Consider the following 52,371-nt stretch of genomic DNA (forward strand, 5'->3'; position numbering starts at 1 on the left):
TGGGCCGGTGCCCGGCGCATGGTCGGCAATGCCTGAATTGCCGTGTTTTTTCAGGGCCGTTGGACTGATGAAGACATGCGCACCTGGTGCGTCCTCCTGCGTCATATAACGGAGGAACTCTGGAAAGGGCTCCTTTAGCGTGAGTAGGATCGTAAATGGCGCCAAGACTTCCAGGGACTTCAATGCTTCAAGTCCAATTCGGTTGTAATCCGCCGCCACAGCCGAATATTGAGGCGTCTCAGGATTCCACATACGGTCTATGTTGAACCGAACGGCCTCCGCATCGAACCGGGTTCCATCGTGGAACCGCACGTTCTCCCGCAAGCGAAACAAATACTGCAGCCCGTCGCCCGAGATCTCGACCGAAGTGGCAAGCGCAGGGATAAGCCGCGTCGGACTGGCTGCTTCATCCTCCAGATCGTCCTCATACAGGCTCTCGAACATCTGCTGGACAACTCTGCCAGTATTCCAACCGCCAAACGAGGCGGGCGGATCGATCGCGTCCACCTCCCAGTCAAGGGCGACGCGAAGAACAGACTCGGAGGTGCTTTCAGATGCCATCATGTATCTCCTTCAGGTTTCCCTCGAAATCGTCATCCCTTCCGTGATCAGTCGCGAGGAAGTGGTCAGCGATCCGTGTCATCGATACGCGCTGTTCCAAGAGACCAGCGTCGGATCTGTTGATATGCTTGCTCTTTTCGAAACGATCGCTCCGTAGGGAGGTGTTGAACCGCGTTGTTCACCACCGATGCTACGCAGAGTCTCGTCAAGTTTCGCAACCTTGCCGTTCTGCCGGCGCTCGACCGCAATTAGCGCGAATTGGCGACGAAGTCTCAAGTCCCGAAAGGATGAGTTAGATTTCCCTAGGACTGCCTGCGCATCATTCTCGGATCAGCGCATCGCCGGACATCGAGCAGTCTTTCGCCCTCGCCCCGTTCGAAGTCGTTTTTCGGATGATCAGAGGCATATATGGGCCGCGATCTTTTCGTGCGTATCCGGGTCCCGTGTGTTTCCGGATCCCGATATTTCGCCCTTATCCAGGAGGACATATCTATCGGAAACGGCGCGGGTGAACGGAATGTTCTGTTCAACCAGCAGAACGCCGAGGTCCGAGCGATCCCTCTCCGTCTTGATGATTTTCACCAGGTTGGAGATGATCGAAGGCTGCATGCCTTCGGTTATCTCATCGATCAGGAGCATCTTGGCTCCGACGGAGAGGGAGCGTGCCATCAGGAGCATCTTCTGTTCGCCGCCACTGAGCGTGCCGGCTTTTTGCTGCAACCGTTGGAGGAGAAACGGGAAGCAACGGCCAATTGCCGCCTTTGCCTCGTTCCAGCTTGCCGAGCCACGCAACGCCAAGCGAATGTTTTCCTCGACCGTAAGGTCCTGAAACAACGCCTTCTCCTGCGGCACATAGGCCACGCCGAGCCGGGCAATCTGATGGGGGTGGCTGTCGGTTATGGCATGCTGTGCCATCGAGACAGAGCCTGAAAACTTCGGCAAATACCCCATGATGGACTTGAGAAGCGTACTCTTTCCCATGCCGTTCTTACCGACCACGGTGACGATTTCGCCGCGAGCGATCTTCAAGTCCAGGTTCCTTATTACGGTTGCCTGTCCATATCCGCTGCTGAGACCATTCACAGCGAGCACTACTTCCGTCATAATCCAATCCTCCTCAGTGCCCGGACCCCGCATAGACTGATTTGACGAGTTCGGAATTCACGACCTCATCGACCGAGCCGTTTAGAACAATGCGACCTTGATGCAGAACGATCACCCGCGAAGAAATCTCGCGGACGAACTCCAGATCGTGCTCCACGAGCAGAATGCAGAGTTGCTCCGTTTTGGCGAGTTCCGTCAGGATCGTTCCGATGAGCGTGCGCTCGGCTTTGGTGAGACCGGCCGTAGGCTCATCCAGGAGGATCACCTTGGGCTCGAGCGCCAGCACCATTGCCAATTCGAGCGCCTGCTTCTTTCCGTGCGATAGCACTTGTGCAGGCAAATTCAGATCGCTGTGCAGACCCGTGGCCCTGACGACGCGCATGGCGGAAGGCGGCAGGCTGCAAACACCGGATTTTTGCCATTTCGACAAAGGATCCAGGCGCGCCCGGGCTATCTGGAGGCACTCGCCGACTGTCAAGCTGTCGAAGACGTTGGCCATCTGGAACTTGCGGCCGACACCAAGACGCACGCACTCTTCAGGCGTACGATGAGCGATGTCGTGGCCACCGATTGAAATCGTGCCGCCGCTACGCTTTGAGCCGTCGGCGATGCAGGTCATCAGGGTCGTCTTTCCCGCACCGTTGGGTCCCACGAGACTGACGATCTCGCCATAGGTGGCTTCGAAGTCGATGCCCGACAGGACCTCCAGGCTGCCGAACCGCTTCTCGACCCCACTTACGACAAGCGCCGGTCCACGGGATTCAACCCCAATGATGTTGCGACCGCTCCTACTCGCCTGGCGCAGTTGGAGCTGAGAGTGTTGCTGCGGCTGGGCTATGCCGATGCGATCGCGAAACCAGTCGGCGGCATTCGACACCAACGGTAGGATACCGCGCGGAAGGGCCACGATGACCGAAACAAAGACTATTCCGATGACAAGCTTCCACACGAAGGGAAAGTCGCCCTGCAGCTGCGCACTGGCATAGTCGATGATGATCGTTCCGATCACGGGCCCGAACAGCGTGCCACGCCCGCCCAATGCGACCCAAATCAGAAGCTCGGTTCCGAACGTGAAGCCGGCGATTTCAGGGGCAACCACCATCGTGTAGTTGGCGTACATCCAGCCCGCGATCGCGCCGATTGCGGCACAGATCAGAAAGATCGCCGCCTTGATGTTGGAGGTGTTCAAGCCAAGATACTTGCACCGTTGCTCGTTTTCTCGGATCGCGATCAGAAGCCGTCCGGCGTCGCTGCGCGTGTACATCCAGGCCGCTGCCGTCAGCAGAACCAGCCAGACCCCGACGGCCCAGAACCACGCCTCAGAGCTGAGCGGGATAGTCTCGAAGCCGGTCAGGCCGCTGCTGGAGCCGGTGTAGGTTCCGCCGGAAAACAGCAGCTGCGTAACTATGATCGGCAGGACCAGGGTGATCACCGACGCATAGAGCGCCGACGCGCCATGCCAGAAGGCCAGGAATGCCACCAACCCGGCGAGAGCGACCGCGACCGCGATACCAATTAGGAGGGCGGCGAACGCATATTCAGCCGAAAAGCCGCCGTAGGTGAAGACCAATGCTGTCGCATAGGCGCCGGCCGCAAAGAATGCCGACTGACCGAAGGTCAAAACTCCAAGATAACCCCATAGGATGTCGACTGTCAGCGCGATTGTTGCATAGATCATCGACCTCACGAGCACGTTTACCGAATACGCGTCCATGAAAAGTGGCGCAACACCAACGCCGATCAGAACGATCGAGGCGACGATCACCATCCTCGTCAGCGGGCCGAAATGCGGTCGTGGAAGGGAAGTGCTTGCCACTTCCTTTACGTTTGCCTCACTCATAAGAAAACCCCTGTGGACGGATGCGGAGTATGACAGCGGCTAGAGCGGCAATCGTCATGCCGCCGAGCACCGAACCGAAATAATTGCTCACAACTACTTGGGCGCCGCCCAGCACGATGCTTGCGACAGCCAGGCTATAGAGCGAGGAACCCGATACGAGCACGAGCATGAAGGCGCTGATCAGCCAGGCGATGCCCATGTTCGGATCGACGCTGGACAGGGGCGTTATCAGAGCTCCCGCCACCGCCGCCAGCCCGGAGCCAAGGGTGAACGTGACGGAGCGGACAAGTCCGCTGTTGATACCGAGCCCGCGTGCGAGGTCCTCATTCATGATCACCGCGCGTGTGGATAGGCCTAGCGAGGTACCCCGGAGTGCCAGCGTCAAGCCGACGCCGAGCAGCAGCGCAAAGGCGATCAGGATCAGCCTATAGGTCGAATACGGCTCCCCAAGGATGCTGATTACGCCTCTGATCGGAGGTTCGGCGAAATGAACGCCGCGATCAAAAACCAACGTGATGATCTGCCCGATGATGATGCTCAGGCCCCAAGTCGCCAGAATTGCATCGAGGGGACGATTGTAAAGCGAGCGTACGACGACACGCTCCATGCTGAGTCCGACAATTCCACCGAAGATCGCAGCCAAGGGAATACCGATCCAGGGACTTAGCCCCATCGCGGTGGCCATGACGGCAGCGTAACCGCCGAGCGTCATCAATCCCCCATGCGCGAAGTTTATCAGCTTCATAACGCCAAATACAAGAAGCAATCCTGAAGACACGATGTATAAGATTGCTGCAGTTGTTATAAGATCAAGTAGCACCGGAACCATCTAAGTCTCCGCGATTTTCCCTGTGGCGTGCTGTATCGATCTCTCGGGCGATCGATGACGAAAGGCGTTTCGTCCATGACCGCGTCTGGCGGATCAACACTGCATCGCCACTATTGGTTGGTGAGCAACGTCAGGCGGCAAAAAGCGCCGCCTGTTCTGATCACAGATTGGGGCACTGCTCCCCCGGATCCACGTTGGGGTGGGACTTGATGATCGTGGTGTCGCCCTGAGCATTGACCTGCGCGAGATACATGGTCAGCGGAGCATGGCGCTGCTTCGACATTTGTACGAGACCTCTAGGGCCATCGAAAGTTACTTCGCTCAGAGCCTTTACGACAGCGTCCGTGTCCGTGGTGCCAGCTTTTGCTGCAGCTAGCGCGTAGAGATGAATGGCGTCATATTGCGGGACCGAAAGTTCATTTGGCGTTTTTGTCTCTGTGCCGAATTTATCATTCAACGCTTTTAAGAACCCCGCGTTTTTCTCAGAATTGATGCTGGTGTAATACGAGCCGCCGAGATAAATTCCTTCCGCATCAGGCCCTAAGGTCTTTGCAGTACCTTCATCGAGTGCGTAGCTGCCATACTTGGCGGTGAGGCCGGCCGCCCTCAACTGCTTTGTGAACGTGACATTGGGCGCACCGGCCGCAGTGGAAGTTATGATTACATCCGGATTCGCCTGGCGGATCTTGCTAACGATCGCCGTCCAATCACTCGCGTCGATCGGATTATATTCTTCTCCGAGGATCGTCCCACCTTTCTCTGTGACATACTTGTTGGTATCGCCAAGAAGACCCCGGCCGAACGCGTAGTCGTTTCCAACAAGGAAAAATGTTTTCGCGCCTTGGTCCTTCATAAAGTAGTCAACCATGAGGGACACCACTTGCTGCGGCACCCAGCCGTCGATGTGCTGATACTTGTTACAGGAACGTCCTTCATAGAAGGACGTATAAATGTACGGAATCTTTCCTCTAGTGATGATCGGCAGGCCCGCGTTTCTGGCAGCGCTTGGCTCCGATGAAATTATTGCGTCGACTTCCTTTTGATACACGAGAGAGTCGTACGCCTTCTGAGCTCCTGCAGCACTGGATGCACTGTCAGCAAGTTCGATGACAAGCTTTCTGCTCAACACCCCCCCTGCATCATTGATTTCAGAGACTGCAAGTTCCATCGCCTGGACAACCGCCGGAGCCGTGATGCTGTTTGCACCGCTCAATCCGAGTGGAAAACCCAGCACGATCGGTTTGTCTTCCGCAACTGCGCTTCCGGCCCATAAGGCAGTTACGGCAAGCAACACCGAAATCTTTTGCATCGACATTTTCATTTGCGTTCCCCTTTGTGATTTCTTTGCCCACTCAAAGTGTCAAATGACAACGTTCCCGCAGAGCAAACGGCAGCCGTCAGCCTGAGATGATGTCGACAAATTTGAGTATGGAGGTTGACCAACAATACCGGGCCAGGAATCTATCCTGAGCGTGGCACGTGGTTTGAGGGTGGCTATCCCGCCACCCATGCAGTGATGGCACATATACAAAACGGTGTCAATATCGGGATTGGGTGAGTCGGTTCATTCTCACGGTGACCGATCGGAAACCACTGGCGGCCCTGGCATACCTCAGGGCGCGCCCGCGCCGCGGCGACGCTGCGGTTGAACGAAGCGCCTGGCGCGGAAGATGGTGCGCCGGTTTGCAGGTGAGGCTCTGTTTTGAAGGATTGCGTCTGTTGAGGCGAAATCTTGAGAACGGGAGCAATGAGATGGGCCGATATGAGCCCGCTTCGCCGTCGCTCGATCCGATGGACTCTGTGGACAGCCGCTGACGCGCCTGGCCGCAGGGGCCTACCGGAGGACAGAAACTAAGCGGACATGTGATGTGCTACCAAAACCGGACAACTTGATTAGCTATCGACACATTTTGGCCGCTCTCCGGACCGGCTTGGCCTTCAGGATCTCCGTGCGTTCCAGGTGAATCTGGTCTGGATCGGGATCTGACCGGCGTTGAATCAGACGGCGTGTGCGCTGCGGTTTTCTACGACGTGACGTTGAGCCATGCGACGAGACCCGAAGCTCGGCTTACCGCTTGTCGCCTGAGAAACGCCACCTGGGACGCAGGCCTTGTACGCTTAATGGTTCCCATCGGTGAGAAACAGCGCAACCGCCATTGCCCGATTGCGGACGTCGAGCTTATCGTACAAATTTTTCAGGTGGTACTTGACCGTGTTCTCCGAAATGCCAGTCCTGGCGGCAATCTGTTGATTGGTCCAGCCATTGGTGAGTACAGTGAGCAATTCCAGTTCGCGCGTCGTTAGGCATGACAACGGCGTTTCGTTGATTTTGGAAACATCCATGAAAGGTATGCAGATGCGGCCGTTTGCGACCGCGGCAACCGTGTCGAACAGAATGCCGGGATCGTCGAATTGATAGCAGAAGCCGTGGGCACCGAGGCGTACACACTGCTTGAGAATGCTTATGTTGTGATCATTGCAGAAGATGACCACGCGCGTCGCGAACTGCAGACGCCGAAGTTCGATCAGTAGTTCGCCAGCGTTCATGTCTGATAGCTTCCAGCCGACGATTGCGATGTCAAAGGCCGTCTGCGTCTCCTCAACTGCTTTCATAAACGCCTTGCCGCTCTGGACGCCGGCCGCGAAGTCGAAACGTTCGTCCCGGCTGATGATATCGCGCAACGCCGAGATCACTAGCTGATTGCGCTCGGCAATGAGCAGCCTTTTCGGCCATGTCGACTTTTTGACGCCGCCGCCGTGCATCGATCAACTGCAAGCTTCGAGAGAAAACGCCCGGCCGGCCGCACGGAAGGGCGCGGTCAAAGTATTGGCCATCAGCAGTGCAATCGTCATCGGCCCTACTTCGCCGGGGACGGATGTTATGGCGCCTGCCTTTGTGGCGGCTTCCTCAAAAGCCACGTCCCCGACCAGGCAGGCCTTGCCGTTGCTGCCGCCGGAAATACGGTTGATGCCGACGTCGATCACGGTCGCCCCGGGCTTGACCCAGTCCGCCTTGATCATTTCAGGTTTACCAACAGCCGCAACAAGGATCTCGGCGCTTCGACACAGCTCCGGGAGGTTCTTGGTGCGGCTGTGGGCGATGGTCACGGTGGCGTTGGCGTGCAGCAGGAGATTGGCTATCGGCTTGCCGACAATGTTGGAGCGTCCGACCACTACAGCGTTGAAGCCCGACAGATCACGGCCGTGCACGCGCTCGATCAGAATCATCGAGCCGGCCGGCGTGCATGGCACGAAGGCGGTGTCGATTTGACCCGTGCCGAGCTTGCCGACATTGATGAAGGGGAACCCGTCGACATCCTTCTCCGGCGCGATCGTCTGGATGATGCGACCGAAATCGATACGGTCCGGCAGGGGTAACTGTACCAGGATCCCATGGATCCCAAGATCAGCATTGAGCTTTTCGACTAGCGCGACCAACTCTTCCTCGGTCGTGTGCGTCGGCAGCGCATGCTCGGTCGAATGGAACCCGCACTCCTCGGCTTTCTTGCCTTCGGGCGCGACATAGATCTGACTGGCCGGATCTTGGCCTACTATGACCACAGCGATACCCGAAACCACACCGGTTTCCCTGGTCAGCTGCTGGGCGACCACTTTGAGCTTTGCAAGCACATCCGCTGCAACCGCAGTGCCGTCGATTATCTTTGACATATGCAAACTCCTTCGGCCTGCCCTGCTCAGCTAAGGCCTTCGATGTCGCCGTTGTCGTTGAGGTAGATGTTTTCCGAGGATGGCTTCGAGGGCAGGCCGGGCATGGTCATGACCTCACCGCAGATGATGACGACGAAGCCCGCACCGGCCGAAAGCCTGACCTCGCGCACCGGCACCGTGTGGCCGGTCGGCGCGCCGCGCAGGTTCGGGTCGGTCGAGAACGAGTACTGCGTCTTGGCCATGCACACCGGCAGGTGGCCGTATCCCGCGTCTTCCCAGGCCTTGAGCTGGTCGCGCACCGACTTGTCGGCGATCGCTTCCGAGCCGCGATAGATGCGCTGGACGATGGTGTTGATCTTCTCGAAAAGCGGCATGGCATCGGGATAGAGCGGCGCGAACTGCGAAGCACCGGATTCGGCCAGTGCCACCACCTTGTTGGCGAGATCCTCGATGCCGGCCGAGCCGTGCGCCCAGTGCTTGCACAGGATCGCCTCTTCGCCCATCGAGGCGACATAGTCCTTCATCGCCTGGATTTCGGCGTCGGTGTCGGAGTAGAAGTGGTTGATGGCAACCACCGCCGGCACGCCGAACTGGCGGATATTCTCGATGTGGCGGCCGAGGTTGGCGCAGCCCTTCTTCACCGCCTCGACGTTCTCCTTGCCGAGGTCTTCCTTCTTGACGCCGCCATTCATTTTCATGGCGCGCACGGTGGCGACGATAACCGCCGCCGCCGGCTTCAAGCCCGCCTTGCGGCACTTGATGTCGAAGAACTTTTCAGCACCCAGGTCGGCGCCGAAGCCGGCTTCGGTGACGACGTAGTCGGCGAGCTTGAGTGCCGTCGTGGTGGCGACGACCGAGTTGCAGCCATGCGCGATGTTGGCGAACGGGCCGCCATGCACGAAGGCCGGGTTGTTCTCCAGCGTCTGCACCAGATTCGGCTGCATGGCGTCCTTGAGTAGAACGGCCATGGCGCCGTCGGCCTTGAGGTCGCGGGCATAGACCGGCGACTTGTCGCGGCGATAGGCGACGATGATGTCGCCGAGACGCTTTTCCAGGTCCTTCAGGTCGGTCGACAGGCACAGGATGGCCATCACTTCCGAGGCGACGGTGATGTCGAAGCCGCCCTCACGCGGGAAACCGTTGGCGACGCCGCCGAGCGAGCAGGTGATCTCGCGCAGCGCGCGGTCGTTCATGTCCATGACGCGGCGCCACACCACGCGGCGGGTGTCGATGCCGAGCTCGTTGCCCCAGTAGATGTGGTTGTCGATCAGTGCCGACAAAAGATTGTGCGCCGTGGTGATGGCGTGGAAGTCGCCGGTGAAGTGGAGGTTCATGTCCTCCATCGGCACGACCTGCGCGTAGCCGCCGCCGGCGGCACCGCCCTTCATGCCGAAATTCGGTCCAAGCGAGGCCTCGCGAATGCAGACGATCGCCTTCTTGCCGATGCGGTTCAGGCCGTCGCCGAGACCGACCGTGGTCGTGGTCTTGCCTTCGCCGGCCGGCGTCGGGTTGATGGCGGTGACAAGGATCAGCTTGCCGTCCTTGTTGCCCTTCACCGACTTGATGAATTCAGCCGAGATCTTCGCCTTGTCGTGGCCGTAAGGCAAAAGGTGCTCGCTCGGAATGCCGATCTTCTGGCCGATTTCCTGGATCTGCTTCTTTCTGGCGCTGCGCGCGATCTCGATGTCGGACTTTATTTCGGCCATGTTTCCCTCCGGAACGGTGTTCGATCCCGGCAGCGCCGGATCGAGATGGGTTCAAAGACGTGGCGACCGCTGACCTGCCGCGCGGAAGACGGAGGCCAGCCTATCGCCATCAAAAGCGTGATCGTAATGGGCCAGACGCAGCCATGCACAAGCGTCAGCCAGGCTTTTGCCAAGCGATTCGGCCTGCTTTGACGAAGCACATTTGCGGCCGATATCCCTCGGCACGCGGTTGAGATCAGACGAGGCCGGCCGAAATGCCCAGCCCCACACCGGCGACGATCCCACCTGTCAGTCTGACAAGCGGCGAGCCGCCAATTGCTACGGTGTCCGCGCCAGGCGCCATCCCTGCGGCGTTGAGCGATGCCGTCGTGAGCACGAAACGCAGCGCGGAGCTGCCGCTGCCATCAACGTGCATTTCGGCCACGGCAGGAGTCAGCTGAAACCACCTCCAAATAGATGTTCTACTGGACGATGACCCGGACATAGTCCTAGCCGCAAAGCGGATGAGAGAGAACGGGAGCAAGCCCATCTTCGCGGCCGGTTCCGGGATGAAGCTGAGCCGCTGCGGTTGCAAGCGAGAATGCCGTCATCAGAAGCGATCTAGTCATAGGGCTTCTCCAGTTGGTCGGAAACTATGCCGGCTGAAAGCTTCCCCGGCTGACGTGGAAGCTTTCAAAGCCTAGATCAGGCAAAGCTCTTAGTGCGGGTGTCGCCGGGATCATACAGCGGCATCACTGATAACTTAGCATCCGCTCGTTTGGCATTCTTCAGCACGACCGCAACGTCCAGGCTCGGAACGGCGTGCGCGGGATTGACATAAGCCATAGCGGTTCCGCGCTTTCTGGTCGGCGAAAAGGATCCGCTGGTGACAGTTCCGATCTCGAGGTCGCCGACAACTATCTTGTCGCCGGTTTCAGCCACGTCACCGGACGGAATGTCGAGCCACACCATCCGGCGGGTTACCCCTTCGCGGACAATTCGCTGCAAGGCCGCCTTGCCTATGAAATCCTCTTTTCCAAACTTCACTGCAAAGCCGATGCCGGCTTCGAAGGGATTGGTGCGACGATCATGGTCCTTGCCGACCAAAAGATATCCGGCTTCCTGACGGAGGCTCTCCAGAGCGGCCTGGCCACATGGAACAATGTCGTAGGCCTTGCCAGCCTTCATCACCAGGTTCCAAACGGTCGGCCCTTCACTCGACGCGAAATGCAGTTCGAAACCGGCTTCACCCGTGTAGCCCATGCGCGCAATGATGCATTCGATGCCAGAAATCTTTGCCGGTCTGAAGCGGTAGTAGCCTATGGTCGACAGATCGATGTCTATCAGAGGCTGCAGCACGCGATTCGCCTTCGGCCCCTGTAGCGCAAGCGTTGTATGCTCGTCGGTCACGTTGGTGGTGGTCACGTCGTACGAGTTCGCCTGCTTGCAAATCCAGGCGTAGTCGTCTTCCGAACCGCTGATGATCATGTACTTGCTTTTGTCCAGGCACCAGATCGTGCAGTCGTCGATCATCTGACCGTCTTCGTCACACATCGCGGTGTATTGCACGGAGCCGATCGTCTTCTTGGAATAGTCGTTCGTCGCGAGCATCTGGATCAACCGAAGCGCATCCGGCCCTTCGATCACGAATTCGCCCATATAATCCAGATCACAAAGTGAAACGCTCTCGCGAGTAGCCGAGTGTTCGCGGGAATGTCCGACGCTGTACTCCCAGGGCAGGAAGTAGCCGAATGCCTCGATCATTTTGGCCCCATACTCAAGACCGCTTTCGTAAAACGGAGTCTTCTTCATCGCTAGCTTCTCCTCGCCAGTGCGCAAAAACAAAAAAAGCCCCCGACGGCGCCATCGCGCCAGTCGGGGGCTTCAAATACCCCAATTCCGATGCAGCTAGCCCGCTGCATCCCCTTTCTTATTTTCTTCTCCCGGTTTCTGTCAAGACTTATTGTGACGCGAGGTAACCCCGGCAGAACAGCCCTTGTTGCGCTATAGCCGCGACAAATAGATTTCCGCACGGAACTCTAACGGGTGGCTATGCGCGATTCGCCACTAATCGGGTTCGGATCCCGAGGTCAGGGACACGCCCTCCTCGCAATCTTAGCCAATCGAAGGCACGCCGGAAGCTGCGGACACCTCGGCATCCTCGCGTTTCAACACAGCACTTATCTGATGGCAGTTAATCAGGGTCTTCCTCAATTTGTATGGTCATCGAGGACATGAGTCGGCAGCGAGGAGATCGGCGCCGGCTGGTCTGTACATGATCGTTTGAGGGCCGTGAGGCGGTTGATCTGCCCTTCATTTAGCCATTCCTCCAAGGGAAGCGTCGTCTCAAGTGAGACGCTCGACTGGGAGACGTTGCCATTCGCGGCATCCATCTGGCTTAGCCATGCCCATAAGGCTCCGCTGCGCCTCAATCGGTGCTATATTTTCGTAGCTGGCTTGGGGGCAACTTGAATTGATCGCGGAAGCACTTTGAGAAATGCGACGAGGAGATGAACCCGCAGGCGACCGCTACGTCCATTACGGGCATAGCCGTCAGTTCGATCAGTTGCCGCGCTTTCAATAACCGAAGCGAGAGATAATACCGCCGCGGCGTCATCGAAAGATGCTGAACGAACAGGCGTTCCATTTGGCGACGCGACACTGACCCGCGTCGCGCGACCTCTTCGAGCGGCATCGGATCATCAACATGCGTTTCCATGATATGGATGACGGGCAACAGCTTTTTGCCGGCATTTGCATAACGCAAGCCGGGCGGTGCTGATTGGAAGCTGGCGCCGTCACGCGAGCGGTCAGCTATTACATGCTGGCAGATATTGCGCACCAGCTCAGCACCGGACCTCTCTTCGACGAGGACCATAGCGAGATCGAAAGCCGAATGCCCACCGGCACAAGTAACGATATGTCCGTCGCGGACGAACAGCGCGTCGTCGACAGCGAGGCCGTTGAAGGTTTCTGACAAGGCTGCCTTCGTGTCCCAATGAACAGTGCATCTGACTTCGCTCAGCACTCCAGCGTCGGCAAGAAGCCAAGTCGCGGTGCCAAGAGCGTAAATTGGAACGTGGCTGCGAACGCAACGTCGTAAGAACGCGCGTAGGTTATCAGTGGTGTGATGCTTCACTCCATCTCCCGCGAATATCATCAAAGTGCGGCGCCGCTCGAGCAACAAGGATTTTTGGTGCTCGTCGAAGCTGCCGGCTACTTCAACCGATATGCCGCTGGCGCTCTCGACAGATTCACCGTCAAGGCTCACTACCTGCCAACGGAATAGGGTCCTGCTAGAAAGCGAGTTGGCAAGCCGCAGCGGGTCAATCAGCGACGACAAGCACAGTTGCGAGAAGCCCGGAAACAGCAACACGATAAAGCTGATCGATTCGTGCTCTCCAGGGTGCGACGCCAGCTCACCGACGGTAAGGTTCGCCTCGGTCCGGCAGCCTCCAACCTTAAAGGTTGCGGGCTTGTCAGGTGCATTCATGTGGCTATCTCCATATCCGATGTCGAAGCCGCCTTCAGAGATGATTGCCCGCAGAGATGTTCCGTGGCCAGACATTTTGCGACCCTTCCTGGTTGAGCCGCTGCCGGAACGCCGAGATGCTCCATGAAGACTAAGAGTTTTGTGCGGTTGCTCGATCGAGATGTTGCTAGACGGTTACCTAAGAGTCGACTAACCTGCATCTGAAATAGGCTGGACGACGACGCCTTCATCGCCGCGTCGAGGTCGGCGTCAGAAGATGATCTTGGCCGATTTGCGCCGCGGGCGGAGCAGACGGCGGCCTCGACGTCTTCGACGTCGGTCTCGGCCGCAAGTACGATGAGGGGCTTGAGCGTCTCGAAGTTACGGTCCGAAAGAGGAGCAACCCGACTCCCGCCGATCAGGGGATCCTGTTTTTCGCTCGCTGACACGTCGTTCATGTTGCTTCTCCGATGCCGTCAGCCCCGGCGAGAGCTGCTTTCGTCCAGGGTTAAGCGCAGAAATCGGAGCGTCAACATCTTCGATTGCTCGACGGATTGCCCGTTGTGGTGGCGCTGCCGTCAAAAACCTGATCCATCTTGCCTTCTTAGAGTCGGGAGAAAAAGGGTGCACTGCCAAAACCTCGGATAAGCTTAGCCTATCGCATCAGCACGATTTGGATGTCGGCAACATTCGTGCCGGTGGCGCCAGTGATCAGCAGATCACCCGAACAGGCGAGTGCGTGGTAGGAATCGTTGTTCTCAAGGCTGCAGACCGGATCATGGCCCAGTTGTCGCATCCAGTCCGGTGAACCCGCGTCGACAATGCCGCCTGCAGCGTCTGTGGGACCGTCGAGACCGTCGGTTCCACCGCTGAGAAACACCCACTGTCTGTCGATAGGTTTAAGTTCGTTCAGCAGGGCGAAGCACATGGCCAGTTCCTGGTTCCGCCCGCCCTTGCCGTTGCCTTTCACCTTGACCGTCGTTTCGCCGCCGCAGACCACGGCGACCGGCCCATTGCGTTCCGCGGCAATGCGCGCAATGCGATGAAGCTCCGCAGCAGCGTCGAGCACATTGCCCTCAAGCCAATCGCTCGCGTGGAAAACCGAACCGAATTTGGCTTCGGCCTTGCCAATCACCGCTCGCACGCTGATCGCATTGCTTCCGATGACGATGTTCTCGACATTGTCGAAGTCAATGGCGGTCGCATCAGGACTGGCTCCCATCTGCTCAAGCCGGCGCTTGAGGGCGTCCGGCAGGTTCTGCCACAGCCCGTATTTGTCGAGCACCTCAAGCGCCCGGGACGCGGAGTTGCGCGGCCAGGCAGTCGGGCCGCTGGCAATCGTGGCGATATCGTCGCCAGGAACATCGGACAGGATGAGCGACAGCACCCGGGCCTTCCCGGCAAGGCGGGCCATCTGACCACCCTTGAGACGGGAGAAAATCGGCCTGACGGCGTTGATCTCGCTGATATCCGCCCCGCAGCGGATCAGCGCATTATTAAGGGCGATCTTGTCGGCGAGCTCCACGCCGGCTGGCGGCGCGCATAGCAGGGCCGAACCACCGCCGCTAACCAGCACGAGAACCAGATCGTCGTCTTGCGCGCGCGAGACCGCGTCTTCGATTGCGGCCGCGCCGGCAATGCTGCCTTCGTCGGGAATCGGGTGTCCGCCTGCGATCACCTCGACGCCATCGATCGGTTCCAAATTCTCGTGGTTGGTCAGCGCAATAGCTGTCAGCAGCCTGCCCCGAACAAAAGGCATGGCGGCCTGTGCCATCGGACAAGCCGCCTTGCCGAACGCGACCAGAACGATCCGCGACGCTTGCTCGATCATCGCCCTGCGTTTGACGAGTGCAGCCGCCACCGCCTGCTCGGGATTGGCCGCGGCCACGCCCTCGCGAAAAAGCGCCACCGCTTCCTGCCGCAGAGACTTGAGCAGGCTGGCGGATTGGGTGATCATTTTCAGGCTACCTTATCCGGCGTAGGACGGCCTTCGAAAAAGGCGATTAGGTTCTCCACCGCCTTCATCCCCATCGCAACGCGTGTTTCTTCGGTCGCCGAGCCGAGATGCGGAAGCAGCACCACGTTTTCCAACCGCATCAGCCGTTCGGGAACCAAAGGCTCTTCGGCGAAGACGTCCAGTCCCGCGCCCGCAATGGAGCGGTTTTCGAGCGCGTCGATGAGCGCACCCTGATCGACCACGTCGCCACGCGCCGTATTGATCAGGAACGCGCTGCGCTTCATTGCGCCGATGCGCCTGGCGTCGATCAGGTGGCGATTTTCAGCTCCGCCGGGGCAATGCAGCGATACGAAGTCCGATTCCGCCAGTATGCCCTCGATGGTCGGCAATTGGGTTGCTCCCATCGCCCGGACCTCGTCGTCATCGACCGGTGAGCGGTTGAAGAAGACGATCTTCATGTCGAAGCCGAAATGGGCGCGTTTGGCCACTGCCTTGCCTATGCGGCCCATGCCGATGATGCCCAGCGTCTTTCCGGAAAGTCTGGTTCCAATCAGGTGGGTCGGGCACCATCCTGCCCATTGTCCGGCCCGCAATTGCCGCTCGCCCTCGCCCGTGCGTCGTGCGACGGCAAGCAGTAGGCTCATGGCAATATCGGCCGTACAGTCGGTCAACACGCCCGGTGTGTTGGTCACGGCGATGCCACGTCGCCGAGTGGCTTCCAAGTCGATGTGGCTGAAGCCCACGCCGAAATTGGCGATCAGCTTGGTGCGCGCGTCCTCATTGGGAAAGACCGAGGCGGGAAGCTTGTCGCTAACAGTGGGCAAGACGGCGTCGAAATTCAGGAACGCTGCCTTGAGTTGCGTTTGTGTCAACGGGATGTCGCCGGCGTTCAAAGTGGTGTCGAACCGCTCCGCAAGGATTCGCTCGACGACGGCCGGCCAACGCCGGGTCACAATTATGCGCGGCTTCATGAGATTCCCTGCTGATTGAAGGCGGGTCAGCGGCCAGCGCTGATCCTGATTGGGCGGAAGCCGGGGATTACGCCGCTTTCTTGTGTTCGGCGAGCACACCGGCGACCGTCGGTCCGAATGCGGCCGGCGTCGGCACGATGACAACGCCGGCTTCGCGCAGGATTTCGACCTTCTCCTGGGCCGACTCGCCAAAGGCAGAGATGATCGCGCCGGCATGGCCCATCCGCTTGCCCTTCGGCGCCGAGAGACCGGCAATGTAGGCGATCAGCGGCTTCTTCATGTTCCACTTGGCCCACTCGGCCGCTTCAGCTTCCTGCGGTCCGCCGATTTCGCCGATCATCACCACCGCATCGGTGTCTTCGTCCCCCTCGAATAGTTCCAGCATGTCCTTGAAGGACGACCCGTTGATCGGATCGCCGCCGATGCCAACGCTGGTCGACACGCCGATGCCGAGCGCTTTCATCTGCGAGGCAGCCTCATAGCCAAGCGTGCCAGAACGTCCGACGATGCCGACCCGGCCGGGCAGATAGATGTTGCCCGGCATGATGCCCATCAACGCCTGCCCCGGCGTGATGATGCCCGCACAGTTCGGCCCGATCAACTTCATGCGGTCTTCGAAGCGATAGCGCCGCATGTAGCGCTTAACGTGCATCATGTCCTGCGAGGGAATGCCGTCGGTAATGCAGACGCAGAACTTGATGCCGGCATCCGCTGCCTCCATGATCGAGTCGGCGGCGAAGGGTGGCGGCACGAAGACGATGCTCGCATCCGCCCCGGTTTCGCGCACCGCGCCCTTCATGGTGTTGAAGACCGGAACGCCGAGGTGGGTCTGTCCGCCCTTGCCCGGGGTGACACCTCCAACCACCTTGGTGCCGTAGCGTTTCATCTCCTCGGCATGGAAGCTGCCGATCTTGCCGGTAAAGCCCTGCACGAGGACACGGGTGTTCCGATTGAGCAGAATTGCCATATTTTCCTCCCGTCAGCCTGCTTTTTTCATAGTAACCGCTTGCCACGCAGCAACCGCCTTTTCGGCGGCCTCGGCCAGCGTGTCTGTGACGATCACGTCCTCACCGGATTCGGCGAGGATGCGTTTGCCTTCTTCGACATTGGTGCCGGCCAGCCGCACCACGAGCGGAACGTTGACGCCGACCTCACGGATCGCCTTGATGACGCCTTCGGCCACCCAGTCACAGCGGTTGATGCCGGCGAAGATGTTGACGAGGATGGTCTCGACATTCTTGTCGCCCAAAACCGCGCGGAACGATTTCGCAACCCGCTCGGGCGAGGCGCCGCCACCGATGTCCAGGAAGTTGGCGGGTTCGCCTCCGGCAATCTTGATCATGTCCATCGTTGCCATGGCCAGCCCGGCGCCGTTGATGATGCATCCGATGTTGCCGTCGAGGCCGACATAGGACAGGCCGCGGTCGCTGGCGAAGGTTTCGCGCGGATCCTCCTGCGACTTGTCGCGCAATTCGGAGATTTCCGGGCGGCGGAACAGCGCGTTCTCGTCGAACGACATCTTGGCGTCCAGAGCCATCAGATTGCCGTCACGCGTAACAACGAGTGGATTAATCTCGAGCATCGAGGCGTCATAGTCGCGAAACACGCGGTAGCAACCAAGCAGCGTTTCGGTCGCCTTGCCAATCAGGTTGCTCTCGAGACCAAGCCCGAAGGCGATCTCGCGCGCCTGATACTGCTGCATGCCCGCGCCAGGGTCGACGGTCGCGCGAATGATTGAATCAGGCTGCTTTTCCGCGATCTCTTCGATCTCCATGCCGCCTGAGGCAGAGGCGACGATCATCACCCGCTCGGCCTTACGGTCGAGGACAAAGGCGAGATAGATTTCCTGGCGGATGTCGACGGTCTCTTCGATATAGAGCCGCGACACCAGCTTGCCGCGCGGCCCGGTCTGATGCGTCACCAGCTTTCTGCCCAGCATTGCCTCAGCCGCATTGCACACTTCCTGGTCGGACTTACAGATGCGGATGCCGCCAGCCTTGCCGCGCGCACCGGAATGGATCTGCGCCTTGACCACCCATTTGCCGCCGCCGATCTCGCTGGCACGGTATGTCGCCTGCTCGGGGCTATAGGCCAGACCGCCGCGGGGAATGTGGACGAAATGGCGCGAGAGAAGTTCCTTCGCCTGATATTCGTGAATGTCCATGTCGAGTTCCTCTTCAGACGTGTGCGGCAGTGCGCGGCTGAGCCGACCGCTCGATGGCCTCGTGCGTCACCAGGACGTTGCGCGCCATGCGTTCCGACGCGGCGTCGATCATCTTGCCGTCCAGCGCCGCGGCGCCCTTGCCCTGCTCTTCCGCTTCCTTGAGCACCTCGATGATCCGGCGGGCGCGGGCGACTTCCTTCTCGGGCGGCGAGAACACATCGTTGGCAAGCTCGATCTGGGAGGGATGGATCGCCCACTTGCCTTCGATGCCCAGGGCTGCGGCGCGCCGGGCGGCCGCCATGTAGCCGTCGGGATCGGAGAAATCACCGAACGGACCGTCGATGGCGCGCAAACCATAGGCCCGGCAGGCAACCGTCATGCGCGACAAGGCCGCGTGCCACTGGTCGCCGGGGTAATCGGGGTTCAGCCCGCCGATGTTGACGGTCCGTGCCTTGCAGCTTGCGGCATAGTCGGCGACGCCGAAATGCATTGCCTCCAGTCGTCCCGGAAAAGCAGCGATCGCCTCGACATTGGCCATGCCGAGCGCCGTCTCGATCAATGCCTCAAGACCGACACGCGTCCGAAAGCTTTTGGCCATCTCGATTTGGTTGACCATGGCCTCGACCATGTACAGATCGGCCGGGACGCCGACTTTCGGTATCAGGATCGTGTCCAAGCGGTCGCCGGCCTGTTCCATCACGTCCACCACGTCACGATACATATAATGCGTGTCGAGGCCGTTGATGCGCACCGAAACGGTCTTGCCCTTGGCGCGCCAGTCGATGTCGTTCAGTGCCTGGATTATATTCTTGCGCGCCCTCTCCTTGTCGGGTGGGGCGACCGCATCCTCGATATCGAGAAAGACGAAGTCGGCGGCGCTGTTGGCTGCCTTGTCGATCATCTCAGGATTCGATCCTGGAACCGCGAGCTCGCTGCGCTGGAGACGCAACTTGCGAAGGTGGTTGATGGTGTGGCTCATGATCTTTCCTCCCGATTGACTGGTCATGCCGCCTTGGCGAGCGTGGTTTTGTTCGAAAGACAGAAATGCTCGATCGCCGCGCCGACACCTGATCCGGCAGCGATCTTCACGCCGCAGTCGAGCAACGCCATTTCGGCAGCTGAGAGTGCCCCGCACACCATCACGTCGTTCAGCCAGCCGAGATGGCCGATGCGGAAGACCTTTCCGGCGACCTTGCTGAGGCCGACGCCAAGTGAGGTGTTGTAGGCTTGGTGAGCCCGCCGAACGACCTCCGCGCTGTCGATGCCGTCAGGGACCAGGACAGCGCTGACCGTGTCTGATTGCCACTTCTGCTCTTTCGCGCAGAGGCGGAGTCCCCAGGCATCGACCGCCCTGCGCACGCCGCCGGCAAGCCGGTGATGGCGGGCAAAGATGTTTTCGAGGCCCTCCTCGGCGATCAGGTCGAGCGAGGCGCGCAGGCCGCGCAGCAACTGGGTTGCCGGCGTGTAAGGGAAGTAGCCGGTGTCATTGGCCTTGATCATGTCGTCGAAGGAGAAATAACAGCGATGGTGCTTTGCGGTCTTGGCCACCGCAAGCGCCTTCTGGCTAACGGACAGGAAGCCCAGTCCGGCGGGAAGCATGAAGCCTTTCTGCGAACCGCTGACAGCGCAGTCGACGCCCCATTCCTCCTGCCGGAAATCGATCGAGCCGATCGACGAGACGCCATCGACAAACAGCAGTGCGGGGTGACCGGCGGCGTCCAGCGCGGCGCGGACGGCGGCGACATCGCTGGTGACGCCGGTAGCGGTCTCGTTGTGCGTGCAGAACACTGCCTTGATCTGGTGCGTCTTATCGGCCTGCAGCCGCTCGGCGTATATCTCAACCGGCACGCCGGTTCCCCATTCGCAATCGATGGCGTCAACCTGCATGCCGAAGCGTTCGGCCATGTCGATCCACAGATGCGAGAACTGGCCGAAGCGAGACATCAATACCTTGTCGCCCGGGCTGAGCACGTTGGTCATCGCCGATTCCCAGCCGCCGGTTCCCGACGAGGGGAAGATGAACACACGGCCCGTCTCGTTCTTGAAGACCTTCTTCACGTCATCGAACAGCGGCAGGGTGAATGCAGGGAAGCTCGGCGAGCGCATGTCCTCCATGGAGACGTTCATCGCCTGCCGGACCGATTCCGGAACATTGGTCGGCCCCGGTACGAAAAGGTGATTGTATCCAGCCATGACTTCTTCTCCTCAGTTCGACGCAAGGGACCGGGTCAGGACCATGTCTGATCAGGACCGTTGTCTAATTTCCCATGAGGATACCTTCTCAAAGAGACCGGAAAAACACCTGTCCGGATAGGAAATGTCATCGCTCGGCATCGGAAAAACCCCAGAGTGAGGAGGCAGGAAAAAACCGAACGGATAGGCTGGACCTACCCGTCGGAAGGCTTGCGCGCGGGCGTCGCCGATGTCGGCCGTGGCGATGTCAAAACCATGACTGTGCCGATTGGAGGCAATTGGGATACCTCGGCCAATGCATTAATGGCGTTGCCCCTATGGATCTCCGGCTACAGCCGATCCCATCGCAACCGCATCGGCTAATATCCCGATCGATGTCAGTGCGGCGTTGCCGTGTCGTATCGGCGCAGCAGCAAGGGGTGGACTATCAAAAATGCGTCGCGTCCGATGAAATTCATGTCGCGCGCTTTAAATCTTTGTTTTCATGCATGTCCAATACCGATCAGGACTTTGGTGACATGCAAAATTGGAGGCGAGATTGGCCATGTCGATCCTTGTCTTGCCCGCGCGATACCGATGGTCCATCCGAACAGGCTCCTGCGGGACTTGTGCTGCACGAAGGCGCGGATTTTTGAGCGTCGGCCATTGGCCCGTGCCATCGCCTCGCTCATCGGCCGGCCTTGAGCCGATGTTGTTCTTGTACAGCACGGTTCGAAGCTGCGCCCCGTCATAAGCCGAGCAGTGGTGACGTTCCAGCCGCGGATGAAGCCGGCGATCGATCGAGGCATGGTTCTTGTAGCCGAAGGCGGGAACGGCGATATCGCGCTGCTCCGTCTTTCCCTCCTCGCCGGCCTTGGCCTTCGAGAACTTCACCGTCCAGCGCGCGTCCCGGTCCTTCTGGCGCAGCTTGGCTGGCTGCTTCTGACACTCGTCCGGCATCTTTCCTGCCTTGATGTCGGCCCTTTCGCATCGCTGTTGCGCTGCTTCGGCGCCTTCACGATCTTGGCATCCGCGATTGGCCGCCCATCGCCAGATAGCCCGCCTTGCCGAGGTGCTTGTCGAACCGGGCAAACAGGTTCTCCGCCGCCCGGGCCTGCGTGGCGTCGGGAACCTTGTCGCCGAGCCCTGCCCGAGGAACCGCATGAAGGAAAACCGGTCGTGGATCTGAAACTCGGCCTGATCGTCCGAGAGACTGTAGAGCGCCTGCAGCACCATGATCTTGAACATCATCACCGCATCGAAGGGCGGCCGGCCGCCTTTGGCGCCATCGGACCGCTTCAGCGCCTTGGCCAAAGGCTTGCGGAAAACCTCCCAAGGCACCACCGTGTTCAGCTTCCCCAGTGGTTCGCCGGCCTCGCTCAGCCGCACATAAGGCTCATCAATGTCCCAGAACCCCGCCCGTCCCAACGCCTCCGAGCAAATCACCAGGCGAAGTGAATCAAAATGCGCTCCCGATATGCGAGGTTTATCGAGGTGTCCAACTGGCTATAGATTGTGGGGCCGTAGTGGAGGCGGCGCGGTTGTCGGAGGGGCGCTCCTATGTCGCGGCTGCGACCCCGCGGCGTTCGTAGCAGAGCGCAAGCATCAGCCTTGCACCATCGGCAAATGTCGGGCGACCACCTTCAAGCGACCCCCTGTCAGCCGGCTGCAGGATGGCGAAAAGCGCGTCGAGCGTTCGCCTTGGGAGCAGGTCGGTACAATCACTCATCCGACAGAAGATGGAGCTGATCATCAAATGCCGCCCATCGACCTGGATCCTGGGTTCGTCCGCGTCGGCGATCCATTCGTCACAGAACTCTAAGGCATCTTGAAATGCCAGGTGCAGCCCGATCGGCGCGTGCCCATCGTGAAGCGGAGCCAGAAATTGCGCTGCTTCGCAGCGGCCGCCATGCGGAAAACAGCATACATCAATCTTTTCCATGAAAACGATGACCTCCACCGATCACCACCTTGCTCAGCGCACTTGTAACCGTGACGCTGGCGTGGATTGGACTTTGATCTGTAAGTCTAGCTCGACGAAAGCGGCAGATGCCGCCTCCAGATATGTCTCGGTCTGATGCTCGGGACAAGTTCGAAACGATCGTCCCGCTGGATATCGCCGAGCGCAGCCGAAACAGCGGATTTTGCCCAGCGATCATGACCCTGACTCTGTTGACTTCATACATGGGCGTATCATCAATCCCGGCATATCGATGCTCAGCATCCTACACTCCCGCGCTAAATTTGCGCTTCCCACGCGACCCAAATCACTCGTATATTGGGAACTTGCGTACCAGCGCGCACACCTCATCGCGAACCTCACGCTCCACGGCAGCGTTGCCATCTTCTCCATTGCCCAATAGCCCGTCGACGACCTTCATCGTCAGTTGGCCCACCAGGCGGAAATCCTCGGCAAGAAAGCCGCGTGTCGTGCAGGCGGGCGTCCCCAACCTGACTCCCGACGTGATAGCGGGGCTTTGCGGATCGAAGGGAATGCCGTTCTTGTTGCAGGTGATGTGAGCGCGGCCAAGTGCTGCCTCCACGGCTTTTCCGGTAAGCTGCTTGCGGCGCAGGTCGACAAGCATCAGATGCGTGTCGGTTCCACCCGAGACGATGTCGACGCCGCTCGCCGCGATGGTTGCCGCCAGCGTCTTTGCGTTGGCGACGACGTTTGCCGCATAGCTCTTGAACGCGGGCGTGAGCGCCTCGCCGAATGCAACCGCCTTGGCGGCGATGACATGCATCAGCGGTCCGCCCTGCAGGCCGGGAAACACCGATGAGTTGATCTTCTTGCCAATCTCCTCGTCGTTGGATAGCACCATGCCACCGCGCGGCCCGCGAAGCGTTTTGTGCGTGGTGGTGGTCACGACATGCGCATGCTGCAGCGGATTGGGATGGACGCCGCCGGCGACGAGACCGGCAAAATGCGCCATGTCGACGAACAGCTTGGCGCCGACCTCGTCGCAGATGCCGCGAAACACCTGGAAGTCGATGATGCGGGGATAGGCCGAGCCGCCGGCAAGTATGACTTTAGGGCGGTTCTTGAGAGCAAGGTCGCGGACCTCGTCATAGTCGATCCGCTGATCTTGCGGCCTCACGCCGTAGGAGACCACATTGAACCATTTGCCGGACTGGTTGACCGGAGAGCCATGGGTCAGGTGCCCGCCGGCGGCGAGATTGAGCCCCATGAACGTGTCGCCCGGCTGCATCAGCGCCATGAACACCGACTGGTTCGCCTGGCTGCCGGAATTGGGCTGGACGTTGGCATAGGAACAGTTGAACAGCGCCTTGGCGCGATCGCGTGCCAGGTCTTCGACCTCATCGACATACTGGCAGCCGCCGTAGTAGCGCCGGCCGGGATAACCCTCGGCATACTTGTTCGTCAGCACCGAGCCTTGCGCCTCAAGCACGGCCTTCGAGACGATGTTTTCCGAAGCGATCAATTCGATCTCCTCGCGCTGCCTGTGCAACTCGCGATTCATCGCCGCGCTGACGGCCGGATCGGATTCGGCCACGCCTGCGTGGAAGAACTGGCCGCCCAGGCTGCCGAGGCCCGGTCTTGTGGGAACGTTCATGAGGACCCTCCTTTTCAGGCGCGACAGCGCCGTCCCTAGTTTCTAGCCGGTCCATCCAAGGCCGGCGGATATGCAATTGATCGACAGCAGAAGCGCATTGATTGCCCGCTTCGGACTTGGTGTTGAAGCATTATGTGTTCGGACCTCGTGCAGCAGTTTGACCTGAAGCCGGTGGATGTCGTCCATCTGCGGACGAATGCGGTCGAAGTGACGCTTGAACGCCGGGAAGCGGGTCGACAGATCGACTCGTCCGGTGATCTCCCCAATCATCCGACGCGTCAGCTCATACTCGGAGGCAATCTTCCTGTGGATGCGCTCGCCGGTTTCTGGCTCGCTGACAAGCCCAGCGTAGAGGCGACCGATCTCCATGTCGGCCTGGTAAAGCGTCTTATCGACCTCGTCGACGATGAGGCGGAAGAAGCGCGAGCGCTCAAACATCTGCTTCAGCAGGTCCACGCCATGGTCACCGCGCACTGTGACAAAGGAATTGAGTGCGCTGCCAATCCCATACCATCCGGTCAGCAGATGGCGGTTCTGGCTCCAGGCGAAGACCCATGGGATGGCGCGAAGATCGGCGATGCTGCTGGCGCCGAACCGGCGCGGCGGGCGCGATCCGATTTTCAGCAGTGCAAGTTCCTCGACCGGGCTTGCCTGGTTGAAATAATCGATGAAGCCGGGCTCGTTGATGAGGCTGGCGTAAGACGCCTGCGACATGCCGGTCAGTGCTTCGAGCGCCTCTTCGAACTCCGGATTGTCCTTCAGTTCGGCCTCGTCGGCCGACTTGACGCTATGGGCAAGCACGCTCGCCGCCAATATCTCAAGTTGATAGAGGCCCGTCCCGCGATTGGCGAATTTCGATGACACCACCTCGCCCTGCTCGGTCACGCGCATGACGCCACCGACCGTTTGCGCCGGCTGTGCTGCGATCGCCCTGCCGGTCGGCGCGCCGCCACGGCTGACCGATCCACCGCGACCATGGAAAAAGCTGATCTTGATCTTGTTTTTCTGGCCGGTCCGAGTGAGCCGCTTCTGCGCCTTGCTAAGTTCCCAGTTGGAGGCGAGGAATCCGCCATCCTTGTTGGAATCCGAATAGCCGAGCATGATTTCTTGGCGGTTACCAAAATCGCGTATCGAGCGGCGAACGATCGACGTGCCGAGCAACTGGTCCATAATCTCGGGAGCGGCCCGCAAGTCCCCGATCGTTTCGAAAAGCGGCACGACTTTGAGCCTGATCGTGCCCGAGCCGTCGAGCGCGGTTGCCAGACCGCAATACTGGGCGACGAGATAGACGGCCAGGATGTCCTCGGGCGACTGCGTCATCGACAGGATGAAGGCGCCAATCGACGTGCTGCCGGTGCCCACCGCGGCATCGCGAATGACGTCGAACAGATCGAGGAGCTCGCGGGCCTCCTCGGTAAGCTGGTTACGCTTTATCTCGAGCCGCTCGCCGGCATGAAGGCCTTCGCGGATGCGCGCCGACCATTGCGGGGTTCCCGGGCGGGGTGCCGTCGATTGTGCTAGGGCGACCGCGGCAAACAGTTCGGCCAGGACCCGGTTCACCACCGTCGAGTTCTGTCGGATATCGAGCGACACGGTGCGAAAGCCAAAGCTGTCGAGCTGCCGCAGCAGCGGCTGAACGAACCGCTTGGCGATCAGGCTGCCGCCGATCCGATCGAGCACGTTCGACAGTGAAAGTAGATCCTTCCTGAAGGACTCTTCGTTCGGGTAGGCAACGCCGCTCCCCTGACCGCGCAGCGCCTCTAGCCGGCGCAGCATGGCGGCGGCGAACTGCCGAAGCGGCTCGTCGGAATTCCTCGCCGCGATCTCTTGCCCCTCGCCGCTCTTTTCAAGCGCGACCGCCAGCGCCGGCCCAAAGACCTCTGGGATGTCGACAACGTTCGAGCTCGCGCTCAGCACCGTGACCAGACGCCGGACCTGTCCCTGATACCACTCGATCGCGGCATTGCGGCATTCAGACAGGGCAAATGCAGTAATCTTCGCCGTCACATAGGGATTGCCGTCGCGGTCGCCGCCGATCCACGAACCGTAGCGCATGAACGGCGGCGCCTTGAGATCATAATGCGGATAGTGACGCCGCAAAGCGCCGTCGAGCGTCTCGTAAAGCTGTGGCGTCGCCTCGAAGATGACCTCACGGAAGAAATGCAGCCCCCAGGCGATCTCGCGCTCGACGGACGGCCGTTCTAGCCGCAGCTCGCCGGTCATCCACAAGATCTCGATCTCGCTCTTGAGATCGCGGATCAGCAACTCGCGCTCGCGCGGCGCCCATCTTTGCTGTTCCAGCTCGGTCAGCTTGCGGTAGATGCGGCGGTGGATTTCGAGCACCGTGACGCGTTTGGCCTCGGTGGGATGCGCCGTCATGGTCGGGCCAACGCAAAGACTGTCCAGCACCTCCTGCACCGCTTCTGGCGAATAGCCGCTCGCGGCTATCTGGCCGATGACATTGGAAAACGATCCGACGACCTCGTCGGAGCCGCCGGCCTGCTCAAGCTCGCGGCGTGAGCGCATTGCGTTGAGTTCGTTGGCAATGGCCAGCAGCTGAAACCAGATCCCGCTAGCCTGCAAAGCGGCAATGCGCCGCTCTTTGGGAAGCGTGTCGAGATCGACCAGCCCGTTGAGCACCTCCGCTATGTCGGGCTCGCGCTCATTGACGACGGACAGCAACAGGCGAAACAGGAGGCTTCTCGCATCCTCGCGGAAACCAATTGGCCGGCTTTCCTCCAAGGCGCCACCCTGTTCATCGTAAGAGCGGTGTGTGTGTTCCAGGAGCGTGATCATCTTCGTGCCTTCGCGGCCTCCTGAAATACCTAAGAGTCTGCTGATATTCCTAGTAAGAATAAAATTGTTGTACCGGTGCATTGCGCATCCAGTGCACGCTGCATGTGACACCTTTAAGCAACATTTTTTGCCTGTGAGGAACGCCCGAACGGGTAGATTCGGCATTCATTCGGGTAGCGTAAGCACTGATCAATTAGTGACCGCGAAGATCGCTCCCGGTTGGGAAAGAGCGCGGTTCCACGGCCAGACCTTGCGCAAGGAAGGATCGTAGCTGACCCTTCATCCCCGTGCTCTCCGGCATGGGCCGGGATGATTAGCGCGCCACGGCTGGCCGGCTGATGAGTAGATCATCAGCTCATCTGACTAATGATCTCAAGGGTCATGTAGCGCGCTCGTGGCACGGCCCGTTCATCATTCTGTCCGAGCAGCAAGGCGCTGACGAGGCGGACAAACGCATCGTCATTGGGGATGATGCCGACGACCGCGGTCCTCCGCTCAATCTCGCCGTTGAGCCGCTCGATTGATGGATTGAAGCTTGTCTCCTTCGGAAAGGTCACGTAGGCGAGCACATCGTGTTCGGCTTCATCCATGATGGCGGCGAGCTTCGGTACCTTCGGCCGGATCTGATGAGAAACGGCGCGCCATTGCACGCTTGCGGCCTCGGCCGTCTCCTGGGCAAACACGATAGCGAGGCCGTGGACCCGGCGCCCGCTCTTGCCGGCATGCGCCAGCACGTTGCGCATAAAATGAACCCGGCAACGTGCTAAGATGATTGATCAGTGTTTCTCAAACGCGATCCACATGATAGCCGAGCAAACTCAGATTGCAGTGCCAACTCAACCGGCCTATGGGATTTTGGCTCCTGGAGCCGTGAATCAAAACAGTTCAGCGCGTCGGAACCGGATGCTCGCCACGGTAGTCGTAGAAGCCGCGGCCGGTCTTGCGGCCGAGCCAGCCGGCCTCGACATACTTCACTAGCAGCGGACAGGGGCGGTATTTGGAATCCGGTAGGCCCTCATGCAGCACCTGCATGATCGACACGCAGATGTCGAGGCCGATGAAGTCGGCAAGCTGCAGTGGCCCCATCGGGTGGTTGGCGCCGAGCTTTATGGCGGTGTCGATCGCATCGACGGTGCCGACGCCCTCATAGAGCGTGTAGATCGCTTCGTTGATCATCGGCAGCAGGATGCGGTTAACTATGAAGGCCGGAACGTCCTCGGAGACGGTGATCGTCTTGTCGAGCTGCTTCACATAGGCCTTGGCCGTCTCGAAGGTCTGGTCCTCGGTGGCGATGCCGCGCACCAGCTCGACCAGCTTCATCACGGGAACCGGGTTCATGAAATGTATGCCAATGAAGCGCTCCGGCCGGTCGGTCTGCGCGGCAAGCCGGGTGATCGAGATCGACGAGGTGTTGGTCGCCAGGATGGCTTCGGGATTGAGCTGCGGACAAAGCTGGGCGTAGATCTTGCGCTTGACCGTCTCGTCCTCGGTCGCCGCTTCGATCACCAGATCGGCGCCGGCCAGATCGGCCATCGCCAGCGCGGCGGCAATGCGTGCCATCGCCTGGTTGCGCAGCTTCTCATCAAGTTTGCCGGAGCCCACCTGGCGGGCCATGTTGCCGCTGATGGTGGCGATGCCTTTCTCGATCCGGTCAGGCGATATATCGTAAACCAGCACCTTGTAACCCGCCAGCGCCGATACGTGGGCGATACCGGCCCCCATTTGACCCGCACCGATTATGCCAATCTTTTTGTCATTGCTGCCATCCCATCTTGTTCCGAGCGGGTCCAGGTGTTCCTTCAAGAACCAGTCGTCGTGTTTCGCCATGACAAGACCCAAGCTCCTAGGTTGCTACGCGGTCCGGCATAGCAACATACTCGCGCCTTCTGGGCCCGGTATAGAGCTGCCGTGGACGGCCGATCTTCTGGTGCGGGTCCTCGATCATTTCTTTCCACTGCGCGATCCAGCCGACGGTACGGGCGACCGCGAACAGCACGGTGAACATGGTGGTGGGGAAGCCCAGCGCCTTCAGCGTGATGCCGGAGCCGGAATAGAAGTCGACATTCGGGTAGAGTTTCTTCTCGATGAAATAGGGATCGGTGAGGGCGATCTTTTCCAGCCCCATGGCGATGTCGAGCAGCGGATCGTCCTTGATGCCGAGTTCGCCCAGAACCTCGTGCGCGGTCTTCTGCATGATCTTGGCGCGCGGATCGTAGTTCTTGTAGACGCGATGGCCAAAGCCCATCAGCCGGAACTGGTCGTTCTTGTCCTTGGCGCGGGCGATGAATTCCGGGATGTGATCGACATGGCCGATCTCGCCCAGCATGTTGAGCGCCGCTTCATTGGCGCCGCCATGCGCCGGGCCCCACAGGCAAGCGATGCCTGCGGCGATGCACGCGAACGGGTTGGCGCCCGACGAGCCGGCGAGACGAACGGTCGAGGTCGAGGCGTTCTGCTCGTGATCGGCGTGCAGGATGAAGATGCGCTCCATGGCGCGCGCCAGCACCGGGTTGATCTTGTACNAGAGCCGGCGAGACGAACGGTCGAGGTCGAGGCGTTCTGCTCGTGATCGGCGTGCAGGATGAAGATGCGCTCCATGGCGCGCGCCAGCACCGGGTTGATCTTGTACTCCTCGCACGGCACGGCAAAGCACATATGCAGGAAGTTGGCGGCGAAATTGAGCTCGTTCTTCGGGTAAATGAAGGGCTGGCCGATATGGTATTTATAGGCCATCGCCGCGATCGTCGGCATCTTGGCGATCAGCCGCATGGAGGCAACCATGCGCTGGTAGGGGTCGGAGATGTCGGTGGAGTCATGGTAGAAGGCCGACAGCGCGCCGACCACGCCGCACATCACCGCCATCGGGTGCGCGTCGCGGCGGAAGCCGGTGAAGAAGCGCGACATCTGCTCGTGCACCATGGTGTGGCGCGTCATACGGTAATCGAAATCGTCCTTCTGCGCCTTGGTCGGCAATTCGCCGTAGAGCAGGAGATAGCAGACTTCGAGGAAGTCGCCATGTTCGGCCAACTGGTCGATCGGATAGCCGCGATGCAAGAGAATGCCGTCATCGCCGTCGATGAAGGTGATCGTCGAATCGCAGCTTGCCGTCGAGGTGAAGCCGGGATCGTAGGTGAAGGCGCCTGTTTGATCAAACAGCTTACCTATGTCTATCGCGTGGGGACCCATCGTGCCCGGGTGGACGTCGAGTACGCACTGGCGCCCGCCCATCTCCAAGACTGTAATTCCCAAGTCCATTGTCGCACTCTCAATCGGAGGACGGTCGGATCGCATGACACCGAAGCCAGGCTTATAATGGCGTTGCACGAGAAAGGCTTAGGTGAGACCTAGCTGAAGCGCCCACCTAAACGACTAGCTCTCAAGCAATCACGCGACGAACTGATTCATGGTGTTTTGAATGCCGCCCGCCGTCAGCGCCGCCTCACCAGCGAAATACTCCTTGTGGTCATCGCCCAAATCGGAGCCGGCCATGTTCTGGTGTTTGACGCAGGCAATTCCTTGACGAATTTGGCGGCGCTGCACGTTGGCCACGTATCCCAACATCCCCTGTTCGCCGAAATATTCCTTGGCGAGATTGTCGGTCGACAGCGCGGCTGTGTGGTAGGTCGGCAAGGTGATCAGATGATGGAAAATGCCCGCACTGGCGGCCGAGTCGCGTTGGAAAGTGCGGATCTTTTCGTCAGCTTCGAGCGCGAGCTCCGAGCTGTCGTAATCTGCGCTCATCAGCTTCGTGCGATCATAGCTGGCAACATCCTTGTCTTGTGAGAGCCAAGCGTCGAAAACCTGCTGCCGAAAGTTCAGCGTCCAGTTGAAAGATGGTGAGTTGTTGTAGACCAGCTTCGCGTTGGGAATAACCTGGCGAATGCGGTCTACCATGCTTGCGATCTGCTGGATGTGCGGCTTTTCGGTTTCGATCCAAAGAAGATCCGCGCCGTTCTGTAGGGCAGTGACGCAGTCCAAGACACACCTGTCCGCACCGGTGCCTTCCCGGAACCGGAAGAGGTTGGAACGGAGTCGCTTTGGCCGGAGGATCTTCGAGCCTCGGGCAATTAGGACGTCTCCGTTTGAAAGCTCGCGATTGGCAACTTCTTCGCAATCGAGGAAGGAGTTGTAGAGGTCACCGATGTCGCCCTCCTCGGCACTGAACGCGATCTGCTTGGTGAGACCGGCGCCTAGTGAGTCGGTGCGCGCGACGATAATTCCATTGTCTACCCCAAGTTCAAGGAAGGCATACCGACAAGCGCGGATCTTGGCGACGAAATCCTCGTGCGGAACCGTGACCTTGCCGTCCTGATGGCCGCACTGCTTTTCGTCGGATACCTGGTTCTCAATCTGGAGCGCACACGCCCCGGCTTCGATCATTTTCTTGGCCAGCAGATAGGTGGCCTCCGCGTTACCAAACCCAGCATCGATGTCAGCAATGATGGGCACGATGTGGGTTTGGTAGTTGTCGACTGAGTCCAACAGCCAGCGCTCGTGTGCTGCATCGCCGCGCTCTCTTGCCTTGTCGATTTCTCTGAAGATCATGCCAAGCTCGCGAGCATCGGCTTGGCGCAGGAATGTATAGAGCTCCTCGACTAACGCAGGAACGCTGGTCTTCTCGTGCATCGACTGGTCGGGCAGCGGCCCGAACTCGGAACGAAGCGCCGCGACCATCCAGCCTGACAAATAGAGATAGCGGCGATCGGTTGACCCGAAATGCTTCTTTATTGATATGAGCTTTTGTTGCCCGATGAATCCATGCCAGCAACCAAGAGATTGGGTGTACTTGCCGGAATCTTGGTCATAGGCGGCCATGTCTTGTCGCATGATAGCAGCGGTGTACTTGGCTACATCGAGGCCGGTCCGAAACCTGTTCTGCAGCCGCATGCGTGCGACTGCTTCCTCTGATATGCCTCGCCAATTGGCATTGGCCCGAATTACGCTGACTGCTTCTTCGAGAGTGTTCAGGTACGACATCGTTCGTGCAAGCCCTTCAATGAAGATTTCATTGTCTAGGCTAGCTCGGATTGGGGGCTCTGTAGAGGTCCGTTCTTGTCATGCTGTAAGACTTTACAGCGGTTGTTGGTAACTATGTAATGTTTGTAATATGTCCCAGCTAAGCGGCGTTCGGGGTAGGCGTTACCGGCCGTGGGCGCATTATGGATGCGGTGGAAATGGCTTCATCGTCATTGCGGCCAAGCCGGCAGACTCGCCCCGACGCTCTCGGCAGCCTCGGCCACCCCAAATTGCCGGGCGCTTCGCCACCACTCTCAACTTCGTGATGCGTCGCGGGGTACGGCTCTTTGGTCCCAACCTTCAGACGCCGGAGAGCAGCGCATGGCCCATAACATCGAAGACCCAGCCAAGGATGTCATGTTAGTGGAAACAACTTTACAAAAACCACTTGTGATGTTGTAACTTAAGGATGCAAAAACCCGGCGTATACCTTGGCCCCCGGTTACGGCGGCTTCGCAAAGACCTCGGCCTGACGCAGGCAAATATGGCCACCGAAATAGGAATATCGTCATCGTACATTGCTCTCATGGAAAGAAATCAGCGACCGGTCACTGCGGAGGTGCTGATTCGTCTGGCAAAGACCTATACGATAGAGCTCTCGACCTTAATGGAGGACAAGGATCCGAGCTTGGTGGATCGGCTAAAAGCCACAATGAAGGATCCCATATTCGCCGATATTGAAATCTCGCCGGTCGAGATCGCTGATCTCTTGAGTAACTTTCCGGGTTTTGCGGATGCGATGCTCCGCCTGTACACGGCTTACGGGAGCGAACAATTTGCTCTCGCGGACCTGCAGCAGCTAGCAGGCAGCCGAGGCAGCGTGGACGGCCGAACGGATCCAGTTGCTTCTGTTAGGGCGTTCTTGGCAGCACACCGAAACTGCTTTCCTCAGCTAGACTCAGCTGCTGAGACAAAGGCTCTGGAAGTCAGCCATGCCGGTGGACTGGTAGCGTTTCTAAAGCATCGACATGGGTTGAGTGTGCGACGCTTGCCGCACGACGTCATGATGGGGTCGGTTCGGCGCCTCGATCGGCACCGGAGAGAAATCCTGCTCGATGACGGACTCGATGTAGCTAGCCAGAATTTTCAGTTAGCCCAACAGCTTGCTTACCTGGAGGTCAACGACGAAATTCAGAAGACTGTTGAGGGCGCAAACCTCGTTTGCGAGGACGCCCGCCACCTCGCTCATCGCGCGTTAGCTGGGTACTTTGGTGCCGCGGTTTCTATGCCCTATGCGCAGTTTGCAAAGGCAGCCGAAAGCAAGCGATACGATGTCGAAGCCATCTCCCGGCAGTTCAACACAAGCTTCGAGCAGACAGCTCATCGCCTCACTACACTGCAAAAGCCCGGCCAAGAGCGCATACCATTCTTCTTCATCCGCGTCGATAACGCCGGAAACGTTTCGAAGAGGCTAGATAGCGCCAATTTCCCATTTGCGCGGCACGGAGGCGGATGCCCTTTGTGGAGCTTGCATCAGGTATTCACTTCACCAAGAACTGTCGTGACCCAATGGCTGGAGTTGCCTGACGGTCAGCGCTTCTTTTCGATCGCAAGAACGGTGAGTTCGGGCGGAGGAGCTTATGCGTCCGCCCGAGTGACGCGTGCGGTGGCTTTGGTGTGCGAAGCACGCCATTCCGAGCGAATGGTTTACTATGACCGCAATATCGCTCCCGTGTACACTCCAATCGGCATATCCTGTCGCCTTTGTCATCGGGCTACATGCTTGTCTCGCTCAGAACCGCCAATCGGGCGTAGCATATTGGCTGATGCCTTCAGACGTGCCGAAGCTCCTTTTGGCTTCTCTGACTGAAAGCCCAGACTTAGCCCCCGCCGCCTATCGAAATCCTGACCGCGAGGTGCTCGTCAAGGGCGGCGGTGCGCAGGGAACTGCATTGCGTCGATGTGCTCGTCCAGCCAAACAGCCTGCGCTTCGGTTCGAAGAGCGCGGAACAGATTGTCCAGCGCAGCCTCGCTTGTCGTTCGAGCGTCGCAGAAGCAGCGTGAGGCGTGCCAAGCAACGATGTTTTCGATGCGCTTGCCAGATCGAAGGGCATCGCGCCGAAAAGCTGATCGGACCCCATCTGTCAGCCTCCGTCCAAGCCCGGAGGCGGTCGCCTTGGAGCTACCCCCACGATGGGAGACTGAGCCGCTCTCTCGCTGAACTAAAAAATGCCCGATCCGTTTCTCGACAATCTTCTGCTCGATCTGCATCGCGAACTCGTTGGCAAAAATCGGATCGTCGATGGTGGTGTCTATACGCAGGTCACGCGCGCCAATCCCGGCGACCGCGATTTTGTCTTTCCGGATCCCCAGGCCACGCCTCCGAGCATCGTCATGTTCACGCAGAGTAAGCCCTGTCTTGCCGACGCGCCGATTGCCAGGCATGGCTAAAGGTAAAATCCGTTCCGGACCTTCGCTGGGCGCGTCGCGACATCAAGACGGTCCAGCTTCTTTACCCATCCCTCGCGCCTATGGAAGCGATCAGTGCAGGCAAGGACGATGCCTGGCTGGGAACGGAGGAATATGTCGCGGAGTCGACTGCCGCCAACGCCTACATCGTCACAGGCAGAACCATCGCAAGCCACCCGCTTTCGAACGACGTGCTGCATGGAATCACACGAGCATCCTTGACACGTTTGATAACGGCCACCGAATTTACGCTGGGAGAGCGTAAATTCACGATCGATGAAGCAAAGTCTGCCGACGAAGACTTCGCTGCAAGTTTCAGTCGCCGAGCAGAAGACACGCCAGAACGCCGATCCGCCTGACACGTAATCGTGCATTTGTTCCACTCGTCGCCCACGTTTCCAAGCCTGGCTTACCTTCCCCAGGTCGTGAGCGAGTCACCGAGCGCCCCACGGTCCGAGCACTAGCTATCGCGTGGGGGCATCTGCTTTGCTGAGATCTTCGGCGTTACTTTTGTCGTCGCGCGCCTGCTCACTCAATGTTTTTAGGTAGGAAGCTGCAACGGAGTCATTGGCTCGTCACCAGTCGTCCATTCGTCAGGATCCTTGTTGATGTTATCGCTTTTTTCTCGGGCCGAAGCTTGCATTTCGTTCTCCATACGCAGAACGGCAGAACGCGTTTGCCCCCATGCATCGGCTGGCGGTCCGGTAAACACGTCGAACTCCGAGCAGCTCCCGTCTAGGTCTTGCCTTAAGTTGTATCTCAGTTGCACCATGAGCCTAATTTAGGAGATAAATGTCTGAGCGAGGGGATCGTGTGACTGGGGGCGCGTCAGCCAGGAGCTGGCACCGGCTGAATACTTGGATCACGAATACGCCGAGGATCTGGTAGGCCATACTGAATGCCGAAGATCTCAAGCGTCGATTGTCGCGAGGGAGGGACGTATGATGGCAACCCACTGGTTCAAGCCTCCGGTTCCCGTCATCGGCGAGCGACCCGGCATGACCTACAACGTCAACAGCGTGGAGGCCGCTTCCGAGTATCTGGTGAAGTGGGCGAAGCGTGGCCGTAAGTGGAACCAAGCTGTCAGCGCCTGCATGGCTGCTATGGCCGGTGAGGCGACGGCTCAAGAGGCGCGGAGGTGCTTCAGGCTCGCTGCTATCGAGGAGGGGCAGCTTCCGAGCTGCTCATGAAAAGACTGATTAGCCCGCCACCCCGCCGACACCTGCGGGCAGCAATACCGGATGGGTAGCTCGCTGAAGACCTAGCCAGATACAAACGTGGCTGGGTTCACGGGCCGGACCTAAGTCTCGCCGCCAAAACGCATTGGTCTGAGCTTGGCTTCCGGTAAGGAACTGTCTCGGGAGATCGATGTTGGGTGCGCAGGCGCAGCCACGTCCCTTTCTGCGTCGCTTAGGGTTCGCTCGTCAGTTCGCATTGCGGGCGGACCCTAACCTCAAGAGGGATGGGCGGTAGTGTGTTCGCGTTGACGCGTTCTGCATGGGACGGACACGGGCTTGTCCCGAACGCGGTTTGCCAAATGGATCGAGACTTCCCAAAAGGTTCTAGCAATGCCCATACCTAACGAGTTGGAGGATGCGGAGCTTGTCTTCGACTGTCCCAAATGCTCCCATCCTATTGTAAGGCGAGGGTCATGGTTCAAGGTAATATCCATGTTTCGCTGCGAGACGTGCAATGCTAAGATTCGTCTCGGCTACCCAGACAAGCTCGTGTTGTTCGAGCGGCATCGCCATTTGATAAAAATCCCGCGAGCGGATGCATCGGCTGTTTGAATGAGACCGTAGCTCGGCGGACCTACTCTGGGATTCCGGCGTCGAAGTGAGCGATGGCTTCGACGAAGATGCGGTAAAGGCTATCCACATCCTCATCCAGCTCTATCCTCTTGATGCCGACTGCTTTGGCGTCGGCCAAGAGCTTATGGGTGAGTTCTCCGATTGAGACCGCATCGGGAGGCGCTGTCTCCGGGATGTCGTTAGCAATCCATTTGTGCAGAAAGTTCATGCGGCATGTGCTCATCTAAAGAACCACCAGCCGCCAAGAGCACAGAACGCAAGCACAACGACTGCGGCCGAGATCAAAATTCCCTTCCGGTTCTCCCACTTTGGTGCAGGACCGGGTACCAGCTTCTCGGCATGATCGTTCATATCGAGACAAGCAACGCCGGGAGATTAGGTTCCGCTAATTTGACGCCTTCGGCGAACGACAGGGCGCCGGAGAGGTAAGCTGGACCGCAGCTAGTCGGCTTTGCGCCTATCGCTTAACCTTTGTTATTGCGGTGGTGCTGCCCTGCGGTATTTACGCTGCGCCGCTGCGTCCTATGACCGGTCACCGAGAGCTTCCGAAAATTGAGCACGTGAAGGAATGGACCTATTTTGGGTGATGCCGATGCTCGTCATTGTCCACCTTTCGAGTGTCGCGAACGCCGCAGATCAACAGGATGGATTTGGCCGTGAAAGGAAGCCGACCGAGTATTTCGTTGTTCGATTTTGACATACTCTCCAAGGCTCTTACGTCAGCCGTCAGGGATAATCCGGCTTCCGATTGGAAGGTCCAGGCCCGCGAGCTGGTGCGTCTATACACCGGCAAAAAGTCAGCCGACGAAGATTTGATCGCAGCATTGCTTCATGCCAGTCGCGCCCAGTTGGACTTGGAGGAATCCAAGGCCGGTCGGCCCGGCAAGATTGACTGAATACAGCCACCTGCTCGACGTGCTCTATCACCGGGTTCTAGATAGCGTTTCTGATGCAAAACTAGATGCAGTGCGGCGGATTTGACCTCGGGCATCTGAGTCACGCGATAAGGCCGTTCTCAATTGAAAACACACTCACCACCAGTGGGTGCTGCATGGAACAGTTCCGGCAAATCCAAGTTCGGCTCCGAACGGAGACGGACATGGCGGTCAAACAAAGTTCCAACGACAATCGAATGCCAGAACAGAAGCCGTTCGGCCGCGCGGGGGAGATGTCGCGCGAACAGGCGGAAGAAGTAGTCAGATCGCGACGCCGGTACAAAATGGCCAGACGTGCACGAGACTCGATACGAGGTTCGGCCACGCTTCGCATCGTTGTTGTCAGAAGCTAAGCATAGGCTGTTGGCGCTTCCGCTGGTCCTGCGCCGGCCCGGCACAAGATCGCTGTCCTATGCACCTCGATCGGGCCGCCCAGGGATAAGAGGGGACTTGCCGGTGAAATCATTATGGTTTGGCGCCGCACTTGCGACGAGCATCCCGGCGGGGGCATACCGACACCGTGGCGAGAGGGCTCTTGGCATTCATCGCGGTGCGCTCCGACAGGCACATGATGCTATGATCGGCACCTCTACATGCGCCAGCGCATGATCCAACTGCTGTCGGACATGGCTGATTTCTACCGCTTCACCACGTCTGCTGAGGCATTCAAGCAGGCCGTGAAGGCTCCAGACATTGCGTGGGTGTTGGCAAGGCCGCGGCAACGTCGCATCAAGTCCAAGGTCGGCGCGATAGACAGCCTCAGCTTCAGCATATTGTTCGGCATCCATCAGCAATGTGCCAAGTGCGTGTCGCGTCGGCTGCATCCAACCCCATGGCTCGTCATAAAGTAAATTGTCGTCGAGATCGACCGCAAGTCGCAGGAGGTTCAGACCTTCATGGACGCGGCCGGATTTGTAGTGCAACTCCCCCAGCATCATCGCTTCGGCAACCTTCAGGATATCGGCGCAGGGGTTGTTGAAAAGCATGCGCTCGGGTTGCACTGCATCGCGCGCTGCCGCGAAAAGGCTAGCGCTTTCCTCTGCCTGGGGAATTCTACCGAGGTTGGACAGAGCCACGGTCCGGGCATAATGCAACAAGACGGTGCTGAAGGAGTATAGCTCCGCATCCTCGGGGAAGGTCTCTTTCAGAATGCAGGACCAGCGGCCAAACCGGATAAATACGTGCAACTTCATCGGCGCGAAGGCTTCGAACATCTCTGGCATGTAACGCACCACCGGCTCTGGCAGGTTTTCCGCCAATGCCGTAGCGGCCTCGAAGGCATCCGACGGACGACCAAGGAACATGGCCCCGTAGATTTGAAAGTGAAGATTGTGGATCCGGTAGACCGTGTAAAAGTTCTTACCGCCTGCATGAGTGAAATATAAGCGATCCACCTGAGCCGCTTGCCGGTTGCGCGCCACGACTTTGTGGTAGTCGCCGCAAAGCACGTCGATGTGCGTCGCCATATGCACAAGATGCCCAGAGTCCGGTACGAGGCGCACCAGCCGATCTCCATGCGGCAAGAATTTTTCAGGCGTCGGCGACATCTCCATGAGATGAATGTAGAAATGCAACAACCCCGGATGTTCCCAGGCTGCTGGCTGGGTCGTGAAGGCGCAGTCCAATGCCGCGCGCGCTTCTTCCGCCGATGAGCCAGCAGCAGGCTGCCCAGTCCGAGTATCCCACAGCGCCCAAGGCGTGCGGTTGATCAGTGCCTCGACAAAGATTGCGATCACGTCCAGATCGTCAGGGAACGTCTCGTATACTCGGCGCATCGCTGTAGCGAAATCGTCATTCCAAGGCCCGTAATCCTTAATCTCAGGATCGGTAGGGAACCGCGACGTCAGCGCATCAAGTAACGCGCGCTCGACTTGGATTGCGGAAAGATCGCGCGCTACCGACAGCAATACATGCGCCCGCGTTAACGCGGCATTGCGCTCTGCTTGTCCAAAGGATTCCCATAGCTTGTTGTAGTTTGGGCCTAGACAGTGGGCGATTCCCCATCGCGCCATGACGTTTGAAGGCGCCAGTTCGAGCACGCGCTCGTAACAGGCAATGGCCTCTTCATGGTTGAATCCGTATTGCCAGATCAGTCCCCGGTCAAACCATATCTGCGCCTCGGAAGACGTGTTCTCCAGCCGTCGTGAGAAAGTGCCTAAATCAAAATACGTCATCGTATTCAACTCCGCGGCTGACGGCGACTACCGGCCAGACTACAGCAAACCCGCGAAGGAAGGGAGTTCGACAGAAGGCTGACCGCTTGATCTCACCGTGCCATCTTCCTCAACAGCCGCGATATCGTTCGCCTTTCCCAGCTCCGACTCCGATTTCGTACCGGGCCGAAAACGATGTCCCCTCGACGGACGACGTCAGCGAGCATTCTTGACCTGTTCATTCGGTGCTCCGAGAATCGGAAACGAGATGAAGCTGAGTGCGGCGAGGCCGGAAGCGGAAGGTCCTCTTCCGTAAGGGGAAAGTGAACGGGGCCTTCACTAAGAAGAAGGATCGATTACATGCCGAAATCCAGCTCCGCGAGCCGCGCCATCTGATTGCCCGCGGCGTCGAAGTTTTCGCTCATCAACCACCGACTTATTGTGGCCCGACGACGGGGCCACTCTTCTTTCAAGATGGAAAACCAAGCCACGTCACGCTGCCACCCGTCAACGATTGCCGCGCGTCGCCATGTTCCTTCGTAGGTAAATCCTAGATTCTTGGCAGCCTTGAACGATTTCTGATTTTGCGACTGACATCTCCAGACGAGACGTTGATAACCCAACTCATCCATCGCATGACACATCAGCAGAAAAATAGCTTCCCGCGCCGCGCGTGCCCCCTGCAACGACGGGGAGAACCAGATACTGCCGATTTCGATGCTGCTATCCTTTTGATCCACGTCGCAAATTGAAAGCCATCCCTGCGGCGCTTGCCCTTTTGGCTCCACTATCCAAAATGGGTGGTGCGTACGAGCGCTGACCTCCTTAAGAAATATTTGAAGGCTTTTGATTTCTGCAAATGGTCCGTATCGCAGATAGGTAAAACTCTCAGGGGCCGCAACGACCGCCGGCCAGAGAGCGTCAGCGTCATTCGCGCTCAAAGGCAGCAAATCGACATAGTTACCGGCACGCCGATCCTTTATCGGAAAGGGCCAGCTTTCTTGGGAAATCCGAGTGCCGAGCGATGACGTCATACAGAAAACCTATGCTCTTGGACGAACGAGCTCCTCCAACGCCTGTGTCAGAATACAAAGCCGTGGAATGAGCTTCATCCTCAGGCCACTGCCCGCAAGATCGTGGTCCGCGCTTCCCGGCCTTCCGGCGTTGGCATCCCAGGATAATTGTGCGGCTGGCCCTGTTTAAGATGAAGTTCGACCGCCACTCCTGCCGCCCATGCCTTGGTGGCCATGTCGACGCAATCAGGATAAAACAGGTCGAGCGTCCCGGAAAAGATGATTATCGGCGCCAGTCCACGGAAATCGCCATTCAATGGACTGACATATGGGATGGGCGATATGAAGGTCTCCGGCAAAGAGGCGCCCGACTTCGCGTACGCCAGGTATATCATTGACAGGATCCCGCGCAGCAATCGGCACCTGCTCCGGCCGGCTGACGGAAAAATCCCCGCCAGGCGAGATCAACACAAGTCGGCTCGGTTGTGTGTGTCCACGATCTCGCAGCCACTGGGCCGCTGCCAATCCCAACGCAGCTCCGGCCGAATTGCCGACCACTGTCACCTTCACCGCCCCCGCATCTTGCAGGATTTTACGCAACAGTTCGCCCATGGCCGGCACTACCTCTTCTGCGGTGTTGTGGGGTGCCAATGGATAAATAGGAACGATACAGCGTACCTCGGCAGTTCGGGTGAAGTAGCCGACAATGCGCCAGTGGGCGCGAACGATCTCATTGATATAGCCGCCGCCGTGCAGGAAGACCACGATGTTGCAACCTTCACAATGTGCGGCGGGCGCTGTGTGATAGATTGGCCATCCAGCCACGTCCTTTCTCGTCACCTCGACGCCGCGCCCCAGTCCTGTTGGTCCGAAGAGAACCGGCCGCAATGCTAATCGGCGCACGCGCTGTTGCACGGCACCAGCGGATGCCATCCGCTTCTTGACACGAAACAACCTCAGCAACCCAACGAGGATGCGGCTCTGCAAGCTTGGACAGTCTGTGCCCGAAGTAAGCCGTTGCAGCGTTCTTTCATTGCCGCGAACCAAGGGTGCCATTTTTAAGCTCGCTTTCGAATATATTTCGTTCGCTGGCGCGTGCCGACGAGCCTCAGAGTCCAAGATTATGCGAACCCGTTCAATTCAGGTTTAGCGACCATCAAAGCGATGATGAGCGCAAAAAGCGCTATGACGGCTAATCGTCCAGCCATAGCACGGCTGTCGGCGGCCAATGCCTTGACGTCCACTGCCGAGCCGCGATGCCCCATTTGGCCTCGCATCACCCATGGACGAACGAATATGTGCTTAACGGCCATTAGAGCGCCGATAAGCGCGATGGACGCCACCAACCACGGCGTCAACAGGGACCAGCCGCCAAGAACCACAAGGACGATACCGGCGAGGACGCCAGCGCCGGTCAGAGGTCCCGCCAAGCGACTGGCCAAGAAGGCCATTCTTGCCGGTCTTCGGTAGCCTCGTCTTGCCACAAGGAGCAGAAACTCTGCCGCCACGAACAGGAGCAAAGCAGTGCACATGGCATAGAGATGAATTCCCAAAACAGCTCCATAAAGCATTATTCGTCCGCTCGTTCACAAGAATGGTGGACATAATGCGAGCGATGGCTCACAATTGTCTACTCGCATTAGGACGGGAGAAACATGGCGCCTAAGCCGCTTATGAATCCAAGGAAGGGCGCGTCTCAGGAGAGGTCCCGCGCGACGGTCGATGCGCTTGTAGAAGCAACTGCTCGCATTTTGATCAGAGAAGGCTTTGACAAGGCCAGCACCAACCGTATTGCCGTTGAAGCGGGCGTGAGCGTTGGCTCGCTTTACCAATACTATCCTGGCAAAGAGGCGCTCGTCGCCGCCGTCATCGATCGCCACAATCAAGAAATCATGCAGGTTGTCAGGGGGGCGTTCGCGGAGATCGCGTCACAGCCGGTTGAAAAAGCTGTGCGCCGGCTTGTCGCAGTTGCGATCGAGGCGCATAGCATCGACCCCAAGCTGCACCGTGTCCTTGCCGAGCAGATACCCCGTACGGGACGCCTCGAAAATGTGGAAACCTTCAATCGTGAAGCCCACGCCATGTTCAAGGCCTATCTCGAAAGTCACAGAGATGAGTTACGCGCGGCAGATCTGGCACTTGCCGCTTTTGTATGTGTGACCTCGATCGAGGCGCTAGCCCATAATGCCGTCTTGCATAGCGATGGGAAGCTTTCTGACAAAACCATCAGAACGCTCACCGACGAGGCCACCCGTCTCGTGGTCGGATATCTGCAATAGTCGCAGCCACTGCCGCGACGGTAACGGCGTTGAGACTTGGACGAAGCATCTCAAATCCTGATCTCAACCAGTTCGCGCGACGGTCCCGGATAGGGCCAATCAAAGCCTGCAAGATGTCTTCGAGCCGACGCTTGATTTTGTGGTCACCCAGCCCTCCTCGGCGATAGTGCGCTTTTGTATTTTCCAGCGCGTCAGGGTCTTCATCGAACGCATCAAGATAGGTGAAGACTACAATGCCCTCCACCTTTCCGGGATCGTCGATCCGCAGATGGTTCGGGTCCGACATCATCTCGGTCAAGACCGACAGGGCGGTACCATTGCCGCCCGATTCGATATTTTCGCCTTCCCATAGACGCCGGGTAGCCGCCCACATTGCGGAATAACAGCCTGGGCTTCGGGCAGGATCGCCGGTCCCGCTATCGCATTGATCCGACGCACGGTCTCATTTGTCTGTTCGATCAACGGCGCCTGATCCTCGCCCACCGGCACTATTGTCGCCTCGACGAACTGTCGCTGATCGAATGCGGGAAACTGTAGCTCGGCATAGATAGGCATACGTTGAAGCGATCTGCCGATCGGAACTCGATAAGCTGAGACGCAGGCAGATCAGGCTGATCGGCCACCCGCCTAGCTCCACGCGCATTGAATTCCAATGTGCCGTCCGGAATTATCTGTCGCTGTCCGGAATTAAGCCGGGCTGCGGAGGTCGTCTGCGGCGGCATTTCGGCGCTCGTGTAGAAGCCTGAGCACATCGCTGCCGTACGACATGCCGCGAAGCGTGGTCTCTATCCGGGGAAGACGAATGCTGCCGAAGCCGCTGGTCCCGGCAGCGCAATTCTGGAGGAGGTGGCAAAGCGCGCGAAGGGAGGTGTTCTCACCGTAGATAACAATCGCTTCGTAGGCGTCGGCTCCCTCAACGTTGTGTTCCGCGCCGATCCTCACGCAGTCCTCCCGCGTCGGCTGCCCGATCTCGAAACGCATGCCGATACGGCTTTCGATCTGATCCACAGCGTGGGTATCACGCCTCGTGCCCGCTAACCGATGAGTGTTGCCGGCGAGCAGCAAAGCGAATCCGCATCGCTCCTGAACATGCAGCAGTTCCCGCAAAACAGTGGGTGTGAAGTTCTGATATTCGTCCACCAGCAACGGACGCGTCGGGCCGTATCGGGCGCCCAAAAAATTCATGCAATCCTTCGCAAGATCGTATGTGTGCTTGCTGTCCCTTTGGACGCCGTAGGCGTCATGCAGCATCAGGAACATCGGCCTGATAGCCTTGGTATGCTGCGCAACCTCACAATAGGCAGCTCCGCTTTGGGAGGCTATCCAGTTGAGCGCTACAGTCTTTCCGAGTCCGGCTTTGCCGACCGCAAGCACCGGATATCGCATCTTGACCGCCGTATCGAAGGCAGCCCGCACGGTGAGCGCAGCCCGGGTTTCAACGAACATCGTCATCCGACGATCCTCTTCACCAGCTCCATCTGAGCGGCTATGCGCTCGTCCTGTTCGCGTCGGCGCTCTTCGGAGAGCAAAGGCTTCTTCGGCATCACGATCCGCGCCGGCCGCTTCGTCGGATCGTACGAGACGATGCCGACAGGCTCGTTCGGAACCGTCTCAGGCTGGGCTTGGCCGCGGGCGATCAGGCGAGCAGCCACATCGATATCAGGCGCTGACCGATCGAGGTCACGCACCGCCTGCCGATGCACCTTCGCGCGTTCGGCTGATGTTTTTGCGCCGCGCTTGTCGAGCGGATGGAACTCGACATCGGGAGAGGCTATGCCGACTTGTTCACCACGCCGGTCAAGCAATAGCAACTCGGCCGGTGTGTGATAGGCCGGCACACGGACCCAAATCTTCTCGTACTGGTAAGCCTGCAATTCCGGGCATGTCCAATGACGGCCACCGACCGATATCGCACCCTGAACAACCGACCGCTCTTCGGTTCGCGCACATGCCGCGCGCACTTCATCGCGGCTCATCGCAGTCGGCGCCCATCCCGCCTCCAGGTGTTTGCGGAACGTGGCTTCAGGGGAGAGACCTTTGAGCGCGCTCTTTTTGCCCTGCGCAGTGTGATTATAGGTGCGCACGAAGCCTTCTATGGCCGGCACCACATCTTCGAACGCGCCGAACGGAGCCACCGTCCTGCCGATAGCCTCCTGCTTCTTGCTCATTCGGTTGCCGCCGATGTGGCCGCGCGCCGTGCTGAAATAGCGCGTCTCCAGATCGCCGAATAAACGCTCAATCGGCTTTGCGGAGGCGTTGTAGGGCAAAGCATTGATGACGTGGGTTGATCGGGACGGGCCATGGAAGCCCGGCACGGTAAGCAGCATGGCGTCGTCCAGAAAGGCGGCGAAGCCGAATTCTTTACCGTTGTCGACATAGAGCGACTGCGGCATGCCCCACGCTTCGATCATGGCCGCGAAGACTTCGATCACGTCGCGGTTTTGCACGCCGCCGCGCTTTTCGAAAAAGATCAGGCCTATCCAGAGGCGCTGCGTCGCCCAGTCTAGGAAGCCGATCAGCCTAGCAGTGGCGACAGTGCCGTCAGGACGAGTGAGGTGAATGTCGACAGGGTGAACATCGCCGACCACCAGCTCCATCGGCTGCATGCAGGCGACGGTGCGCCGGATACGCGGCCGGCGATCATCGTAAGCCTTATGGTCGCGCTTAAACCGGTGGACGTTTCGGAAGTGGAGTTCCGCTGAGACGAGGTCGGTTGGAATAGAACAAGCGCGCTCCATCACGTTAGGATCGCCGGGGCGGAAGCCCCAGGCCCGAGTCGCGTCGATCAGGAACTTCTCGGCTTCTTGCTGGGTGTGGCCCCACGACATGCCGCCTTTGAGCAGGCCGCGGATTTCCTGCTTTAGGTCCTCCGCGATCTTTGCCTTGGTGGATGCGTCGAACGGGACCAGCTTATCCCACCTCCGGCTTATGACGACACGCTTCTTGCCCCTGTCCGATCGACCATGCCGTCCGACCTTCAAGTCTTCGTCAAAGCGTGCGGCATGGCGCTGCAGCGTCCGCAGGGAATAGCTGACCGCCGTGCCCTCCCAGTTCCGCGTTGGGTTGTCTGCTAGCTCGTCCAGGGCGTCGGTGCGGGCAGTCGATTTGACCGGATGCTGAAGCGCTGGCCTCAGGTAATCGAGCCACCACGTGTGCTCTGCCGTCCTGCCGGTGATTGATTTTGAGTGGTTTTCAACGAGGGTTTGAGAGACCTTTAAACGGTGCTGGTATTCGAGCGGCAGGGACGTGGAATTCACCTGATATTGCTCTCCGGCGTTCCCGCCGCGCCGACCATTGACCTTCCGCACTTCGAGCGAATTTTTTCGCCAGCGACGCCGACGAAGAGCGCGGTGAGCGACTTGCCGCCCAATGCCGACCAGCGCAGAAAACTCAACTGTGGTCAGCCACTCACTCATAGCTAGCAACCTGGCGTCGACGCGGGGCAATTCCTGAGAATTTTGTGGGGAAATGCTACATCGCGAACGTGTAGGCTATTTGACGATCGTCCCAGACCACCTCGCGGAGACAATATCAATGTCACCCGCGGCGAGTGCGGGCGCCACTCGCTCAATGAGGGTTACCAAACCTGTCGCTGGAGGTTACCAATGTGCGTGTTGGTTGGCCTTAGGTTCCCAATCGTGGCTGCAATAGCTCAATCAAAACATCCGCTTAAGGTCAGTCGGGAATTGATTGTCGTTGGGGCACATTGGTAACCTGTTGTCCAAAGGGCATTGGTAACCTCTTTGGGCGAAAGCGGCGGGATATCATCCACTTAGAAGTCCGGCCGGCGACAGATAATTCTGGACTCTTGCCCCTCACGACGACAGATAATTCCGGACGTCATACCACAGTGCCCTTTATGCGACTTTAGAGGCACAAACCATGAACACTGCGGCTGAGTGATTATTGATTTCCAATCGCCACTTAGTCGGCTTGCATGTTCCGAAATGGCCGCATTGGGGCCGTGTCTGGACGGTCCGGTTCTGGTGCACGCTCGGCGGTAAGCTGCCGTTCTGGGTCTGCCCACACTGAAACCTGCCATTTGGTTCCGCTCGCCGTGACGTCGAACCAGATAACCCTGACGACCGAACGGCGCGTAGCGGCTTCGACCGGCTGCAGGTGGTCGAAGCCGAAATTGCATGGACAACGCGGTATCAGTCGTAGACCTTCGGAACTCCTGACGCGATGGCACTTCCGCCCAACGGGCCGCGATCGCGATCAACCTTTATTCTGGGGAGCTGTATGAACCCGAAGCGCCGCACCGCTCTGATCAGCCGGCTGGCGAACGGGATCGGTTACATCGCCACCGATTTCGAGAGGTTCGGCGGCCTGTTCGTCCAGGCCCTGCTTGAGCTGCCGTTGGACCACCGGGGACTGAACCTGATCGGCTATCCTGTCGCAGGCGTCGTGGATACGACGAACGGCGACGGGAAAGTCGTGGTTGAGTACTCCGACCGGAAGGATTACTTCAGCGGGGACATGGACAAGGCGCGCGGCGACCTTGCCCACGCTCTGGGTGGCGCGCCCCGTGCCGAAAAGATCTTCCTTTTATCCGGGCAGCCGAGCCGACCGCAGATCGCGCAGGACTTCGAACGTGCGGTCCTCGGCCTGCCGGAGATGGCAGGCAGGACACTTTATCTCTGGGGCGCGGTGGAGATCGCGACGCAGTTGGTCGACCATCTGATCCTGAGCGATGCGGTGGTCCGCAAGCTCTCCCCGTATCTTCCGGATCTGGAGCGCATTCGGGAGGAGGAAGCGGCGAGCCGAATGGTGCCAGAGCCACTTGCGAGCTGGTTGCCTCGAGACGAAATTGACGCGGCGATAGCCGAGCGACTGAAACATATACCCGTTCTGGCCATCGGCGGAGTGGGCGGTCTGGGGAAGACTGCGACCGCTCAGGCTTTCGCCCATCGGCATCAGGACGAATACGAAGTCCGCATCTGGCTGGACGGCGACGAAATTCGCAGAGTGGATGATCTGCAGGCGGTCCCACTGCTGCGGGCAGGCGAAAGCCGCAACATTGTTGGATTGATGCAGACGTTGCGCTGCTTGCTGGTGATCGACGATGCCCCAGCAAATCTGGATATGATGGCCTTGGAGAGGATCTGCGGCAAGGGCACCCACGTCCTTCTGACCCGACGCTCAACCGACGCGCATACGTTCAACCTACCCATGCTGGATCGAAGCCAGTCCTGGGCACTCCTGGGGCTTGCGCCGGTCAAGTGCCCGGAGGCGGTGTTCGATACGATCTGGCGAACGGTGAAAGGACAGGCCCCGGCCCCGATCCCACTTTGCTCGACATCTCGACATCGCCGGCTTCGACGTCGTCGGTCGATCCGCCGGCCGCGGGCTTCTCGTCGGGTGGCGCGATCAACTTCGCTGCCTCCTCCTTCGCGATAGCGTCCTTGAGCCGGAAGGTGAGGCGCCCATAGAAAGACTCGCGGTATCCTTTGGCGTCGGCGCAGCTCGGATTGCAGATGGCGGTGAAGAATTCGTCGTGCACGTCGTCGATGATGTCCTGGCCGTTATTCATCTTGTTGGTGCCGACGCGCTTGCGCAGAACCCGCTGCACCAGATCGGAGAGATAGCGGGCCGTATCCTCACGAAGGCGGCGATCCTTGCTGCCGGCATCCTGGAAGGCCGCGATGATCGCCTCTGGTGCATATCGACCGAGCTGACCTGCCTGGGTTATCTTGTGCCAGCCGATCGCGTCGGTGGACGGCGGCGACTTCAATTTGTTCGTCGAGATCACCATCGACCGAGGCCCTCGTTGACATTATCTCCAAGTGAAGCGGCCCCAGCGGAGAAAAATGGGAAGCGCCTCTTATCGCACCGCAAAATCGCAAGCAGCTTCCGCGACTCGCTGCAGACCTCTCTAGGCGAATAATTCTCGACGTCTTCCTTGGTCGGGCCCTTTCGCGATCATGCGGTCAACAGCCGCTCTAAGGTCTGGACGATGCGATTGTGCCATGCCGCCATATGCCCGCTCGTTCAATTGAACGATGACCCATAACCGCCGACCGGCTAGACGCATTCACGAGTCGGCCTGCCAGCGCTGGTAGCGCCCTACGGGATCGTGGATGCCCGAAAGGCTCGGTTTGGCCCTCAGCGCCCAGATCTTCCGTGCCAATGCTTCGAGATCTGCGGCGTCCTCGGGGCGCCATCCACGCCGAATAGCCCAAGACTTGATGTTTGCAGATTGGTCGGAGTGTCCCTTGGTTCGGAGAATACGCAAGATCTCGTTTGCCATCGCCTTGTCACGAGGGTGCCCCAGACCGGTCGACAAGTTAATCACGCTGGTTAGCGTTTCGAGGGCGCGCACGAACACAGGGTCGTCTATTAGCGTGGGCGGCGGAGTCTGTTCTGCCTGACCATGCACGATCGCGCCCCAGCGGGCCACCCAGCTGTCCGCCTGTCCGGGGATGTCGGGGACGGCCACTACGCCTGCGATGTTATTCAGACCATCGACATAATCGAGGATTTTCGGCTCAGCATAGTAGACGACAACTACAGACTTACGCGGCGGGTAGCGCCAGGTCTTCATTGTCTCGACATGCAAGCGGCCAACCCCGGACAGTGCAATCGGTCCTTTGGCAAGAGCCTTAACACTAGCCGCTCCTAAGGACCGAGCAAGGCTGGTGTGGTCCAACTGGTGCTTGGTATGCACAAGTAGGATGACATCCTGTACATCCGGTCCGACTCTCTCACAGATCTTCCGGGCGTAACCTAGCGCAAGTCGAAGCGCTTCAGCCTCTTGGCTATCGACGGGCACGAGGATCCGAATGGGCTTAGTCATGTTTCTTCTCTACTGAAACTTCCCTCAAAACAATGAATCCGCACCCCTCCTGTGCAGAATCATCGGCGCTATGAGCATAGCATGTCGCGCGGGCCTAGGTGTTGACGCAGCCATGTCCGCGTCTGGTAGGCGGAAAACGCCAGTAAAGTGACCGAGATGGCGCGTCGCTGCCGTTTGCAACCGCTTCTAGAATGAGGAAGGACGGGCAGTGCGCTGGATGGGGTCAGGCCTCCGTTCACTTGCTATGCGTAAAAATGTGCATATATTGTGCGTATGAGAGGTCGGAGAATTGTCATGGCCCACGCACAGCTAGCACATTCCACGGTGATCTCGGGCTTTGTCGATAGCCTGCAGGAGCCGCGCACACCCTATATCTCGCCGAAGCGCCTGTCGGAGGCGCTGGGCGTGAAGGTTGCCAATTTGGCCCAGTTGACCGGTGTCCACCGCAACACGCTTCGTAATCCGTCATCGGAGCGCTTGCAGGGTCGGATGCGGGAAATGGTGAAGGTGATCTCGGCCGCGACTGAGCTCACTGGCGACGTCGACAAGGCGATCTACTGGTATCGCAACGAACCTATCGCTGACTATAGTCATCGCACGGCGGCCGAACTCGTCGCCGACGGTCAGGTCGAAGCGGTTCTGGCCTTCATCCGGGATCTCGAAAATGGTGCGCGCGGGTGAAAGTCACCCGCGTCGGCCCTGACGAGTTCTTCCATCGCTACCTGACACCCAAATGGGCTTTCCTGCCCACCAGCGGTGCAGGCGCGGCGATAGACGGCGGCCGTTTCAACCGGCCCGGCATCGAAGCGCTTTACCTGTCCCGTTCGACGCAGACAGCGCTGGAGGAATACAAGCAGGGCGCCAGCATCACCCCGCCAGCCACCCTTGCCGCGTACAACATCACGCTCGCCGAGGTGGTCGACCTTTCGCAGGGGTTCGACCCGGCTATCTGGGATGGCTCGTGGAAGGAGTGGGATTGTGCCTGGCGCCAGGTCGCTCGCATCGACAAGAAGATCCCGCCATCGTGGAAGCTCGCGGACCTGGTCGTCACCGCCGGACTTCGCGGCATCCTGTTTCCGTCGCTGCGTCACGCCGGTGGCACCAACCTGGTGGTCTTTCCAGCCAATCTTGTCGAAGGCGATAAGGTCATGGTCCATGATCCCGATCACCGGCTGCCGCACGACCAGTCGTCCTGGCCGTGAGTGATCGAGTGTCCCTGGGATCACAACGCGACGACGCCCCCCGTCACGGCGCTTGGTCTCCAACGGCATCGTCCTTACCGTCGCCCTCCCCGCAAGCCAGCCCGGCTGGAATATCGCCGGCCAGCAGCTTTTCCTTCGACAGCAGACCAGCGTCCTCGAGCGCCTCGAAATCCGGCAGGTCGCGCAGCGTGTCGAACCCGAACTCCAGCAGGAATTCTTTTGTCGTCACATAGGTGTAGGGCGCGCCCGGCGTCGGGCTACGCGGGCCGGAAGCGATCAGGCCGGCACCGCGCAGATGACCAATAAAATCGCGACTGATCTCCTTGCCGAAGAATGATGACAACTCGGCACGGGTGATCGGCTGGAAGTAGCCGATGCACATCAGCACGAGCACCTCTGACTGCGTGAGGTCCACCGTGCGCTCGTTACCGCCGACTGCACTGCGGATAGCGTCTGCATAAGCCGGCCGGGTCAGATGCTTCCAGCCGCCGGCGACGGCGACCAGATCATAGGGTCGGCCGCGGAGTTCCTCACGGATGTCGTCGATGAGGAGATCAATGCTGCAGGTCTTGCCGACGATCCGCGCGAGCGTCTCGCGGCCGACCGGTTCGCTAGCGGCGAAGATCGTTGCTTCGACCCGGTGCATCCATTCACGCCAACGCGCTTCCGGCGGCAGATGATCCAGTTCCCGGTCAAACAGCTGGTCAGCTGATCGACGGTCATCTGACTGGCTCCCTCCTCGCCTGCGCGTCGCCTCGGCCATGGTCGTCACAGCCCGTAGATGCGGAACGCGGTGCGGCCGGAAAGCTCGCGCACGGCGCCGAGTTCGACCAGACGGTCGAACAGCCGGCGCAGCCCACGGTCGCTCATGCCTGCGATCTTTTCCGTGGCGACGATCGCGTCGTCGGAGAGCAACTTTTCCACGACGACGTCCGCCGCCTTGGCCCTGAGTTTCGGCGCAACGGCAAGCAGCCGGTCCGCGCGGCGCTCGAGCTCAGCGGACAGGTCAATCGCGCGCAGCGCAGCGCGCGCCTGCGCGGCCAGCAGAGTTTTGGCCCGATCGGATTCCGTTTCGGCACCCGCAGCCAGGGCGGCAGTCACTGGGCGGCGCGGCCGGCCCATACCCACAGCTAAGGCCGCCTCGCCGCCCAGCAAAGGGATTGCATGCGTCCAGCCCAGCCGCTGCGCCAGCAGGGCGTCGGCAAGCCAGGCTCCAAGGGCGCGCCCCAAGCCGTGGCGTTCGGAGATCGCGATGGCGCCGGTCATCATTGCCGCCGTCCCGTCCCTGGCGGCGAGCTGCCGCAGATCGTCCACTAGATCGCTCACGCCCTCGTCATTGCGCGCAAGGCCGAGGTCATCCAGCAGCGTGCCGATGTTTTTTTCCGTCAGCAGTTTCTCCGCAGGCGTTCCGACCAGCCGGCGCCAGGCGAAAAGCAAATGACCGGCGGGGCCGACATTGTCGCCCGGTCGTGTAAGCAGAAGGGCATCGCGCAGTGCGCTTTCATCCTCGACGCGGCCAGCCTGCTTTGCCGTTGCAGTGGCCGCGGCAAGCGCCAGCCGCTGCCGCCAGGCGCCGGCCCACCGCTCCTGCCGGCGGACCACCGCGTCGAGCACGCCGATGGTGGCGCCTGCGGCGAGTGCCACGTCTTCAACATCTTTTCCCGCATGACTTTGCGCATCCGAGATGGCCCGGCGCAGCCAGGCCGGCACCGCTGCCATTGGCACGGTCGGAGAGGCACTGGCGAGCGTGGCGTATTGGCGCGGAGAGGGTTTGGGACGCAGAATCATCGAAAGCAGGATGAATCACGGCGGCGCTTTTAGCAACAGAAATGGACAAAAAGCGCTGTGCCTGTCGTGGCGACACAACGAATGATAATGTTGCATTATCGTTCGTTTTGCGATCTGTATGAGAAATGGCCATTGTCGTTCGTTTTTCACCGGCGGACAGCCTCGTTTAGGCGT

45 protein-coding genes and 5 pseudogenes are annotated in these 52,371 nt (G+C 59.3%); 9 read left to right on the forward strand and 41 right to left on the reverse strand.

Translation table 11 applies throughout. From position 1 onward, the window contains the following. The 27 genes and pseudogenes from ASD12_RS21485 to ASD12_RS21620 all read right to left on the reverse strand — a co-directional run. Positions 1-561, reverse strand: a 561-nt coding sequence (locus tag ASD12_RS21485) for an ABC transporter substrate-binding protein (protein WP_244482932.1), incomplete at its 3' end; no start/stop codon positions are given. Between the two features lie 396 nt (positions 562-957). Continuing rightward, complete coding sequence (locus tag ASD12_RS21490) at positions 958-1,590, reverse strand: ATP-binding cassette domain-containing protein (protein WP_244482933.1); 633 nt, start codon at positions 1,588-1,590, stop codon at positions 958-960. 88 nt (positions 1,591-1,678) lie between these two features. Beyond that, positions 1,679-3,505 carry an ATP-binding cassette domain-containing protein gene (locus ASD12_RS21495; protein ID WP_082525594.1) on the reverse strand — a complete coding sequence of 609 codons (1,827 nt, stop codon included), beginning with the start codon at positions 3,503-3,505 and terminating at the stop codon, positions 1,679-1,681. Next, positions 3,498-4,334, reverse strand: coding sequence for a branched-chain amino acid ABC transporter permease (locus tag ASD12_RS21500; RefSeq protein WP_056590762.1), 837 nt, complete (start codon positions 4,332-4,334; stop codon positions 3,498-3,500). The genes ASD12_RS21495 and ASD12_RS21500 overlap by 8 nt, the downstream gene beginning before the upstream one ends. A 160-nt stretch (positions 4,335-4,494) precedes the next feature. Continuing rightward, positions 4,495-5,649, reverse strand: a complete 1,155-nt coding sequence (locus ASD12_RS21505) for a substrate-binding protein (RefSeq protein WP_200953715.1) — start codon at positions 5,647-5,649, stop codon at positions 4,495-4,497. Positions 5,650-6,452: 803 nt separating this feature from the next. Further along, entirely contained in the window at positions 6,453-7,097 is a 645-nt protein-coding gene (locus ASD12_RS21510; protein ID WP_056590768.1) for a response regulator transcription factor, read from the reverse strand. 3 nt (positions 7,098-7,100) lie between these two features. After that, positions 7,101-8,003 (reverse strand): bifunctional methylenetetrahydrofolate dehydrogenase/methenyltetrahydrofolate cyclohydrolase FolD, encoded by a 903-nt coding sequence (folD, locus tag ASD12_RS21515; protein WP_056570586.1) that lies wholly within the window; start codon positions 8,001-8,003, stop codon positions 7,101-7,103. A 26-nt stretch (positions 8,004-8,029) separates the two neighbouring features. Further along, positions 8,030-9,709: a formate--tetrahydrofolate ligase gene (locus tag ASD12_RS21520; protein WP_056570584.1), complete on the reverse strand. Its 1,680-nt coding sequence runs from the start codon at positions 9,707-9,709 to the stop codon at positions 8,030-8,032. A 235-nt stretch (positions 9,710-9,944) separates the two neighbouring features. Continuing rightward, the gene (locus ASD12_RS21525) at positions 9,945-10,133 is read right to left on the reverse strand and encodes a hypothetical protein (protein WP_056570582.1); all 189 of its coding nucleotides are present in this window, start codon (positions 10,131-10,133) and stop codon (positions 9,945-9,947) included. 260 nt (positions 10,134-10,393) lie between these two features. Beyond that, positions 10,394-11,500 carry a glycine cleavage system aminomethyltransferase GcvT gene (gene gcvT, locus ASD12_RS21530; RefSeq protein ID WP_056590773.1) on the reverse strand — a complete coding sequence of 369 codons (1,107 nt, stop codon included), beginning with the start codon at positions 11,498-11,500 and terminating at the stop codon, positions 10,394-10,396. 616 nt (positions 11,501-12,116) lie between these two features. Further along, positions 12,117-13,181, reverse strand: coding sequence for a GlxA family transcriptional regulator (locus tag ASD12_RS21535; RefSeq protein WP_056570578.1), 1,065 nt, complete (start codon positions 13,179-13,181; stop codon positions 12,117-12,119). Further along, the gene (locus ASD12_RS34650) at positions 13,178-13,618 is read right to left on the reverse strand and encodes a hypothetical protein (protein WP_056570576.1); all 441 of its coding nucleotides are present in this window, start codon (positions 13,616-13,618) and stop codon (positions 13,178-13,180) included. Before ASD12_RS34650 ends, ASD12_RS21535 begins: the two co-directional genes overlap by 4 nt. A 197-nt stretch (positions 13,619-13,815) precedes the next feature. Then, positions 13,816-15,117, reverse strand: a complete 1,302-nt coding sequence (locus ASD12_RS21545) for a DUF4147 domain-containing protein (RefSeq protein WP_082525596.1) — start codon at positions 15,115-15,117, stop codon at positions 13,816-13,818. A gap of 2 nt (positions 15,118-15,119) precedes the next feature. Further along, positions 15,120-16,088 (reverse strand): D-glycerate dehydrogenase, encoded by a 969-nt coding sequence (locus ASD12_RS21550; RefSeq protein WP_056590779.1) that lies wholly within the window; start codon positions 16,086-16,088, stop codon positions 15,120-15,122. A gap of 67 nt (positions 16,089-16,155) precedes the next feature. After that, positions 16,156-17,055 carry a succinate--CoA ligase subunit alpha gene (gene sucD / locus ASD12_RS21555; protein WP_056570495.1) on the reverse strand — a complete coding sequence of 300 codons (900 nt, stop codon included), beginning with the start codon at positions 17,053-17,055 and terminating at the stop codon, positions 16,156-16,158. 12 nt (positions 17,056-17,067) lie between these two features. Continuing rightward, the gene (locus ASD12_RS21560) at positions 17,068-18,252 is read right to left on the reverse strand and encodes a malate--CoA ligase subunit beta (protein WP_056590781.1); all 1,185 of its coding nucleotides are present in this window, start codon (positions 18,250-18,252) and stop codon (positions 17,068-17,070) included. 13 nt (positions 18,253-18,265) lie between these two features. After that, complete coding sequence (locus tag ASD12_RS21565) at positions 18,266-19,231, reverse strand: CoA ester lyase (protein ID WP_056570499.1); 966 nt, start codon at positions 19,229-19,231, stop codon at positions 18,266-18,268. A gap of 23 nt (positions 19,232-19,254) precedes the next feature. Continuing rightward, a complete protein-coding gene (locus ASD12_RS21570) occupies positions 19,255-20,445 on the reverse strand; it encodes an aminotransferase class V-fold PLP-dependent enzyme (protein WP_056590784.1) in 1,191 nt (396 codons plus the stop codon). A 468-nt stretch (positions 20,446-20,913) separates the two neighbouring features. After that, positions 20,914-21,852 (reverse strand): annotated as a pseudogene (locus ASD12_RS21580) (transposase). A gap of 130 nt (positions 21,853-21,982) precedes the next feature. Continuing rightward, positions 21,983-22,366: a hypothetical protein gene (locus ASD12_RS21585; protein WP_082525600.1), complete on the reverse strand. Its 384-nt coding sequence runs from the start codon at positions 22,364-22,366 to the stop codon at positions 21,983-21,985. Between the two features lie 325 nt (positions 22,367-22,691). Next, positions 22,692-23,999, reverse strand: a complete 1,308-nt coding sequence (gene glyA, locus ASD12_RS21590) for a serine hydroxymethyltransferase (RefSeq protein WP_056570508.1) — start codon at positions 23,997-23,999, stop codon at positions 22,692-22,694. Between the two features lie 42 nt (positions 24,000-24,041). Beyond that, entirely contained in the window at positions 24,042-26,795 is a 2,754-nt protein-coding gene (locus tag ASD12_RS21595; RefSeq protein WP_244482934.1) for a phosphoenolpyruvate carboxylase, read from the reverse strand. Between the two features lie 313 nt (positions 26,796-27,108). Continuing rightward, a pseudogene (locus ASD12_RS21600) lies at positions 27,109-27,556 on the reverse strand (transposase); the annotation flags it as partial. Positions 27,557-27,680: 124 nt separating this feature from the next. After that, positions 27,681-28,541 carry a 3-hydroxybutyryl-CoA dehydrogenase gene (locus tag ASD12_RS21605; protein ID WP_280139594.1) on the reverse strand — a complete coding sequence of 287 codons (861 nt, stop codon included), beginning with the start codon at positions 28,539-28,541 and terminating at the stop codon, positions 27,681-27,683. Between the two features lie 97 nt (positions 28,542-28,638). Next, a partial coding sequence (locus ASD12_RS21610; protein ID WP_280139593.1) for a citrate/2-methylcitrate synthase occupies positions 28,639-29,317 on the reverse strand: 679 nt, incomplete at its 5' end. A gap of 1 nt (position 29,318) precedes the next feature. Further along, positions 29,319-30,023: pseudogene (locus ASD12_RS21615) on the reverse strand (citrate/2-methylcitrate synthase); the annotation flags it as partial. A 156-nt stretch (positions 30,024-30,179) separates the two neighbouring features. Further along, positions 30,180-31,772 (reverse strand): isocitrate lyase, encoded by a 1,593-nt coding sequence (locus tag ASD12_RS21620; RefSeq protein WP_056590790.1) that lies wholly within the window; start codon positions 31,770-31,772, stop codon positions 30,180-30,182. A 448-nt stretch (positions 31,773-32,220) separates the two neighbouring features. Here ASD12_RS21620 and ASD12_RS21625 point away from each other — a divergent pair, with 448 nt between their 5' ends. Further along, on the forward strand, positions 32,221-33,621 hold the full coding sequence (locus tag ASD12_RS21625; RefSeq protein ID WP_056570515.1) for a helix-turn-helix transcriptional regulator: 1,401 nt from the start codon (positions 32,221-32,223) through the stop codon (positions 33,619-33,621). Positions 33,622-33,674: 53 nt separating this feature from the next. Here the strand turns inward: ASD12_RS21625 and ASD12_RS34275 are convergent, their stop codons facing one another. Further along, positions 33,675-34,196 carry a hypothetical protein gene (locus ASD12_RS34275; RefSeq protein WP_156394410.1) on the reverse strand — a complete coding sequence of 174 codons (522 nt, stop codon included), beginning with the start codon at positions 34,194-34,196 and terminating at the stop codon, positions 33,675-33,677. Between ASD12_RS34275 and ASD12_RS21640 the strand changes: the two genes are divergently transcribed. Next, a complete protein-coding gene (locus ASD12_RS21640; RefSeq protein ID WP_082525597.1) occupies positions 34,166-34,579 on the forward strand; it encodes an aminotransferase class IV in 414 nt (137 codons plus the stop codon). The genes ASD12_RS34275 and ASD12_RS21640 overlap by 31 nt on opposite strands. 105 nt (positions 34,580-34,684) lie before the next feature. Here ASD12_RS21640 and ASD12_RS34280 read toward each other — a convergent pair. Next, a pseudogene (locus tag ASD12_RS34280) lies at positions 34,685-34,863 on the reverse strand (DUF3072 domain-containing protein). 298 nt (positions 34,864-35,161) lie between these two features. On the opposite strand from ASD12_RS34280, the gene ASD12_RS21645 reads away from it, so the two are divergent. Further along, a complete protein-coding gene (locus tag ASD12_RS21645) occupies positions 35,162-35,410 on the forward strand; it encodes a DUF982 domain-containing protein (RefSeq protein ID WP_162252271.1) in 249 nt (82 codons plus the stop codon). Positions 35,411-36,032: 622 nt separating this feature from the next. Here ASD12_RS21645 and ASD12_RS21650 read toward each other — a convergent pair. Next, on the reverse strand, positions 36,033-36,254 hold the full coding sequence (locus ASD12_RS21650; protein ID WP_056570525.1) for a DUF768 domain-containing protein: 222 nt from the start codon (positions 36,252-36,254) through the stop codon (positions 36,033-36,035). Positions 36,255-36,714: 460 nt separating this feature from the next. Here ASD12_RS21650 and ASD12_RS21655 point away from each other — a divergent pair, with 460 nt between their 5' ends. Next, a complete protein-coding gene (locus tag ASD12_RS21655) occupies positions 36,715-36,927 on the forward strand; it encodes a hypothetical protein (protein ID WP_244482935.1) in 213 nt (70 codons plus the stop codon). Positions 36,928-37,508: 581 nt separating this feature from the next. Here ASD12_RS21655 and ASD12_RS21665 read toward each other — a convergent pair. The 5 genes from ASD12_RS21665 to ASD12_RS21685 all read right to left on the reverse strand — a co-directional run bounded on the left by ASD12_RS21665 (position 37,509) and on the right by ASD12_RS21685 (position 41,703). Next, positions 37,509-39,140: a tetratricopeptide repeat protein gene (locus ASD12_RS21665; RefSeq protein ID WP_056590795.1), complete on the reverse strand. Its 1,632-nt coding sequence runs from the start codon at positions 39,138-39,140 to the stop codon at positions 37,509-37,511. 335 nt (positions 39,141-39,475) lie between these two features. Then, positions 39,476-40,153, reverse strand: a complete 678-nt coding sequence (locus ASD12_RS21670) for a GNAT family protein (RefSeq protein WP_082525599.1) — start codon at positions 40,151-40,153, stop codon at positions 39,476-39,478. Positions 40,154-40,233: 80 nt separating this feature from the next. After that, positions 40,234-40,491: an alpha/beta hydrolase gene (locus ASD12_RS35465; protein WP_244482936.1), complete on the reverse strand. Its 258-nt coding sequence runs from the start codon at positions 40,489-40,491 to the stop codon at positions 40,234-40,236. Beyond that, the gene (locus ASD12_RS33385) at positions 40,379-41,188 is read right to left on the reverse strand and encodes an alpha/beta fold hydrolase (protein ID WP_244482937.1); all 810 of its coding nucleotides are present in this window, start codon (positions 41,186-41,188) and stop codon (positions 40,379-40,381) included. The genes ASD12_RS35465 and ASD12_RS33385 overlap by 113 nt, the downstream gene beginning before the upstream one ends. Before the next feature lie 65 nt (positions 41,189-41,253). Then, the gene (locus ASD12_RS21685) at positions 41,254-41,703 is read right to left on the reverse strand and encodes a hypothetical protein (protein ID WP_056590797.1); all 450 of its coding nucleotides are present in this window, start codon (positions 41,701-41,703) and stop codon (positions 41,254-41,256) included. An 84-nt stretch (positions 41,704-41,787) separates the two neighbouring features. On the opposite strand from ASD12_RS21685, the gene ASD12_RS21690 reads away from it, so the two are divergent. Further along, positions 41,788-42,411: a TetR/AcrR family transcriptional regulator gene (locus ASD12_RS21690; protein ID WP_056567473.1), complete on the forward strand. Its 624-nt coding sequence runs from the start codon at positions 41,788-41,790 to the stop codon at positions 42,409-42,411. Positions 42,412-42,487: 76 nt separating this feature from the next. Here ASD12_RS21690 and ASD12_RS33390 read toward each other — a convergent pair. The 3 genes and pseudogenes from ASD12_RS33390 to ASD12_RS21705 all read right to left on the reverse strand — a co-directional run. Continuing rightward, positions 42,488-42,912 (reverse strand): annotated as a pseudogene (locus ASD12_RS33390) (tryptophan--tRNA ligase); the annotation flags it as partial. A 186-nt stretch (positions 42,913-43,098) separates the two neighbouring features. Continuing rightward, positions 43,099-43,863 (reverse strand): AAA family ATPase, encoded by a 765-nt coding sequence (locus ASD12_RS21700; RefSeq protein ID WP_156398634.1) that lies wholly within the window; start codon positions 43,861-43,863, stop codon positions 43,099-43,101. Next, positions 43,860-45,827 (reverse strand): hypothetical protein, encoded by a 1,968-nt coding sequence (locus ASD12_RS21705; protein WP_156398635.1) that lies wholly within the window; start codon positions 45,825-45,827, stop codon positions 43,860-43,862. Before ASD12_RS21705 ends, ASD12_RS21700 begins: the two co-directional genes overlap by 4 nt. Before the next feature lie 826 nt (positions 45,828-46,653). On the opposite strand from ASD12_RS21705, the gene ASD12_RS34285 reads away from it, so the two are divergent. Continuing rightward, a complete protein-coding gene (locus tag ASD12_RS34285; protein ID WP_156398636.1) occupies positions 46,654-47,811 on the forward strand; it encodes a hypothetical protein in 1,158 nt (385 codons plus the stop codon). A 97-nt stretch (positions 47,812-47,908) separates the two neighbouring features. Further along, positions 47,909-48,298: a hypothetical protein gene (locus ASD12_RS34290; protein WP_156398637.1), complete on the forward strand. Its 390-nt coding sequence runs from the start codon at positions 47,909-47,911 to the stop codon at positions 48,296-48,298. Positions 48,299-48,445: 147 nt separating this feature from the next. Here the strand turns inward: ASD12_RS34290 and ASD12_RS21725 are convergent, their stop codons facing one another. Continuing rightward, positions 48,446-48,955: a hypothetical protein gene (locus ASD12_RS21725; protein ID WP_140560108.1), complete on the reverse strand. Its 510-nt coding sequence runs from the start codon at positions 48,953-48,955 to the stop codon at positions 48,446-48,448. A gap of 546 nt (positions 48,956-49,501) precedes the next feature. Here ASD12_RS21725 and ASD12_RS21730 point away from each other — a divergent pair. After that, positions 49,502-49,888, forward strand: coding sequence for a hypothetical protein (locus ASD12_RS21730; RefSeq protein WP_027026471.1), 387 nt, complete (start codon positions 49,502-49,504; stop codon positions 49,886-49,888). Beyond that, complete coding sequence (locus ASD12_RS21735; RefSeq protein WP_056590822.1) at positions 49,885-50,409, forward strand: RES domain-containing protein; 525 nt, start codon at positions 49,885-49,887, stop codon at positions 50,407-50,409. The genes ASD12_RS21730 and ASD12_RS21735 overlap by 4 nt, the downstream gene beginning before the upstream one ends. Positions 50,410-50,452: 43 nt before the next feature. On the opposite strand, the gene ASD12_RS21740 is transcribed toward ASD12_RS21735, so the two are convergent. Beyond that, on the reverse strand, positions 50,453-51,172 hold the full coding sequence (locus ASD12_RS21740; RefSeq protein ID WP_056590825.1) for an SMC-Scp complex subunit ScpB: 720 nt from the start codon (positions 51,170-51,172) through the stop codon (positions 50,453-50,455). A 5-nt stretch (positions 51,173-51,177) separates the two neighbouring features. Next, positions 51,178-52,128 carry a DUF1403 family protein gene (locus tag ASD12_RS21745; RefSeq protein ID WP_244482938.1) on the reverse strand — a complete coding sequence of 317 codons (951 nt, stop codon included), beginning with the start codon at positions 52,126-52,128 and terminating at the stop codon, positions 51,178-51,180. Between the last annotated feature and the right edge of the window lie 243 nt (positions 52,129-52,371).

The organism is Mesorhizobium sp. Root102 (genome assembly GCF_001425625.1).
Taxonomy (GTDB): Bacteria; Pseudomonadota; Alphaproteobacteria; order Rhizobiales; family Rhizobiaceae; genus Mesorhizobium.

Excerpts from the sequence above, each read along its gene's own strand:
- ASD12_RS34275 (WP_156394410.1), bottom strand. The coding sequence starts at position 34,196 with ATGCCTGGCAATCGGCGCGTCGGCAAGACAGGGCTTACTCTGCGTGAA.
- ASD12_RS21495 (WP_082525594.1), bottom strand. The coding sequence starts at position 3,505 with ATGAGTGAGGCAAACGTAAAGGAAGTGGCAAGCACTTCCCTTCCACGA.
- glyA (WP_056570508.1), bottom strand. The coding sequence starts at position 23,999 with ATGAACGTTCCCACAAGACCGGGCCTCGGCAGCCTGGGCGGCCAGTTC.
- ASD12_RS21700 (WP_156398634.1), bottom strand. The coding sequence starts at position 43,863 with ATGACGATGTTCGTTGAAACCCGGGCTGCGCTCACCGTGCGGGCTGCC.
- ASD12_RS34650 (WP_056570576.1), bottom strand. The coding sequence starts at position 13,618 with ATGAACGACGTGTCAGCGAGCGAAAAACAGGATCCCCTGATCGGCGGG.
- ASD12_RS21510 (WP_056590768.1), bottom strand. The coding sequence starts at position 7,097 with ATGCACGGCGGCGGCGTCAAAAAGTCGACATGGCCGAAAAGGCTGCTC.
- ASD12_RS33385 (WP_244482937.1), bottom strand. The coding sequence starts at position 41,188 with ATGGCACCCTTGGTTCGCGGCAATGAAAGAACGCTGCAACGGCTTACT.
- ASD12_RS21620 (WP_056590790.1), bottom strand. The coding sequence starts at position 31,772 with ATGTCGTACCTGAACACTCTCGAAGAAGCAGTCAGCGTAATTCGGGCC.
- ASD12_RS21645 (WP_162252271.1), top strand. The coding sequence starts at position 35,162 with ATGATGGCAACCCACTGGTTCAAGCCTCCGGTTCCCGTCATCGGCGAG.
- ASD12_RS21570 (WP_056590784.1), bottom strand. The coding sequence starts at position 20,445 with ATGGCTGGATACAATCACCTTTTCGTACCGGGGCCGACCAATGTTCCG.
- ASD12_RS21520 (WP_056570584.1), bottom strand. The coding sequence starts at position 9,709 with ATGGCCGAAATAAAGTCCGACATCGAGATCGCGCGCAGCGCCAGAAAG.
- ASD12_RS21740 (WP_056590825.1), bottom strand. The coding sequence starts at position 51,172 with ATGGCCGAGGCGACGCGCAGGCGAGGAGGGAGCCAGTCAGATGACCGT.
- ASD12_RS21585 (WP_082525600.1), bottom strand. The coding sequence starts at position 22,366 with ATGGAAAAGATTGATGTATGCTGTTTTCCGCATGGCGGCCGCTGCGAA.
- ASD12_RS21500 (WP_056590762.1), bottom strand. The coding sequence starts at position 4,334 with ATGGTTCCGGTGCTACTTGATCTTATAACAACTGCAGCAATCTTATAC.
- ASD12_RS21730 (WP_027026471.1), top strand. The coding sequence starts at position 49,502 with ATGGCCCACGCACAGCTAGCACATTCCACGGTGATCTCGGGCTTTGTC.
- ASD12_RS21665 (WP_056590795.1), bottom strand. The coding sequence starts at position 39,140 with ATGACGTATTTTGATTTAGGCACTTTCTCACGACGGCTGGAGAACACG.
- ASD12_RS34285 (WP_156398636.1), top strand. The coding sequence starts at position 46,654 with ATGAACCCGAAGCGCCGCACCGCTCTGATCAGCCGGCTGGCGAACGGG.
- ASD12_RS21595 (WP_244482934.1), bottom strand. The coding sequence starts at position 26,795 with ATGATCACGCTCCTGGAACACACACACCGCTCTTACGATGAACAGGGT.
- ASD12_RS21650 (WP_056570525.1), bottom strand. The coding sequence starts at position 36,254 with ATGAGCACATGCCGCATGAACTTTCTGCACAAATGGATTGCTAACGAC.
- ASD12_RS21745 (WP_244482938.1), bottom strand. The coding sequence starts at position 52,128 with ATGGCAGCGGTGCCGGCCTGGCTGCGCCGGGCCATCTCGGATGCGCAA.
- ASD12_RS21670 (WP_082525599.1), bottom strand. The coding sequence starts at position 40,153 with ATGACGTCATCGCTCGGCACTCGGATTTCCCAAGAAAGCTGGCCCTTT.
- folD (WP_056570586.1), bottom strand. The coding sequence starts at position 8,003 with ATGTCAAAGATAATCGACGGCACTGCGGTTGCAGCGGATGTGCTTGCA.
- ASD12_RS21550 (WP_056590779.1), bottom strand. The coding sequence starts at position 16,088 with ATGAAGCCGCGCATAATTGTGACCCGGCGTTGGCCGGCCGTCGTCGAG.
- ASD12_RS21625 (WP_056570515.1), top strand. The coding sequence starts at position 32,221 with ATGCAAAAACCCGGCGTATACCTTGGCCCCCGGTTACGGCGGCTTCGC.
- ASD12_RS21725 (WP_140560108.1), bottom strand. The coding sequence starts at position 48,955 with ATGAAGACCTGGCGCTACCCGCCGCGTAAGTCTGTAGTTGTCGTCTAC.
- sucD (WP_056570495.1), bottom strand. The coding sequence starts at position 17,055 with ATGGCAATTCTGCTCAATCGGAACACCCGTGTCCTCGTGCAGGGCTTT.
- ASD12_RS21705 (WP_156398635.1), bottom strand. The coding sequence starts at position 45,827 with ATGAGTGAGTGGCTGACCACAGTTGAGTTTTCTGCGCTGGTCGGCATT.
- ASD12_RS21545 (WP_082525596.1), bottom strand. The coding sequence starts at position 15,117 with ATGATCACCCAATCCGCCAGCCTGCTCAAGTCTCTGCGGCAGGAAGCG.
- ASD12_RS21690 (WP_056567473.1), top strand. The coding sequence starts at position 41,788 with ATGGCGCCTAAGCCGCTTATGAATCCAAGGAAGGGCGCGTCTCAGGAG.
- gcvT (WP_056590773.1), bottom strand. The coding sequence starts at position 11,500 with ATGAAGAAGACTCCGTTTTACGAAAGCGGTCTTGAGTATGGGGCCAAA.
- ASD12_RS21685 (WP_056590797.1), bottom strand. The coding sequence starts at position 41,703 with ATGCTTTATGGAGCTGTTTTGGGAATTCATCTCTATGCCATGTGCACT.
- ASD12_RS21565 (WP_056570499.1), bottom strand. The coding sequence starts at position 19,231 with ATGAGCCACACCATCAACCACCTTCGCAAGTTGCGTCTCCAGCGCAGC.
- ASD12_RS21535 (WP_056570578.1), bottom strand. The coding sequence starts at position 13,181 with ATGAATGCACCTGACAAGCCCGCAACCTTTAAGGTTGGAGGCTGCCGG.
- ASD12_RS21560 (WP_056590781.1), bottom strand. The coding sequence starts at position 18,252 with ATGGACATTCACGAATATCAGGCGAAGGAACTTCTCTCGCGCCATTTC.
- ASD12_RS21505 (WP_200953715.1), bottom strand. The coding sequence starts at position 5,649 with ATGTCGATGCAAAAGATTTCGGTGTTGCTTGCCGTAACTGCCTTATGG.